The 48243-nt window shown below is 40.7% G+C and carries 44 protein-coding genes, 1 pseudogene and 1 other annotated feature; of the genes and pseudogenes, 13 read left to right on the forward strand and 32 right to left on the reverse strand.

Going from position 1 to position 48243, the window contains the following annotated elements:
• The 4 genes and pseudogenes from KO534_RS23855 to KO534_RS07460 all read right to left on the reverse strand — a co-directional run.
• Window positions 1-142 (reverse strand): annotated as a pseudogene (locus KO534_RS23855) (DUF3718 domain-containing protein); the annotation flags it as partial.
• 280 nt (window positions 143-422) lie between these two features.
• A complete protein-coding gene (gene acuI / locus KO534_RS07450; protein WP_215928996.1) occupies window positions 423-1409 on the reverse strand; it encodes an acrylyl-CoA reductase (NADPH) in 987 nt (328 codons plus the stop codon).
• Between the two features lie 46 nt (window positions 1410-1455).
• Complete coding sequence (acuR, locus tag KO534_RS07455) at window positions 1456-2088, reverse strand: acrylate utilization transcriptional regulator AcuR (protein ID WP_215928997.1); 633 nt, start codon at window positions 2086-2088, stop codon at window positions 1456-1458.
• A gap of 103 nt (window positions 2089-2191) precedes the next feature.
• The gene (locus tag KO534_RS07460) at window positions 2192-2734 is read right to left on the reverse strand and encodes a Crp/Fnr family transcriptional regulator (RefSeq protein ID WP_215928998.1); all 543 of its coding nucleotides are present in this window, start codon (window positions 2732-2734) and stop codon (window positions 2192-2194) included.
• A gap of 92 nt (window positions 2735-2826) precedes the next feature.
• On the opposite strand from KO534_RS07460, the gene KO534_RS07465 reads away from it, so the two are divergent.
• Genes KO534_RS07465 through KO534_RS07475 form a run of 3 tightly spaced genes read left to right on the forward strand, consistent with a single transcriptional unit; the run spans window position 2827 to window position 4676 of the window.
• A complete protein-coding gene (locus KO534_RS07465) occupies window positions 2827-3558 on the forward strand; it encodes an SDR family oxidoreductase (protein WP_215928999.1) in 732 nt (243 codons plus the stop codon).
• 59 nt (window positions 3559-3617) lie between these two features.
• Window positions 3618-3995 (forward strand): DUF2141 domain-containing protein, encoded by a 378-nt coding sequence (locus tag KO534_RS07470; RefSeq protein ID WP_252732015.1) that lies wholly within the window; start codon window positions 3618-3620, stop codon window positions 3993-3995.
• Window positions 3996-3998: 3 nt separating this feature from the next.
• Entirely contained in the window at window positions 3999-4676 is a 678-nt protein-coding gene (locus KO534_RS07475) for a TVP38/TMEM64 family protein (RefSeq protein WP_215929002.1), read from the forward strand.
• Between the two features lie 91 nt (window positions 4677-4767).
• Here KO534_RS07475 and KO534_RS07480 read toward each other — a convergent pair whose 3' ends face one another.
• Genes KO534_RS07480 through KO534_RS07490 form a run of 3 tightly spaced genes read right to left on the reverse strand, consistent with a single transcriptional unit; the run spans window position 4768 to window position 9144 of the window.
• A complete protein-coding gene (locus KO534_RS07480) occupies window positions 4768-7800 on the reverse strand; it encodes an efflux RND transporter permease subunit (protein WP_215929004.1) in 3033 nt (1010 codons plus the stop codon).
• 4 nt (window positions 7801-7804) lie between these two features.
• The gene (locus KO534_RS07485; RefSeq protein WP_215929006.1) at window positions 7805-8551 is read right to left on the reverse strand and encodes an efflux RND transporter periplasmic adaptor subunit; all 747 of its coding nucleotides are present in this window, start codon (window positions 8549-8551) and stop codon (window positions 7805-7807) included.
• The gene (locus tag KO534_RS07490) at window positions 8548-9144 is read right to left on the reverse strand and encodes a TetR/AcrR family transcriptional regulator (RefSeq protein WP_215929007.1); all 597 of its coding nucleotides are present in this window, start codon (window positions 9142-9144) and stop codon (window positions 8548-8550) included. Before KO534_RS07490 ends, KO534_RS07485 begins: the two co-directional genes overlap by 4 nt.
• Window positions 9145-9524: 380 nt before the next feature.
• On the opposite strand from KO534_RS07490, the gene KO534_RS07495 reads away from it, so the two are divergent.
• Entirely contained in the window at window positions 9525-10469 is a 945-nt protein-coding gene (locus KO534_RS07495; RefSeq protein WP_215929008.1) for an alpha/beta fold hydrolase, read from the forward strand.
• A gap of 99 nt (window positions 10470-10568) precedes the next feature.
• Entirely contained in the window at window positions 10569-12173 is a 1605-nt protein-coding gene (locus KO534_RS07500; RefSeq protein WP_354667914.1) for an alpha/beta fold hydrolase, read from the forward strand.
• Between the two features lie 271 nt (window positions 12174-12444).
• Here the strand turns inward: KO534_RS07500 and KO534_RS07505 are convergent, their stop codons facing one another.
• The gene (locus KO534_RS07505) at window positions 12445-13179 is read right to left on the reverse strand and encodes a helix-turn-helix transcriptional regulator (RefSeq protein WP_215929009.1); all 735 of its coding nucleotides are present in this window, start codon (window positions 13177-13179) and stop codon (window positions 12445-12447) included.
• A gap of 91 nt (window positions 13180-13270) precedes the next feature.
• On the opposite strand from KO534_RS07505, the gene KO534_RS07510 reads away from it, so the two are divergent.
• Window positions 13271-13879, forward strand: a complete 609-nt coding sequence (locus KO534_RS07510) for a glutathione S-transferase family protein (protein WP_215929011.1) — start codon at window positions 13271-13273, stop codon at window positions 13877-13879.
• A 127-nt stretch (window positions 13880-14006) separates the two neighbouring features.
• Here KO534_RS07510 and KO534_RS07515 read toward each other — a convergent pair whose 3' ends face one another.
• The 10 genes from KO534_RS07515 to hisG form a co-directional block, all read right to left on the reverse strand.
• On the reverse strand, window positions 14007-14750 hold the full coding sequence (locus KO534_RS07515; protein WP_215929013.1) for a hypothetical protein: 744 nt from the start codon (window positions 14748-14750) through the stop codon (window positions 14007-14009).
• Window positions 14751-14849: 99 nt separating this feature from the next.
• Window positions 14850-15470, reverse strand: coding sequence for a bifunctional phosphoribosyl-AMP cyclohydrolase/phosphoribosyl-ATP diphosphatase HisIE (gene hisIE / locus KO534_RS07520; RefSeq protein WP_215929015.1), 621 nt, complete (start codon window positions 15468-15470; stop codon window positions 14850-14852).
• A gap of 56 nt (window positions 15471-15526) precedes the next feature.
• Window positions 15527-16300: an imidazole glycerol phosphate synthase subunit HisF gene (hisF, locus tag KO534_RS07525; protein ID WP_215929018.1), complete on the reverse strand. Its 774-nt coding sequence runs from the start codon at window positions 16298-16300 to the stop codon at window positions 15527-15529.
• A 7-nt stretch (window positions 16301-16307) separates the two neighbouring features.
• Window positions 16308-17306: a branched-chain amino acid aminotransferase gene (locus tag KO534_RS07530; RefSeq protein WP_215929020.1), complete on the reverse strand. Its 999-nt coding sequence runs from the start codon at window positions 17304-17306 to the stop codon at window positions 16308-16310.
• Between the two features lie 56 nt (window positions 17307-17362).
• On the reverse strand, window positions 17363-18103 hold the full coding sequence (gene hisA / locus KO534_RS07535) for a 1-(5-phosphoribosyl)-5-[(5-phosphoribosylamino)methylideneamino]imidazole-4-carboxamide isomerase (protein ID WP_215929022.1): 741 nt from the start codon (window positions 18101-18103) through the stop codon (window positions 17363-17365).
• A 47-nt stretch (window positions 18104-18150) separates the two neighbouring features.
• Window positions 18151-18756, reverse strand: coding sequence for an imidazole glycerol phosphate synthase subunit HisH (gene hisH, locus KO534_RS07540; RefSeq protein WP_215929024.1), 606 nt, complete (start codon window positions 18754-18756; stop codon window positions 18151-18153).
• Window positions 18757-18758: 2 nt separating this feature from the next.
• Window positions 18759-19829 (reverse strand): bifunctional histidinol-phosphatase/imidazoleglycerol-phosphate dehydratase HisB, encoded by a 1071-nt coding sequence (gene hisB / locus KO534_RS07545; protein WP_215929026.1) that lies wholly within the window; start codon window positions 19827-19829, stop codon window positions 18759-18761.
• The gene (gene hisC, locus KO534_RS07550) at window positions 19826-20923 is read right to left on the reverse strand and encodes a histidinol-phosphate transaminase (protein WP_215929029.1); all 1098 of its coding nucleotides are present in this window, start codon (window positions 20921-20923) and stop codon (window positions 19826-19828) included. Before hisC ends, hisB begins: the two co-directional genes overlap by 4 nt.
• Window positions 20920-22242 (reverse strand): histidinol dehydrogenase, encoded by a 1323-nt coding sequence (hisD, locus tag KO534_RS07555; protein ID WP_215929031.1) that lies wholly within the window; start codon window positions 22240-22242, stop codon window positions 20920-20922. Before hisD ends, hisC begins: the two co-directional genes overlap by 4 nt.
• Before the next feature lie 37 nt (window positions 22243-22279).
• Window positions 22280-23179 carry an ATP phosphoribosyltransferase gene (gene hisG, locus KO534_RS07560; RefSeq protein WP_215929033.1) on the reverse strand — a complete coding sequence of 300 codons (900 nt, stop codon included), beginning with the start codon at window positions 23177-23179 and terminating at the stop codon, window positions 22280-22282.
• A gap of 80 nt (window positions 23180-23259) precedes the next feature.
• Window positions 23260-23372 (reverse strand) — a sequence feature (His leader region).
• 228 nt (window positions 23373-23600) lie between these two features.
• Between hisG and KO534_RS07565 the strand changes: the two genes are divergently transcribed.
• On the forward strand, window positions 23601-23918 hold the full coding sequence (locus KO534_RS07565) for a hypothetical protein (protein WP_215929035.1): 318 nt from the start codon (window positions 23601-23603) through the stop codon (window positions 23916-23918).
• A 127-nt stretch (window positions 23919-24045) separates the two neighbouring features.
• Window positions 24046-24963, forward strand: a complete 918-nt coding sequence (locus KO534_RS07570; RefSeq protein ID WP_215929037.1) for a hypothetical protein — start codon at window positions 24046-24048, stop codon at window positions 24961-24963.
• 46 nt (window positions 24964-25009) lie between these two features.
• On the opposite strand, the gene KO534_RS07575 is transcribed toward KO534_RS07570, so the two are convergent.
• Window positions 25010-25540 (reverse strand): cupin domain-containing protein, encoded by a 531-nt coding sequence (locus KO534_RS07575; RefSeq protein ID WP_215929039.1) that lies wholly within the window; start codon window positions 25538-25540, stop codon window positions 25010-25012.
• The gene (locus KO534_RS07580) at window positions 25533-26582 is read right to left on the reverse strand and encodes a serine hydrolase domain-containing protein (protein ID WP_215929041.1); all 1050 of its coding nucleotides are present in this window, start codon (window positions 26580-26582) and stop codon (window positions 25533-25535) included. Before KO534_RS07580 ends, KO534_RS07575 begins: the two co-directional genes overlap by 8 nt.
• Window positions 26583-26893: 311 nt before the next feature.
• Between KO534_RS07580 and KO534_RS07585 the strand changes: the two genes are divergently transcribed.
• A complete protein-coding gene (locus tag KO534_RS07585) occupies window positions 26894-28282 on the forward strand; it encodes a diguanylate cyclase (RefSeq protein ID WP_215929043.1) in 1389 nt (462 codons plus the stop codon).
• Between the two features lie 119 nt (window positions 28283-28401).
• Here the strand turns inward: KO534_RS07585 and KO534_RS07590 are convergent, their stop codons facing one another.
• The 6 genes from KO534_RS07590 to tsaA form a co-directional block, all read right to left on the reverse strand.
• Window positions 28402-28689: a hypothetical protein gene (locus tag KO534_RS07590; RefSeq protein WP_215929045.1), complete on the reverse strand. Its 288-nt coding sequence runs from the start codon at window positions 28687-28689 to the stop codon at window positions 28402-28404.
• A 5-nt stretch (window positions 28690-28694) separates the two neighbouring features.
• On the reverse strand, window positions 28695-29048 hold the full coding sequence (locus KO534_RS07595) for a DUF1428 domain-containing protein (protein ID WP_215929047.1): 354 nt from the start codon (window positions 29046-29048) through the stop codon (window positions 28695-28697).
• 217 nt (window positions 29049-29265) lie between these two features.
• A complete protein-coding gene (locus KO534_RS07600) occupies window positions 29266-30396 on the reverse strand; it encodes a patatin-like phospholipase family protein (protein WP_215929049.1) in 1131 nt (376 codons plus the stop codon).
• An 11-nt stretch (window positions 30397-30407) separates the two neighbouring features.
• Complete coding sequence (locus KO534_RS07605) at window positions 30408-31247, reverse strand: MBL fold metallo-hydrolase (protein ID WP_215929050.1); 840 nt, start codon at window positions 31245-31247, stop codon at window positions 30408-30410.
• A gap of 172 nt (window positions 31248-31419) precedes the next feature.
• Entirely contained in the window at window positions 31420-33135 is a 1716-nt protein-coding gene (locus KO534_RS07610) for a proline--tRNA ligase (protein ID WP_215929051.1), read from the reverse strand.
• An 89-nt stretch (window positions 33136-33224) separates the two neighbouring features.
• Complete coding sequence (gene tsaA, locus KO534_RS07615; protein ID WP_215929052.1) at window positions 33225-33926, reverse strand: tRNA (N6-threonylcarbamoyladenosine(37)-N6)-methyltransferase TrmO; 702 nt, start codon at window positions 33924-33926, stop codon at window positions 33225-33227.
• A 170-nt stretch (window positions 33927-34096) separates the two neighbouring features.
• On the opposite strand from tsaA, the gene serB reads away from it, so the two are divergent.
• The gene (serB, locus tag KO534_RS07620; protein WP_354667915.1) at window positions 34097-35155 is read left to right on the forward strand and encodes a phosphoserine phosphatase SerB; all 1059 of its coding nucleotides are present in this window, start codon (window positions 34097-34099) and stop codon (window positions 35153-35155) included.
• A 14-nt stretch (window positions 35156-35169) separates the two neighbouring features.
• Here serB and KO534_RS07625 read toward each other — a convergent pair whose 3' ends face one another.
• The gene (locus KO534_RS07625) at window positions 35170-36030 is read right to left on the reverse strand and encodes a hypothetical protein (protein ID WP_215929053.1); all 861 of its coding nucleotides are present in this window, start codon (window positions 36028-36030) and stop codon (window positions 35170-35172) included.
• 11 nt (window positions 36031-36041) lie between these two features.
• A complete protein-coding gene (locus KO534_RS07630; protein WP_215929054.1) occupies window positions 36042-38561 on the reverse strand; it encodes a PilZ domain-containing protein in 2520 nt (839 codons plus the stop codon).
• A gap of 171 nt (window positions 38562-38732) precedes the next feature.
• On the opposite strand from KO534_RS07630, the gene radA reads away from it, so the two are divergent.
• A complete protein-coding gene (gene radA / locus KO534_RS07635) occupies window positions 38733-40097 on the forward strand; it encodes a DNA repair protein RadA (RefSeq protein ID WP_215929055.1) in 1365 nt (454 codons plus the stop codon).
• A 44-nt stretch (window positions 40098-40141) separates the two neighbouring features.
• Here radA and KO534_RS07640 read toward each other — a convergent pair whose 3' ends face one another.
• The 3 genes from KO534_RS07640 to KO534_RS07650 form a co-directional block, all read right to left on the reverse strand.
• Entirely contained in the window at window positions 40142-43522 is a 3381-nt protein-coding gene (locus tag KO534_RS07640; RefSeq protein WP_215929056.1) for a beta strand repeat-containing protein, read from the reverse strand.
• 329 nt (window positions 43523-43851) lie between these two features.
• Window positions 43852-44613, reverse strand: coding sequence for a potassium channel family protein (locus KO534_RS07645; protein ID WP_215929057.1), 762 nt, complete (start codon window positions 44611-44613; stop codon window positions 43852-43854).
• A gap of 183 nt (window positions 44614-44796) precedes the next feature.
• A complete protein-coding gene (locus KO534_RS07650) occupies window positions 44797-46032 on the reverse strand; it encodes an acyltransferase family protein (RefSeq protein WP_215929058.1) in 1236 nt (411 codons plus the stop codon).
• 146 nt (window positions 46033-46178) lie between these two features.
• Between KO534_RS07650 and KO534_RS07655 the strand changes: the two genes are divergently transcribed.
• Window positions 46179-47075 (forward strand): LytTR family DNA-binding domain-containing protein, encoded by an 897-nt coding sequence (locus KO534_RS07655; protein ID WP_215929059.1) that lies wholly within the window; start codon window positions 46179-46181, stop codon window positions 47073-47075.
• A 50-nt stretch (window positions 47076-47125) separates the two neighbouring features.
• Window positions 47126-47917 (forward strand): transporter substrate-binding domain-containing protein, encoded by a 792-nt coding sequence (locus KO534_RS07660; protein WP_215929060.1) that lies wholly within the window; start codon window positions 47126-47128, stop codon window positions 47915-47917.
• A 30-nt stretch (window positions 47918-47947) separates the two neighbouring features.
• On the opposite strand, the gene KO534_RS07665 is transcribed toward KO534_RS07660, so the two are convergent.
• A partial coding sequence (locus KO534_RS07665) for a hypothetical protein (RefSeq protein WP_215929061.1) occupies window positions 47948-48243 on the reverse strand: 296 nt, incomplete at its 5' end.

A 48243-nucleotide genomic window follows, 5' to 3' on the forward strand; every position in this document is an offset into this window, starting at 1 on the left:
TTTTACGTAGTTCACCTTTGTCATCGGCTTTAACGATAGTACAGATATTTTGTAAAGCTTCGCCAACATCAGCTTGTGCGTTACCCGCAGTGAATAAAGAGATAGTAGCGATAGCGATAGAAGTTTTAACTATTTTCAACATGGTTAAGTTCCTCGAGTTTAGTTTATTGTTATTTCGCAGGTATTGCTGCGTGTCGATGGAGTCATTAAAAACCATTTGAATTGATTAAAAAATCTAAGAGGTGATACTTAGGTATGAGAAGTTATAAGCTTGATTGGTGAGCAAGTAGCATAGCCTCATTGTCTGAGGCTATGCTTTGAAAGCATAAACAGGCAAGTTGTTACTTTTTGAAAACCTAGTAGTTCGCAGCCAATTGTAAGGCTAGTGAGTCATTTTCGTGCCAATACTGACCGCTGCGTGATTACTCTGTTTGTACATCAACGACAATGCGGCCACGTACTTCCCCTGCTAATAGCTGGCTAGCGGTAGCCACTACTGTATCGAGTTTGATTTCTTCAGCGATGCTGTCAAACACACTAGGCTTTAAGATTTCACCTAAACGTTTCCATGCTTCTTTTCTGTCAGTGATTGGGCGCATAACGCTATCAATACCTGCTAGGGTGATACCCCGTAAAATAAAGGGGGCGACCGAACCGGGTAAATCCATGCCTTGCGCTAAACCGCAGGCGGCTACTGTTCCACCATATTGGGTACTGGCGCATGCGTTGACTAGAGTATGGCTACCTACAGAATCGACAACTCCAGCCCAGCGTTCTTTAGCCATGGGCTTGCCAGGGTTAGATAAGGTATCCCTGTGAATGACTTCAGTCGCGCCAAGTGATTGCAGATAGTTAACTTCTTCCATGCGACCTGTTGAGGCCACTACTGTGTAACCTAACTTAGCTAGAATCGAAATTGCAAAGCTGCCTACGCCACCATTGGCACCGGTAACTAATATTTCACCTTTGTCGGGTGTGACGCCGTTTTTTTCAAGAGCAATGACGCATAACATGGCAGTGTATCCAGCAGTGCCAATGATCATGGACTGTTTGGGCGTGAAAGCCGTGGGCAAGGGAATGAGCCATTCGCTTTTTAGGCGAGCTTTTTGTGCTAACCCGCCGCAGTGGTTTTCACCCGCGCCAAACCCATTTTGGATCACCCTATCGCCAACCTTAAATTGACTACTCTCACTTTGTTCAACCACTCCCACTAAGTCAATCCCAGGTATCATAGGAAATGAACGAACAACTGGCGCTTTGCCTGTGATAGCAAGCCCATCTTTGTAATTCAAGGTGCTGTATAAAACCTTTACTGTGACATCACCTTGGGGCAGAACATTATCGTCAATGTTTTGCAGTGCAGCGTGGTAACCTTGCTCGTCTTTGTTAATTAATATGCCTTTAAACATATGCTCTCCAATTTAGACCGATCGTCTATTAATAGTTAAAAAATTTTTACTTAGGTAACGCGTGTAAAAAATATTGAATAAAAAGCCGTAATGGCTCAGCGTTTTGAACTAGTTTAGCGCGACTGACAGCGCCTTCCCATCCAATCCAAAAAAACTCGGCGGCTTGGGTACAATCTGCATTCTGGGCTACTTCTTTAGATGCTTGGGCTTCTATTAAGCAGGTTTCGATTCGTTGTTGCCAGCCCATAAAAATTGTCGTTAATTGGCTGCGAAATCCTGAAGGTAACGCATCCACTTCCTGACCTAAATTACCCACTAAACAGCCACGTTTAAAATCATGACGAGTCATGCCTTGCACCGCATCATCCACAAAGTTCTGAAGTCGCTTAAGAGGGGAATATTCTGTGTTTAAAAGGTGCATGTCTAACTTGTCAGAAAAATATCTGTCGTAGTGAGCAATAACACTTTCGCCGAATGCTTCTTTACTGGCAAAGTAATGATAAAAGGAACCTTTAGGTACACCGACTTTCTTTAAAATAGGCTCTATTCCCGAAGAAGCAAAACCACACTCCGTTAGCTGCTCTAAGCCACTGCGGATAAGTTCTGCTTTAGTATCGTGGTTTTCCCTAGTCACTTTGGGCGGGCGTCCACGTCTTGGCTTATTTGCGGAAGTAGTCATATACTTATATTAGACCGATCGTCTAGTTAATTGCAATTAATATTTTTAGATGACCAATTCGCTAGAATTGCCACCATTACCATTAAGTACGTAAATTCAACCCTCACAGAGCTGAGCTATTTGAGCTCAGTCTCTTCTTAATGCGGCTCAACGCGACATGAGTAATACCTAAGTAATGGGCGATATCGTTTTGGGTTGCTTTTGTAAACAACTCTGGGGTGTCATTTTGTAATTGCAAATAACGTTGTTCAGCAGGCAAGCACAAAAACTCATACTCACGTTTTTCTTTTTTCATAGCGAGATCTAGCAACAAACTTTGCAATTGATTGGCTAGCAACAAATTTTCTTGGCTGTGTTTTAGCAAATAACTAAATGGGAGCTTGATTAAGGTCGCGGCCTCTATACTCGCGAGACTAAACGAACACTTACCTTTTGCATAACAAGATACCAAACTACCCATAACCGAGTTGGGGGTGATAAAGGATTTTACTTGTTCCTTGCCATCGTTAGATAAGTAATAAGCTTTTAAGAATCCGGATTGAACAAAGTACAAATTCACATTTTCATCACCCTGCCTAAAAATGTGTTGGCCTTTTTTGTAGTGCTCTTGCACACCTTTTTCTCGGAATAATTCAGAAAGTTTCATCACTTTGTTAACCCAGGTTAATGAAGGAGCATTGATTGTTATTGAATAATTGTGCGGCTTAAAGAGCACAAACTCAATAAAAGGATAACTCAATGATATTGACCAATAAACGTATAGTAATTACTGGAGGAACCTCAGGGATTGGTTTAGAAATTGTGCATCAATTGGCAATTGATAATAAATTGATCGTTGTGGGCCGCAATACAAAGGTGCTGCAAAGCCTCAATGTGCAATATCCCATGTTAGAAACCCATTGCTGTGATTTGTCTTGTCCCAGTGATGTAAGTGCTTTGGTGCAGTGTTTATTACAAAAGCATAGGTCTTTAGACGTGTTAATTAACAACGCGGCTATGCAATATTCGAAAAAAATGACTGACCAAGACTATGATCCAGCCGCAATTTCAACGGAAATCAATACCAACTTAACAGCGGTTTGTTTGTTGTCCCATGGCTTACTACCACTATTACAGCGAGTTGAAAAAGCCGTAGTGTTGAATGTTAATTCAGGGTTGGCCTTGGCTCCGAAAGCTTCATCGGCCGTTTACTGCGCGACTAAAGCTGCCATAAATAGTTTCTCGCAATCATTAAATCACCAACTTAAAGATAGTCATGTCGCCGTACTGCAGGCGTTTATGCCGGTTGTAGATACACCTATGACAGAGGGGAGAGGAAGTAACAAAATTAGCTCTCATTTCGCCGCACAATCCCTATTAACAGGAATCCGTGAAAGTGTCATTGAACACGATATTGGCAAAGTAAAACTACTGCGATGGTTACTACGAATAGTGCCTAGTGTTGCAAAAAGAATCATGGTGAACGCATGACTCACTTTAGCATTATAGGTGCGATTGTTTTTTTGATGATAGCGACGACGGAGTCAACAATGGCAAATGAAATAAAGGTAAAAGTGCAAGGAGTCGATGTAAAACGTGGTGGCACTTTAATCGTGATGTTGTTTTCACACACTGGCTTCCCTAAAAAACATCAGGATGCGATCCATTCAACAACTGTCAAAGCCAACCAAACCGAAATACTGTTTTCCTTTAATACTCAATTACAAGAGATGGCAATTAAAGTACTACATGATGAAAATGGCGACGGCAAGGTCACCAAAAATTGGACTGGTTTTCTGCCTGTAGAAGGACTGGGATTTTCTAATGAGCAAAAAATTGGGTTAACTGGACCTCCCAACTATCAAAAATCCAAAGTGACTATCAAAGATCCCATATCTCAATTCTCGATTACCTTAAGGTATCCATAAACCATGAAGTCACTTATTAAAGTTACTCTTGTTATTGCCGTCATTTTTGCATCTACATTCATATTTGCCAAAGTATTTGGAGTGTTGAGCCTAGAACAAATCCAATCTTGGTTAGAACAGGCACATCAAGCTTCGGATAGTGTGCTTGTGGTGGTGGTGATTATTCTATTGTTTGCTGATTTATTTGTGGCAATTCCGACACTTTCGATTTGTATACTGGCAGGGTATTTTTTGGGTTTTGGACTCGGCGCGTTTGCTGCATTGATAGGTGTCATGTTAGCGGGTACAAGCGGTTATTGGATTAGTCGTTTATATGGCGAACGTTTTTTAAATAGGTTGTTAAAGCAGCAACAACAACGCGAGCAATTAAAAGTGAGTTTCACAAAACATGGTTTTGTAATGATACTACTGTCTCGGGCAACGCCGATTTTGCCAGAAGTTTCAGCGTGTTTAGCAGGTATGACTTGTATGCCATTTTTACGCTTCAAATTAGCGTGGTGCCTAGTGAGTTTACCCTATGTACTCATTGCCGCTTATTCTGGCTCTATTAGTAGTGTGAATGATCCTAAACCGGCAATTATAGCCGCCCTTGGATTAAGTGCTGTGTTCGCGATTTGCTGGACAATTTTTAAACGTAAAGTGAGAAGAGATAAAATGCAAAAGGTTAGGCGTGTGACTTAAAAATTTTGTAGAAAATAGACACGCTGATATCAGTAGCCATTGCCTCTGATTTCAGCGTGTCTAGTTCACTTGTGTTAAGTCAATGTAAGGCTTAAATTTTGCCCACTTCGTACCATTTTCTGATCCAGCTATCCACTGGGTACAATATTTTATAAAAGGCCGGCACGACCAATAAAGCTAAAATAGTTGAGCTAATTAAACCGCCTATTACAGATAGCGCCATAGGTGAGTTCATTTCGTGGCCTGCACCACTACCAAAGGCTAAAGGCATCATGGCGCCGACCATAGCAAAGGTAGTCATCAAAATTGGACGTAAACGTTTTTCGCCTGCTTGAATGAGTGCATCGTCAACGGATGCACCGTCTTTTATCGCTCGGTTGGCAAAGTCCACCACCAGAATGGCATTTTTCCCCACCATTCCTAACAACAAAATTATGCCAATCATCACAAAGAGTGAGAAGTTATTATCACTAAGTCCTAGTGCGGTTATTACCCCCGTAAAAGCCAGAGGCATAGTGACCATGATAATAATAGGTTGAATTAACGACTCGTAAAGAGCTGCTAATATCAAGTAGATTAGCACCACTGCTAAGCCAACTGCGGTGCTGAATGACACTGCGGTTTCTTGCATTTTTTCAACATCACCTGAAAATGTGTAGTTGTAACCTTCAGGCAATATATCGGTGATGTTAGCGTCAACTTGGGTGACAATTGCATTAAGCGGTACGTTGGAAATGTTACTGCTGACCATTACTTTACGTTCGCGATCATATCTGTTTATCGTGGCTATTGAACTATTTTGCTCAAAGCGAATTAAACCATCCAAAAACACATATTCGCCATTGGCGGCGCGGATCTGTAATTTTTTAATGTTATCCATATTGGCGCGACTTTCGTCATCAAATCTTAAAGTGATATCGTATTCTCGACCTTTTTGCTCAAAATCACTGATTTTACTGTCACTGGAATAATTAGAGTTGAGCAAAGCGGCTATTTGCGTTGCCGTAATGCCTAACCTTGAGGTGTTATGCCTGATCATAGAAATAGTAATTTCTGGTTTGCCATCTTGGTAGTCACTGTCGACGTCTACGGCTCCTTCGAAGGTGCTCAACATGTCGGATACTTGCTGTGATATTTGGCTGAGTTTTTCTAAACTATCACCGGTGATCACAATTTGTACCGGCGCATTACTTCCTCCAGTGTTGATTGGTGGTATTTTTTCAACTGCTAACGCCATAGATTGGATGGACGCAAACTCTTGTCGGTAATTATCGATAATGTCAGCCTGTCCTAATCCGCGTTGCTCGATAGGTTTTAACTTTACATACACTAAACCTTTGTGGGATTCGTTGGCGGTTGTATAACCAATACTTAAAGCATAATAGTCAACCATGTCATCGTCCTTGATGGCGTCTATGATCGGTTGCATTCTATTTTTCATTTCTTCAATTGAGGTACCTACTTCAGCTTTAGCGGTAATTTGGAATTCGCTATTATCTTCTGAAGGAACAAAATCCATACCTACGTTGGTGAATATTTTGCTAGATAAAACAAGGACCCCAAAAGTCACTAACACCGTAATGTATTTGAAACGGATCAGTGGTTTTAAAATACTCACATAAGCGTTATCTAAAGACTGGAAAAAGGGTTCAGTTTTTGCGTGAAATTTGGTTTCTTTGTGTTTCAACACGCGGGCACCTACTGTGGGTATAAACATGATCGCCACAAAATAAGACAAGGCAATGCCCGAAGCCACAGTCATGGCAAAGGCGTTGAAGAATTTACCGACTAATCCCCCCATAAAGGCGACAGGTATAAAAACTGCTAACAGCATCGCTGATATAGCTAATAATGAAAATGCTATTTCATGCACACCTTCATAGGTAGCTTGAAATGCCTCCATGCCAGATTCCATTTTTTTGCTGATGTTTTCGATGACAACTATGGCATCGTCGATGAAAATCCCAATTGCCAAAGTCAATCCAATCAAGGTTAACTTATTAAGGTCATAACCCATATAATCGATGATCGCGAAGGTGCCAATAATAGAAGTAGGGATAGCCAGCGCCGAAACTATGGTTGCCGTTAGGTTTCGCAAGAACATGAATACAATCACTATCGCCAGTACCGCACCAAACACCAAATCGAATTTCACTTGATCAACACTGTGCATTATTTTGTCAGACTGATCCTTAATCAAATTAATTTGATAATCATCTCCTGCTAACGCTTGCAATTCAGGCAGTAATTTTTTGGCTTCATCAATGATGCCAATGACATTGGTACCTGAAATTTTCATGATGTTCAGCATTACACCCACTTGACCATTAAAAGACGAATAACTTTCCACGTCGCTTAATCCATCAAATACTTTGGCGACGTCTTTTAAACGCACACCAGGTTTTATTTCAATATTCGATAAGGATTGAATATCTTTAGAATCACCCTGAAATTTGATAATCAGCTCTTGTTTGTCGTTGATACTTTTACCCGAACTGGATTTGAAGTTTTCATTGCTAATCACATTTTGTAATTCAATCGCTGAAATGTTGTATTTGTTGAGTAAATAGGGGTCTACCAAAATACGAATTTCTCGGTCTTGGTAACCGTCAATGTCAACATCACCCACATTGGGAATACGCTGCAATTTAGGTTTGATTTTTTCATCGACGAGTTGCATTAGTGCCGACATGTCACCGGTCTTACTTACTACAAATAAACTGATTGCCTCGCCAGCTGTACTGATCTTTTGTACTAAAGGCGCAAGGGCATTATCCGGTAAGATTACTCCGCCAATTTTATCGCGAACATCATTGGCTGCCTCGTTTATATCCATTTTTAAATCAAATCTAACGATGACATAACTCAACCCTTCGTAACTGGTTGAGTCCAATTTATCGATTCCATTGATACCCGAAACCGCTTCTTCGATTTTATCGGTAATCTTTGATTCAACGGTTCTAGCATCTGCACCTGGATAGGTAGTCTGGATAGTGATTATCGGAAAATCCACATTCGGAAAAAGTGCCAAGGGCATTGAGGTATAGGATTTAAGGCCAAATATTAACAAAGCCATTACGGCCATCAGAATAGTGATAGGGCGATTGATTGCAAATTTATACATTAGACTATTCTTTGCTTGCTGTAGTGGAATGATTGCTAGGATCAGAAGTGATTATTTTGCCTTCTCCAAACAAACCCACTTTCAAATCTGTAGCAATTACCTGTACGGCAATTTTTCGATTGTCTGAATTGGCTTCAGGATAAATTCTGTAAATTTTTCCCTCGTATTGAGTTGCATCACCGTCGACTTTATACAAAAAAGTATCGCCAATTTTGACATCAGAATTGTACTTTTGATCAAATTCCACCACTAAAATTCGAGCATGTTCACTTTGTAAGTTAAAGGCGGTTTTTATCATTTGCCCACTGACAACGTCACCTAACTCAATCATTCTTTTACTGATTACACCGTCAAATGGGGCTCTCAAAATAGTTTTTTCATAGATAGCGTTTTCTAAAGCAATTTGAGCTTCTATGGCCTCGTGCGCCATGGCGTACTTGTCAAGCATGGCCTTATCAACCAAGTTTTGTTTGAATAAATCCTTATACCTTTCATGATCTAATTTGGCATATTTTAAGGTCACTTTAGAGGCATTGGTGGTCGCCACTAAATCGTCATTGGCTAAAGTTGCGAGAATTTGCCCTTTTTTCACTACACTCATAATGTCGACATGCAGTTCACTGACAATTCCGCTGTAATTAAATGCTAAGCTGGCTCCTTGTTTTGCGTGTACCGTAAATGTTGCATAAATTTCTTTCGCTTGTACTTTGCTTAAACAAAGTAGTAGCGCTAACGTTATGACTTTTTTCATTTTTTGATCTCTATTAATTCGAATAGGGTGTCTATATAGTCTTTAAATTCTACTTTTAAATTTTGCCCTTGTGCCCAAGCAAGTATCATATAACCCCTTTCTGTCTTAATCAGTCCATCAACTAGACGTTTGCCAATAGGTTTAATTTCACCTTTTTGGATCCCTTCATCTATGATGTTTTCGAGAATAGATTTGATAAAAACTGAACATTCACTGTTGAACTCCAGCATAGCTTTTGATTTGGTCGATAGGGAGACACTCACATATTCTCTGTAAACGTCTTGGTGTTTTTCATAAGACTTGTATTCTGATAAGAAAAAATCGAACAGATATAAGACTTTTTGTTTAGTGGAAGTCTCTTGGTCAGTGTGACTTAACAGATAATTGTGATGTTCTTCGATAAACGTTCGAATGATTTCAAACACAATTTCTTCTTTATTACTGAAATAATCATAAACCGTACCTTTACCTATACCAGCGTTCTTAGCTATCTCGGTAACGGTCAGATTTTTAAAGCCTTTTTCTAGCAATAGCGCAGTGCTAGCAGCCGCTATATCTCGTCGCTTTTTATCTTTATCTACTATAATCGCCATTTTTATTACGCAGTTCCAGCGGGAATATTTTAAATGACCGACAGTCGGTCATTTAAATCGATGTTAATTTATACAAGGTAAAAAAGACAGATTTATTTACAGGGGATTTGTCACTTTAGGTGTGTCAAAAAGGCAGCTCTTATTGTGTTTGCGTAGCCGTCGGGGGACTATTAATGGGTCAGCCCAAAGCTGTTAAAGGTTAGGTGCAAAGTGGCAGCCGTTGCTAAGTCATTCGAAATAAGTTCGTTGGTGGCATATTAACGGTGGAGAGCATTGAAACTAACAAAGCCTGTATGACAGTATGCTTATTTTAAGTTGCACCGCCTTGGTAGTGGACTATTTACAGGGTTGTGTATTGGGCTAAGTATTAAGGATGTAGAGTGAAATATGTAATTCGTTGTTGTTTATTGTTGGTCGCCATAGTGTTGAGTATGTATATTTACTTTACGATTGCTTACAGCGAGCCAGACCTTAAAGTTGAACAACTCACCCAACGCTGGGCAAAACCACCATCACAATTCATAACACTCTCTGGTATGCAAGTTCACTATCGCGATGAAGGTCCAAAGGATGATCCGCTGCCGATTATTTTGGTACATGGCACCAGCGCATCGCTGCATACATGGGACGGATGGACACAAGTGTTAGCGGATCACCATAGGGTTATTCGTTTTGACATGCAGGGTTTTGGTTTAACTGGGCCTCATCCTCAGGGAAAATACCGAATTGAAGATTATGCGCAAACCTTAGTGTTATTAATGGATAAGTTGGGTATTGAAAAAGCGATAGTGGCAGGAAATTCTCTTGGTGGGTATGTAGCATGGAGTAGTGCGGTGCTTTATCCTGACCGTGTCGATAAACTGGTTTTGGTAGATTCCAGTGGTATTCCATTTCAGTCGAAATCGGTACCTATTGCGTTTCGAATTTCTAGCTCGCCGTTACTTAAATATTTGTTAGGCGATATTATGCCAAGATCTATAGTTAAAAGCAGTGTAGAAAATGTCTATGCTGACCCAGCTAAAGTCACTGAAGCGTTAGTAGACAGATACTTTGAGCTGAATATCAGAGAAGGCAATAGAGAGGCATTGGCGAAACGTTTTGTTGAAACCAAAGCTGGTCCACTTGCTAACAGGCTAGGTGAGTTATCTCAGGCCACGCTGATCATCTGGGGAGAACAAGACAATTTAATCCCGATAAGTGTTGGACAGCAATTCCATAGTGAAATAACCAATAGCCAATTGGTGACATTTGCTGATTTAGGACATGTACCCCACGAAGAAGGCCCACAGCAAACGGTTGAAGTGTTGGAGAGATTTTTACATTAGAACAATCAATAAATTTATATCTTTGGATGGGTTTTACCTTTGCTAACTGTCAATAGTATGATTGCATTCACTTTAAGGTATAGTTGAGCATCATTCATTGTGAATCAAACTAATATTCAACGCTTTGGCTACTTAGTAATTTGTGTGCTGTTGACTTCATGTACCTACCTTAAATACAGTTCAGTTCAAGCAAATTACACTAAGATTCAAAATGCAGATCCAAGTCAGACTAACCTGAAACATCTGCTGGATCGTGAAACTTTTTTTGTGATAGGTAAAACGCCCAGTGAATTGGGTGTATACACTGATAAACCACTAGCAATTGCAGCTTATTCCGACAAATTCAAACTAAACGAACGTGTCGACATTATGTTTGCTGGTGGTGCTTCGGGCACCCATTTCGGACTAAACCTACCTGAAGGGAAATATGACTTATTGGTTTATGCTGATATTGACGGCAATCATATTTTCGATCAAACCGAAGTCGTAGGGGAAAGAAAACTCACCCTCAATCGTAGCCTTTATCCAGAATTAATCGTTAGCCAACTTGAAATTTTGTTAACTGAGCCAAAAACCTCAAACCGAGAGGAGAATATTATACTGCCTACTGAAGGCGTAGCTGAATCATCGCTATTCTATCCGTCAGGAACCATACGCACCCTTAGTGACCCTCTGTTTGATAAAAATATGTCAACCTTAGGTATGTACGATCCTGCGTCTTTTCTAGAGCATGCTCCTACTATGTTTTACGCCCTTGAAGAAGATGAAGTGCACAAAATCCCGGTAATATTTGTACATGGCATAGGAGATAGTCCAAGGGCGTTTGAACCCATATTAAATCAACTGGATAGGGACAAATATCGGCCATGGTTTTTTTATTATCCATCGGGCGGGGATTTGGACCAGCTTGCGGACTTTTTTTATAACCTGTTTCTTGCAGGCCAAGTGATTTCTCTGGGGGAAATGCCAGTCATAGTCGTCGCACACAGCATGGGAGGGATTGTTGTAAGAGAGGCCCTAAATAAAATCAAAGGGCAACAAGAGGAAAACAAAGTAGAGCTCTTCGTTTCAATCGCCAGTCCATTTGGGGGGCATCCAAGCGCAGCAAAGGGAGAAGATAAAGGCTTGATTGTATTACCTGCATGGCGAGACCTAAATCCTCATAACAGTTTTATTCAACGCTTATACAGAAAGCCGTTGCCAGAGTGGGTGGAGCACCATTTATTTTATGCCTTCAAAAACTCAAGCACATTAAAGTTAGGTGAAAATAATGATGGTGTGGTGCCACTTTCCAGTCAGTTGCATTCCCAAGCACAAACCCAAGCCAAACAAACATTTGGATTTGATAGTGGCCACGTAGATATTTTGGCAAATAAACAAATGATTGAACGTCTTTTTAATGTGATGTCTGGTGTTAAAAGTACCTTTTCTGACAAGAGTATGGCTGCATTAGCAAAGGGAGGATTTGACTTAGAGTTAAGTGATGAATATAGGCCTACCACTAAACACTTATTCAAGTATGCGGCCAAGTATTTAGTGTTGTTGGCTCATGACCGTATTAAACCGGTTCAGAAACAGCAACACAAACATTTTATCTTGGCAGCACAAGGCAAAGTGCCCGCAGAGACAGAATTGGAACGAGAATTCATTTTGTTTATGCAAGAATATCCCGATTGGGTTCAGGGCGTTTTAGACAGTGATTAACTGTAAACTGGGTTCATAAACTGCGACTAAGCATTTCTAAATAAACTGAACTCGGGATAAGCCATACCGTCCAGCACCGCTATTATTGCTCCTATCTTCGTTGAACTTGCTCGCAATAGCTGGCTATTGCTTCACAATCTCGCCTTGATAAACACAATAATATCAGCACTGGTTGCATTAAATTGGCGGCTAAATAAGTAATAAGATTATAACCCGTTGTTTTTATTATATTTACTTTAGAGGAAGCGGCACGTCTTAATCCGAGCTCAGGTTAAATAGAGGTGTAATACGGAGCGTAACTGTCGTTTTGGATCAGTTCTGGTCGAAGTTTGAAACTTGAATTGGTGAGGTTGGCACTTTCGATTCTATCTATACGAAATATTCGAGATGATTCTCGAAGATGATCCCACGCTATTAAATACCAGGTAGGCCAACTTAGCATTATATAGTGAGCTTCTATTTTTCGTGAAGTGCGCACTCCCGCTTCAGAGCGGTAATTGATTTCTACACACTGTTGCCTAAAAAAAGCCTCAGATATGTTTTCCGAAATCTCCAGAATAGGCTCGGTTAACTCGGGAACTTTAGAGGCGTTGGTGTGTTTACTTATCAAGATGCGTTTACGAATTCCACTGACTATAGCGCGTTGATTTTCTGGGAATGTTTGAAATAGTTTCTGCCTGATGATGTTAAGGTTGCCAGTCAGCAGAGGCAAATGTAGCGATTCCATAATAGCCAACGAAAGTATCAGTTCTACTACCTCTTTGTGACTTAGCACTAAACGTTCAATACCCCAGCGACCATTTAAACGGATACCCCCACCTCGGCCTCTATCGGATTCAATTGGGTACCCTGCATCTTTAAGCTCTGCAAGTTCACGCATTAAGGTGCGCTGGCTAATGTTCAAATGCTCTCGTAAATCTGAGGTTTTCCAATATTCCTCAGAACGTAACAAACCGATAAGGCGGTTACGTCTTTCTGAGCGATTTTTAAAGTTTGTTTTCAACATGATTTTAATATGCCATTACATGGCATATTTATCCATATAATTTGCAGCGTCAACACTATTCGCTGCAGCTATTTACAAGGAACAACAAACCATGAAGCACTATTACAATCCAATGAGCAGGGCAGTCACTACAGATTGGATGCTTAAGGAGCTTGGTATTGAACACCAACAAATTACTATCGACTTGACATCCAATACTGCGGAATTACAACAATTGCGAGATATCAATCCGATGGGGAAATTGCCAACCTTAGTGGATGGTGAAACCGTTGTTACAGAAGTGGCGGCAATTTGTGCGTATCTCGCGGATAAGTACCCAGAGAAACACCTTGCGCCAGCAATAAACTCTGCTCATCGAGCAAGCTATTATAGGTATTTGTTTATTGCAGGAAATACGATTGAACCTGCACTAACTCTTGCAGCGTCAGACATGAACCACCCAAACCCAACAACGGCAGGGTGGGGCGATCTGACTCGCGTCATTGCCACCATTGAAACAATGACCCCTATAACCGGCTGGGCACTTGGGGAACAATTTACTGCCGCCGATATTGTATTTGGTGGATTACTAGACTCGTCAGTCATGTTTGGAATACTTGAAGCGTCACCCAAAGTCGCAGCCTATGTGGGCCGGCTACGCCAAAGACCCGCCTATTTAGAAACTCACCAAACCTTCATCGATATTGTGGGACAAAACTAGTCTACTTCTAGCACCGCGCATTGAAAAGGGAAACTTGTGTGGTTAGGGCGTAATTTGAATGAGAAACGGGAGGCTTAGTTTTTTATTTGTGCCACAATATTGTTAGCTTTTTCGGTGCGCTAAAAGTTTAATTACGCGCTTTTAACAAGGTTTGGGTTGCATGGAGTTCACTGCGGATTTGCGCCATCATAGGTAGTAAGTTGCCTTGCCAACGTTCCCAAGTGACAAAGGCTTTTATTAGTGAATTATCTTTACAAGCCACATCAATAGGAGCGTTAAGTTTAATATTTCTTATATGTGGAGTATCCTCGCCGCGGTCTTGAGTAGAGAGCGATAGACGTGGGCCAACACTGAGCAGTGGATTGTCTTCGAAGCGTTTATTCAGGGGATGATCTTCTGCTAAGTCGCTGTTCACTTTAGTTAAATCAAATCGAATCAACATGTCGGTGAAACGTTGACGTTGTTGTTCGGTTTGATGAGTAATCAATTGCGGATTGGATGTGAGTTGTTGTAGTGCGTGGCGACGTAAATAAATACCGTAGGTGTTTCTTAGTGCATTGATGCCTTGATTGACCAACACACGATTCGCATCGCTGTCTGAACATGACAGTAGTATATCTAAAGCATCACCTACAATTTGCAAAGATTGCGCAGCTTGTTTATCTACTTTGGCAACGGCAAGGTGGTTAATTTCTATTTCTTTCTCGAGTAACTCAAGCGCCTGAGAAAAATCAGCTCGACTGTTTTGGGTTGTACTCCAATTGGATAGCTGCATACCCACAAATACCGCAACAACAACTATCAAAAAATCAATCAATACTGCTAACCAGTTTTCTTTTTGGATGTGATTTTTGACACGGCGAAATAACATTGCAGGGATTTCCTTTTTCTATCTCAGGCGCTGAGTGCGGCAACAAACACAGCCGCACTCAACTGGCAATCTTTAGTAAGGGGTCGGCTTATCAAACAATTATTTGCTATGGCGCTGCTTCAATACTTCGATCACATCGGACAAATTTAAATCACTGGCTTGTAGCAAAACCAGTAGGTGGTATAACAAATCTGCGGATTCATTTTTTAACTCTTCTAAATCTTTTACAGTCGCAGCCAGAGCAGTTTCAACTCCTTCTTCACCCACTTTTTGGGCAATACGTTTAATGCCTTTGCTATATAGATGAGCGGTGTAACTAGAATCGGGATCGGCACCTTTACGTGAGGCAATCACACTTTCTAATTCAGCGATAAAACTAACGTCCGCAGCTTGACTGTCTGCCCAACAGGTTTCTGTACCTTTGTGACAAGTGGGACCAACTGGGTTAACTAGTGCTAAAAGTGAGTCATTGTCACAATCACTAGTAATGTCTACTAAATTAAGACTATTGCCAGACACTTCACCTTTAGTCCATAGGCGCTGTTTTGAGCGACTAAAAAACGTGACTAAGCCGGTTTCTAAGGTTTTGTCTAAAGCCGCTTGGTCCATAAAGCCCTGCATCAATACTTTACCATTGACTGCGTTTTGCACTACGCATGGCATAAGGTTATCCATTTTTTCCCATGCCAGCTTTGTTACATTTTCTTTAGTAATAATCATTTTAATCTCTAATATGTTTTAGCTACGAGCTCCAAGCTCGCCACTCGCAGCTGCACTTAATCTCTAATTGCTATATTCTGCTGGCGTAAATACGCCTTTAATTCTGGTATCGGAATAATGCCTTTATGAAAGACCGACGCTGCTAACGCGCCATCTACATCGGCTTGTTCGAATACGTTTTTAAAGTGTACACTTTCACCGGCACCACCTGAGGCAATTAAAGGCACAGCGCAGCTTTGGCGGATGGCAAACAATTGTTCGATGTCGTAACCCTTGCGCACCCCGTCTTGGTTCATACAATTAAGTACAATTTCACCGGCCCCTCGTTGTTGCACTTCCTTCACCCAATCAGCGGTTTGCCAAGCGGTGACTTGGGTACGGGTTTCGTCACCCGTGTATTGATGTACCTGATATTGACCGGTTTCTTCATTGTAGAAACTGTCTATACCTACAACAACACATTGCTGTCCGAAGGTATCGTGCAATCGCGTGATTAACTCTGGGTCTGCCAAAGCAGGCGAATTAACCGATATTTTATCAGCGCCCATTTCTAATATTTTGCCCGCGTCTGCAACGGTTTTAATGCCACCTGCCACGCAAAATGGAATATCAATAACCTGTGCAATACGGGTTACCCAACTTTTATCAACGACTCGTTGGTCGCTTGACGCAGTGATATCGTAGAATACCAATTCGTCAGCGCCTTGCTCAGCATATTGTTGTGCCAAGGGTACTATGTCGCCTATGATTTCGTGATTACGAAACTTTACACCCTTGACTACTTTTCCGTCTTTTACGTCTAGGCAGGGAATTATACGTCTTGCTAACATAACAACCTTATTTAACTTCTGTTAACCAATTGTGGGTGTCGGGTGCTTTGCCCCATTGAATATCATTCAATGCTTGGCGTAACTTTTGAGTTGTGGGGCCATGTTCGCCACTCCCAACTGAATGCTCGGTTCCGTTGTGAATAAGCGTACCTACTGAGGTGAGGACTGCTGCAGTTCCCGAAAGAGCAGCTTCAACATTAGGTTTAGCGGATCTTTTTAATAATTCCTCAACCGACAATTGGGTTTCAGTCACTTTCATACCCATATCTGCCGCTAGGGTCAAAATGGAGCTGCGTGTTACACCGTGTAAAAAGCTAGAATCTAGTGCTTTAGTGATGATTTCGTTTCCGTCTATCAACAAGAAATTTGCCGCACCCGTTTCTTGTACGTCGCCATTAGGGCAAAACAATATTTGGTCGGCTTGTACGTCGCGTTTCGCGGCTAATATTGGACCGAGTGCACTGGCATAGTTACCACCACTTTTGATCATGCCCATATGTGGGGCGCAGCGCATACCTGTTTCGTCGAGTAATACCCTAAGAGGTTTCGAACCGCCAGCAAAGTAGTCACCTACTGGAGATATTAAAACATATAACATCGAACTTTCACTAGGTGCAGCCGCTTTACCAATGGCCGCTTCAGTGCCTATATGAGTAGGGCGAATGTACATAGAGCCTGGAGGTTCAGGGATATCGGCGCTGTATTGAGCCACTATATCAAGAATCATTTTCGAGACTTGGGCTTGATCGATATCAGGTAAAGATAACAAACGACTACTTTGATCAAAACGTTTCAGGTTTTGATCCATTCGGAAAACATGGATGCTGCCGTCAGCATGTTTAAAGGCTTTTAATCCTTCAAAGCAGGTACTGGAATAATGTAAGACATGGGCACCAGGGTGCAATTGAATGCTATCGGATGCAACTATTGCTGCCTCGTTCCACTGATTATTTTCAAAGCTAGTGAATGCCATATGAGGCATAAACACTGTACCAAAAGCCGCCATTATAATTTCCTAATCTGTTATGTTTTAAATATGTTGATTGCGCTTTGCCGGTGTTACTAATTATCTGAATTCCAGCATTCAATCGCTTGTTTAACCGTGAACTTACCTTCTAACAAGGCGCGGCCTAAAATGACGCCACTGACCTTAGTAGGTTTGAGCACTGCAATATCGTCAAGATTACCAATGCCTCCAGAGGCTTGCCAACCCACAGTAGGAAATTGCTGAGTCATCTCGGTGTAAAGTTGATGATTCGCCCCTTGCAAAGTCCCGTCACGGCTGATGTCGGTGCAAAGCACATGTTTTGCGCCTACGGATAAAAAGTCTTTAAGCAAAGCTTCAATCGACACGCCAGAGTTTTCCTGCCAGCCGTGGGTGGCAATAAATTTGTTGCCTGATTCATCGATGTTGATGTCCAGCGCTAACACTATGGCGTCTGCACCGTATTTTATGATCCAGCTTTTTACTAACTCGGGCTCTTTAACCGCTAATGAACCTATCACCACTCGTTTGACGCCAATTTCTAAGAGCTGCGCAACGTCTTTTTCACTGCGGATCCCGCCCCCGGCTTGGAATTGCATACGGCCGGTGGCTACCATCTTACTTATGAGTTCAAGCTGACGCTTGTTGGTATCTTTAGCACCCGTTAAATCGACTATATGCAACCACTGAGCGCCTTGGTCTGCATAACTGTGCACTACATCGATAGGATCGAGTTTGTATTCAGTTTTTTGTTGGTAGTCGCCTTGGTATAAACGAACAACTGAACCTTCTATTAAATCTATGGCTGGGATGATCATATGTTGTCTTGTAACCTTCTTAATATCACTTTTTATAACGATGACTTTTACAAATCGATAAAGTTTTTCAATAGTTGTGAACCAGCATCACTTGAACGCTCGGGGTGAAATTGCACACCAAAAAAATTGTCTTTGTGGATACCAGCAGAAAAGTCCATAGCGTATTGACAACTGGCCATAGTAAATTCTGAAAGTGCCACAGCAAAACTGTGTACAAAATAGAAGTAACTACCAGAATCAATACCTTTGAACAAAGGGGCATCACCAATAGGGGTGACCGTATTCCATCCCATATGAGGTAGACGTAATTCGTCCACTTGCATACGTTTCACTTGCCCGGGGATCAGTCCTAAACAAGGCGTGCTGTCATTTAAACTTTCAGCGGATTTTTCAACCATCAACTGCATACCTAAACAAATGCCTAGTACAGGTTGAGTCAGCTCCTGAATGCAACTCACTAGTTGTTTTTTGTGAATACTATCCATGGCTGCATTAGCACTGCCTACACCGGGTAAAAATACCTTGTCGGCTTTTTTGATGGTGTTTAAGTCATCACTGACTGCCACTGGTATTCCTAAACGTTCAACAGCAAATTTAACCGAAGAAATATTTGCACAGCCAGTATTCACTATCACAATTTGTTGAGCAGCCATGTTTACAAGGCTCCTTTACTGCTTGGCATTGCTTCGCCTTGTTTATGAATAGCTTGACGCAGCGCGCGACCAAATACTTTAAACAAACTTTCTACCTGGTGGTGGGCGTTACCCTCAGTGGTGGAAAGGTGCAATGACAATCCCATGGATTGGGCGATCGAATAGAAAAAATGTGGCACCATTTCAGTTGCCATTTCGCCCACTTGATCGCGACTAAATTCAGCTTCAAACTTCAAATGAGGGCGGTTAGAAATATCCATAATACATTCCGCACGGCATTCATCCATGGGTAAGGCAAAACCAAAGCGGCCAATTCCACGTTTGTCGCCTAAGGCTTTCTTGATCGCTTCACCTAATGCTAATGCGGTATCTTCAACACTGTGATGATCATCTATGTGTAAATCACCATCTACGCTTAGGTTGAGTTCAAATCCTCCGTGTGTCGCTATTTGATCTAGCATGTGATCAAAGAAACCAAGGCCCGTTTCTATAGTCGACTTAGCACTTGAATCTAAATCAACAGTTACATTGATATTGGTTTCTGAGGTTTTACGTACCACAGTCGCAATGCGTGAAGAGGCTAACAATTGTTTTTCAATGGCTTGCCAGTTATTGCTGTCGCGGTTGTATTTAATACCTACTATGCCCATGTTTTCAGCAAGCTGCATATCGGTGTCTCGATCACCGATCACAAAAGAGCGCGTAAAATCGACTTTGCCTTGTTGTAAATACTCTTTAACTAAACCGAGTTTAGGTTTACGGCAGCTACAGTTGTCGCTTTCAAAATGTGGGCAAATTAACACTTCTTCAAAGACAACTCCTTGGCTTGAAAAAATATCCATCATTTTATTATGGGGTAAGTCAAAATCTGCTTTGGGGAAACTGTCGGTACCTAACCCATCTTGGTTAGACACCATGACTAAACGAAAGCCATTTTGTTGCAGTTTAAGCAACACAGGCACAACTTGTGGTTCAAAGACCAGTTTTTCGAGGGTATCGAGTTGTTTGTCGATGGCTGGCTCTTCTACTAAAGTACCGTCACGATCAATAAAAAGAATAGCTTGCTGGCTCATGCTGATTTTTCCTGCTGTGTAAAAAAGCTGGCCATTAACGCTAGCAATTTTTCATTTTGTTGTTGAGTGCCAAGAGTAATACGTAGGCAATTATCTAAATTTATTTGTTTAGACTGGTCACGAATAAGTACCGCGTTTGCTACTAGGTAATCCATTAAAGGTTGTTTTTGTGGATGCCGGAACAATATGAAGTTGGCTTTATCGTCACCTACTAGTTGCAACTCGGGAAATTGACTTAACTGCTGTTTCACCCATTGTTTTTGTTGTTGCAAATATTCGACTTGTTCGGTCATTTGTTTGCGTCCGTTTGGACTCAAGGCCTGAGCTGCTATTTGCGCTACCGGCTCTGGCACAGGGTAGGGCGCAATTACTTTCATGATGCTTTGAATCACTTCGCTGTTGGCTAAGGTAAAACCGCAGCGCAATCCTGCTAAGGCAAAGGCTTTAGATAAAGTACGTAAAATGACCAAGTTAGGGTAGGCAGTGAGTTCAGTTGCCCAAGTATTGTTCGCATCGAATTCAATATAAGCTTCGTCAACTACTACTAAGGCAGAGTCTGCAAAGTGTTCTAGCACTTGTTTTAACTGGGCTTTGCCTATGGACGTACCTGTAGGGTTATTGGGTGAACAAATAAACACTAAGTTCACCTTCCCTTGGTAGGCACAAATTGCAGGTATATCTAAAGAAAAGTCGGCATTTAAAGGCGCTTTTTCGATTCCCACATTGCAGGTTTCAGCACTGATGGCATACATGCCATACGTAGGTGGGCAGATTAATATGCTGTCTTTACCTGGCGTGCAAAATGTACGAATAAGTAACTCAATGCCTTCGTCGGCACCGCGGCTAATCAATAACTCATCAACTTGCACGCCAGCATATTCTGCGTAGGGCAATAATACACTTGGAGGTTGGCAATCAGGGTATCGATTGAAATGGGCATTGTTGACTGTAAAGTCATTGGCAAAAGGCGACTCATTGGCGTTTAACCAAGTTTCACTGTCGCTGTCACCACCCGCAAAAATACGTCTTGCCGATTCGTAAGGTTTTAAAGCCTTTAAATTTTCACAAACTAATTTTTCGATTAAATTGCTCATAGGTTTTTACTTAGCCCATCATTCTCTAACTGTTCGGTTTCCAATCGCAATTTCACAGCTTGCCTATGGGCATCTAGCCCCTCAGCATCCGCTAAATCCATAATGGCATTGCCGATATTCTGTAAGCCTTGATAACTCAGTTCTTGTACTGTGTAACGTCGCATAAAATCGGCTAACCCTAAGCTAGAATAATTCCGAGCGTAGCCATAAGTAGGCAATACGTGATTAGTGCCACTGGCATAGTCGCCAGCGGACTCTGGTGACCATTGACCCACAAATATCGAACCGGCATTGGTTAATTTATCTAAGCTGTCACGGGCATTTTCAATTTGTACAATAAGGTGTTCTGGTGCATAGGCATTACTGACTTCAAAGGCTTGTTCTAGGTTTTCTGTCAAAATATAACGACTGTGCTTAACCGCCTGTTCAGCAATGGCTTTGCGACTTAATGTATTTAACTGCAAAGCCACTTGCTGTTGAACGGCTTGGATCAAATCGGAACTGTTTGATACCAACACTGCTTGCGAGTCTGTACCATGCTCCGCTTGTGATAATAAATCAGCGGCTACAAAAACAGGATTAGCCCGTGCGTCAGCAATTACTAATACTTCTGATGGGCCAGCTGGCATATCAATCGCCGGACCTGCCGGAATACGACTGACCTGCTGTTTGGCTTCAGTGACATAACTATTACCAGGGCCAAAAATCTTATCAACTTTAGCAATACTCTCGGTGCCTAATGCAAGAGCTGCAATGGCTTGGGCGCCGCCTACTAAGTAAATTTCGTCAATCCCACACAAACTAGCGGCATAACGAATTTCAACCGCTATTTGCCCATCTTTATTAGGCGGAGTGCAAAGTACTTTTCGAGCACAACCCGCAACTTGAGCCGTTGCTCCCAACATCAATACAGTTGAAGGTAAGGGGGCTGTTCCACCGGGTATATATAACCCAACTGAAGCCAAAGGAGCATGTTTAAGCTCACAAACCACGCCAGGAGTGGTTTCAACTGCCACATCCTCGGGGTATTGAGCCTGATGGAAATCCTTGATATTGGCGTAGGCTTGATCAATAGCCCATTTTACTTCAGATTTTAGTTCGCTGGCGAAACTGTTAAGTGATGCATCACTAAATCGCAAACACTCTAATTTAGCACCATCAAAACGTTCAGTAAGTGCCAACAATGCTTTATCGCCTTGCTGGCCAACTTGCCGAATGATGTCTGCAACCGTATCACTTAGGACTTGGCTATCAGAAAGCGCTGGTCTGCTTAGCAGTTCAACTTGTTCATTTGGGTTAAGTTTTGCCCATACTTGCATGACTATTTAGCCTCTTACCTAATTTGTTACGTTTGCCTTAAGACATCATCTTTTCAATTGGCATCACCAAAATTGAACTACAACCCAAGGCTTTGAGTTTTTCCATGGTTTCCCAAAATAGGGTTTCAGGACTAACTACGTGGATAGCGACAGTATCGTCATTTCCAGCAAGAGGCAGAACTGTGGGGTTTTCCGAGCCTGGAAGTAAACTCTTAACTTGTTCTAAGTAGGCCTTTGGCGCATGTAACATGATGTATTTACTTTCTTTCGCCTGAGTCACACCATCCATGCGCGGTAACATTTTGCTAATAAGCGCTTGTTTCGCCTCTGGCATGTCGCCGCCACGTTGGATAAATACCGCTTTAGAAACAAATATTTCGTCGGCTTCTTGCAGACCATTCGCTTCTAGCGTGGCGCCAGTAGATACCAAATCACAAATTGCATCAGCAACACCTGCTCTAGGGGCGACTTCAACAGAGCCCGTTAACATCACGGTACTGGCTTCGATATTTTTTTCTTTGAAAAAGCGTTCCAATAAATAGGGGTAAGTTGTGGCTACTTTTTTACCTTGTAACGACTCTAATCCTCGGTAATTCATTTCGTTAGGAACGGCAATAGATAACCGGCATCCGCCGTAATCTAAACGTCTTAGCTCAACATATTCGGCTTTTTTACCAGCTGCTTGGCGTTCAAGCATTTTTTCTTCCAGCTCATTTTGGCCGATAAAACCTAAATCAACCACACCGTCCATGACTAATCCTGGGATGTCATCATCGCGTACCAATAATAAATCTATGGGTTGGTTGGTTGAATGAGCGATTAATAACCGATCGCGGATCTGCAATTTTATGCCAATGGCTTTTAATAAAGATATGCTGTCGTCACTTAATCGTCCCGATTTTTGTACGGCAATTCGTAATCTATTGTTATCACTCATGTTTATTTCCAATCCTATTTAAAATTTATCACTTAATTTGCAATTGTTCAGTGGCGCATTTAACCAAAAAGGGCGACCCAAAAGAAAAACCCCCGAAAGATGCCTTCCGAGGGTTTAGAGTGAGTCTGCGCCGCTAGAAGGAATCAATAGACCTTCCAGCAAATACCTGAAAGGTTAAGCTATATGATGATGGACGACTGCTTTCAAGGTAATGTTCATAATTTACGGTTCTTCTAAGTCACTGCGCTTCGATGGCGCATACATTATGCAATCGGTCTGATTAATGCAAGAATATTTCCTACGAAAGTGATGGCTTTCTTACAATTAAATCAACTATGTTAGTTTACAAGTAGTAGATTGAATGTTTTGTGAACAATACTGTCTAAATATTGCTAACTTTTTTGACTTTTGAGGAGACGTTATGACGAGTGACCTTTTATTTTCAATTTTGCCCCGAGAAGGCAAAGTACCTATTGCCCACGATAGCCAAAAAGTAGCGCAAATTGATAAGCAAGAAAAATTGCGTGCTTTGAGCGATGAAGAAAAGGAGCTAAAAAACGAAGAAAAAGAGGCGCGAAAAAAACAACAGCAGCAAAGCAATAACCAAAAAAATCAAGAGCAAGTGCCTAATTCAGAGACGTCAGGTAAACCTGAAGAAGAAAGTGTCGACAACGAATTGAAAAAAGACAACGAAAAGAAAAAACCTAAAGGGCCCAAACATTTAGATATTTACGTTTAGGTTGAAATGTTCATGTTGTGTTACGAATATAATGTACCTTAGGATAAGGTCCACAATTAGCGCTTCCAGAGCAACTTAACCTCAGGATGAATGCAGACACCATGATTAACGAATAAGGAGGGGCGATATGTCGGAGTTTATTGTTAGTCAGATGCATATCGAAGCGGCTAGAAATTCGACTGATGACTTTAATCTTTTTCATGATAAAAATCGCTGGCATCATATTCAATCAAATCCTTTTGAAGGGCCAATAGCCCTCGGTTTTCAGCTCGGTTGTTTTGTTGAAGATCAGGTTAATCGTTCCTCTAAAAATTACCGTCATTACCTTGAATCCGCAGGCTCATTACAGGGGCATTTGGAACCTTTTAATTTTAGCCAATATGAACTGAGTTTTGCGGGTTCGGTTGGACCCGGTGACAATATTGAATTGGTTGTGCGTGATGGTCGGTATTCGGAAGTATCAGGCATTCAGTGTTTTACCAATAGAATTGCTCTTAAAGCCAACCAAAAGACGGTTTTGCTCGGTTACAAACGTTATTCAAGTGAACACTTAATAACAGGTGTAGAACCCTTACCTAAACTTAGTGAGGTGATAAATGGCAAAGATAGAAGTTTTATTGGCGCACAGCGATATTTCTTAAAACGTAAATATATGATTGTTGGCAACGCCAAAAATTTTCTGGCGAGTGCCTTTGCTGAACAATCAGAGTATATAGACGAATTTGTCGATAAAGTTAGTTTTCCAGAAATGTACCCCTTAAGTTTAGTGTCGTCGGCGTTACTTGAAAGAGCCAAAGCCGAGGGCCATAATCTAGTCGAAAAACCAATGATCTATGTGTCCCATAAATTATCAATTGATAGAGGGTTGTTAACTAAGCTAAAAAGCAATGATGTGTTAAATATTTTGGTTAGCCCGCGACATTCCCTAGACAAACAAAACTCTGACAATGTGACGCAATTTTGTTCTTGTGTGTTATCAAATCAACAAGTGTTATTTCATGCTGAAATACAATTAGCGCCACTGTCAGCATTAATAAGCCGCTAGTTTGTATTCGACGGACCGGTAAACTCATGGATTTGCTGAACCGAGGCTACTGATTTTTATTGGCCAAACGTTCAATGATTGTTTTGTGTTGCGGAAACTGACTAAGTAATTCGTCTTGACTTACTTCTATCATGTCTTCCATTTCCCACCCAGGAGCGACTGCTTCACTCACCAAACCAAAGGATCCTGATGTGAGTTCGGCAGCTTTATAGGTGCCGCCAGGAACAGCGAGCTGCAACTGCTGACCATTTAAAATATCGGGCCCAACCACCACCTTTTTATATTCACCATTTGGATAAATCATATGGTAAGTAATGGGGGCTCCCAAATGGTAAAATTCGATACCGTCAGAATACTTAGTGTGAAAATGATCGATATTGTTGTCTGCAGTCAACATGTAGTAGATAGCTGTCATGGTTGTGCGGTTGCCTCGATTAGTGGCAACGGTATCTCGGTGTTCGGCTTTAAAGGTTTGACGAAAATAGCCACCTTCGAAGTGATGTTCTAAATTTAGTTTTGCTATCACTTGTTCTTTGGTCAGTGATTCAGCGTTGCTTGCAAAATTTTGATTACTCATTGCTATTATTTCTCAATATTTTAAGGATACGTGCATAGATGATTTCGGCCAAATTCCACTCATATCCATTGAAGTCGGTTGTATTATTAAATTGCACAACCACAGTGTCGATGTCTTTATGGTACTCAGCAAAACTTTGGTAGCCAACTAATAGACCGGTGTGTTTGTAGACATATACTGAGGAATAAATCTCTTGTTCTCCTTCATTAAAGACTGAGCCGTCGTTTAATGCCCGTAAAAATATCCCCACATCTTCGGCTGTGGCAAGCATTAGACCGGTATTTTCAGTCTTAAAATCTTTATCAACTCCAACATAATAGCCACTCATTAATTGTTCTATTTGTTGTTCACTTAATTCATCAAGTGAGCCAAAGGTGTTTTTTAGGCCTAGAGGCTGCAAGATTTCCTGTCTGATATATTGCTGATGTGGGTATCCTACTACCTTATCAATGAGGTCAGAAATCAACATATAATTAGTATTGGAATAGCCATAACCTTTATCAGGCTCAAAGTCTGCAGGTAAGTCTAATGCGTAATCTAAGGTTTCTTGTTTGTTTTTCGGCGGTTTTATCCAGAAATCGGGGTGATCTACGAAATTTGGAATACCACTTCGATGTTGCAACATCATTTTTAAGGTGATTTTGTCAGCGTTTTCAATTCTGTCTTTAAGTTCTGGAAAGTATTCTGCCAGGGTTTTATCTAAAGACAAACGTTCGGCTTTGACTAATTTTGCTGTTGCCACTGCAACGTATAACTTAGTGATACTTGCAATTTTAAAAATCGCTTGGGGGTAGGCCGGTATCTCCTTTTTTCGATCATGCCAGCCAGCCGCATAAAATTCTGCTGGTTTTCCTGCTTGGTCCACATAAACAATAATGCCGTCGAGGTCGTGATCTAGAGCTTCAACTAGTTGTTCTTGAACTGTATTGGGCAATGGCAGTATCCAAGCCCATACCAAAATCCAAGGAACGAAAAACATAGAGATAAAGGTACTAGACAACAATATGACTCTAAAGATTAGTTTGGTCCGGTTTTTCTGCATACAGTCTTATTCCTTGCTGAAGAATATCCCAAATAGTCATCCAAAATTTTTTGATAGGTTACCAGATGCGAGATTTAAAATAATTAAAGATGTAAAAATTCCGTTTTTTGAACTTCAGGTAAGCTGCGAGATATTTGCAATTTGAGGTTAATTAGCACTTTGGCATGGTTAATCTATGCTAAAACAATGACAAAAGTTTTTTCTGAAATTTATTCAACCGTGAGAACGAGTTACCCAATATGTTTTTCTAATCAATTACTGATTTGGCCATGCACGTACGTTCAAGTGCATCAGGTCAAGTAGGAGGGGAAATGCAAAAAATTAGTAACCTAAACACACTAAAACTTTTTGAAAGTGCACATATAGGTGTGGTGATCCATACATGGGACACATCTATTGTATATGCGAATCCACAAGCTTTAAATTTACTCAGGTTGAGCTACGAACAAATCATTGGAAAGGATTCTTATGACAGTCAGTGGCACTTTATTGATGACCAATATCAAAGACTCAATATAAAGGATTATCCAGTTAACCGAGTGGTAGCCGGCGACCGGATACAGAATAAAGTGCTAGGCGTTATAGATGGTTCTAAAGAACGAATTTCTTGGTTAATGGCCAATGCTTATGCCGAACACGGTTTGAATGAATCTGGTTTTGTTATTGTCACCTTTATTGATGTAACTGACAGTCATCAGGGTTTTTCATTTGAGCAAATCGTAGAAAATGCCCAAGACATAGTTGTGGTGACCAAATCCGATAAGTTGAAAGCACCTTTAGGTCCTAAGATTGTTTATGTCAATAAGGCATTTGAAAAACTGACCGGCTATAGCAAAGAAGAAATAAAAGGTGAGACACCACGAATATTACAAGGCTCCTTAACGGATAAAGTTGCCTGTAAGAAAATTCACGATGCTTTGGAAGAACAAAAACCGGTTACCGAAATCTTGTTAAATTATTCAAAAACTGGACAACCCTATTGGTTGGATATCAACATCATTCCCCTTTTTGATAGAAATGGTGAGGTTACGCATTTCGCCGCTATTGAACGAGATGTTACTGAAAACCGGTTTCATCTTGAACAACTCACAAAACGTAACGAAGATTTAAAACTCTTAAAAGATGAATTAAAAAATCTAGTTGCTGAAAGAACTCGGGAGTTGCAGCAAGCTAACGAAAAGTTAGCTTTATTGGCCTATTTTGACCCATTAACGCAAATACCCAATAGGCGTTATTTTGTTGATCAATCCACTCGGTTAATCCATTTTTGCCAACGTCATGAACATATATTGGCGGTCGGTCTATTAGATATTGACGACTTTAAGTTGGTCAATGATAAGTATGGCCATGATTTGGGTGACGAAGTACTGAGTGCTTTGGGGGCATGTCTCAAAGATTTTTTCCGTCAAGACGATGCTTACTGTAGGTGGGGGGGAGAGGAGTTTGCGTTTGCAGTGGTATCAACGGAGCTGCAAAGTACTGAAAAACTATGCCTACGCTTACTCAGTGCGATTAATGCGATGACAATTTCCAGCGATACTGGTGTCAAGTTGAGTATTAACGTTAGTATTGGTGTTTGTGTGCGTCAGGCGAATCCAAATGAGCCTCTGGATAGCTATATGAAAATTGCTGACGGGGCACTGTATAGCTCAAAATCGAAAGGCAAAAACAGGGTGACATTTGCATCTGATGTTAAGTAAAACGTTACAAGCAGGTACATCTCACTCAGATGTGACTTTACAAAGCTTTGTTGTTTGTCGAGGAAATTTAACTAGTACTCAGAGCACTCTGGATGTGAGTTAATTGAAAAAGAAAAGGCTTATTGAGGTACCGCAAAGTGTTTTCTAACCCACTCAGAATTTCCATCAATGAATCCAATAAATTCTCTTTGTAACATTAGTTCATAGGTGTTATCTGCTACTTTTTGAAGTAGCCGAGTTTGATTGTTCTTGGGAAACAGTTTTGTCTTTGCTTTTTCATACTCATCGATTGATTTGCGTAACTTTTTCCCTGCAATCCCTAGAGAAGTCGACTGCATGTCTACAATTTCAAGCTCGAGTTCACTGAGTTTTTGGGATTGTAAATTGTCTATACCCAATTTTTGCAAAACGACTAACTTTCAAGAATAGTATTGAAACCACCATAGATTAACCGTTTACCATCAAAAGGCATGGGGTTGTTTTCTTCAGACATTCTAGGATCTTCCATCATTGCCCCCCAGCCAGCATCACGCACCTCTTTTGAAGGCCACACTACCCACGAGAATACCACAGTCTCGTTTTCTTTCGCCTGTACAGCTAAAGGCAAAGACGTGACCTCACCGTCAGGCACATCGTCGCCCCAGTTTTCTACTATTTGCAGTGCGCCATATTCTTTAAATACCACGGCCGATATTTTGGCATGTTCCCTATACTTATCCTTGTTTTCAGAAGGTACTGCTGCTACAAAACAATCTACATATGACATGTTTGTTCCTTTTTCGTTGAGTTGAAAAACTGACTATTTTTAGCTGATATAAAAAATATAACTGTATACCCTAGTTAATTTATTTGCATATTTTATTGTGGGTATTTTTGGGATTCTCAAATCGCTGCAATATTATGATTTTGTTATTTTAATCAGAACAGCCAAACCTGACAGGCTCGATTGTTTTGTTGTCGACATTTCTTATCCCGAGCTCAGGTTATATAGACAAAAACCCCCTTAACTCATCCTGTCTAGCCAATCCATCCTGCACCCCTAAATCAATTAATTCACGACAAAATTCTTTTTCAAATAATAGGTAACTTAACAAACTAGAATCAGCTTTATCGTGTAACCCCATCATTCTGAGTAGCATTTTTATCCCTGAAGGCATGCGATGAAAATGTTTGGCAGCCATTTCGTTAAAGTTAACCGTAGGGTTGATAGCTAAGGTGTCTATGGTTTTTAACTGGGTTTGCTGCTGTTGTTTGTAGGTCATATGCGCGATGGTTTCATTAATACGCGTTAGGCGTTCGAGATCAGATTTTAATGTGTCAGCAAATATTGTATCGAGAAGATGACCCGCTATGGCAATACTACTAGGAAAGCGGTTCATATCTACAAATCGAGAGGTTTTTTCTGGTTGTTCTACACCTATGATAAGTATTTTTTTGGCCCCGAGATGAATCGGAGGACTAAGTGGAGAGAGTTGGTGTACCGAGCCATCCCCCAGAAACTCTCCTGACATTTTTACCGGTGGAAACAGCATAGGAATAGCGGAAGATGCAATCAAGTGTTCTGAATTTAAAGTGCAAGGTATACCGCGTCGTTGCTCTCGTTGCCAAGGTTCGATATCACTTTGCCCTTGGTAAAAACTAATCGAATCATGACTAGTGTAGCTAGACGCATTTACGGTGATTGCACGCAAATGACCACTTGCAATATTGGTATCAATTCTCTGAAAATCTAAGCGACTTCTAATTAACCGTCTCAATGGTTGATTATTTAACAAACTAGATGGATTTTTTTGATGTTGTTCGGATTGAAAACTACTTAAAAAATTCCCAGCTAAGTGTTTAAAGACGTCACGAATGCCGCTGTCGTATACTTGACGAGTATTAAAATTTTTCCATACCCATTCTAATTTTCTAAGTCCCAAATGGTAGCATGAAGCATAGCAGGCTAGACCTGTTGCATTGATGGCTCCGGCTGAATTACCGCACACTATAGGGAAAGGTATACCTTGGTTACGGGGCAAAAAAGTGGCGATGGCTTTAAGTACGCCTAACTGGTATGCGGCCCGAGCCCCACCCCCTGATAATAATAACGCGTATTGGTTACGTTCTGACAAAAAATGGCTTCCTATAATTTAAAGCTTAACCCTTCGGCGGCAGCAAATAGTTCCAAATCTGCTCCGCCAATCTCAATGATTTCTTGGCAGTGTTTCTCTATTTCGGCAATTTGATCATCAGTACGAATGTGGTCGTGGCTATACAATGCCATACGTTTGGCACGACTGCCCATAGCTAATTTTACCGCTTCTTCGGCTACAGAATGTCCCCAACCTGATTTAGCGGGCATATCTGAAATTAAATATTGAGAATCATGGATGATAAGATCTGCGTCACGGCTAAATTCTACCCAGTCTAAAAAGTCGGTATTCTTTTTGTACGGAGGGTATAACTCATTGTCAGTAATATAGGCTACTTTTTTATCATCGGCTTCTATGCAAAATGAACTACCACTTCCAGGATGATTCATGGCCAAACGACTAATTTTAGCGTTGCCAATTTTCCAGCTATTGACATTCTTGGGTTGCGGAACTATCTGTATATTTGAGGGTAATGTTTTGTAATCTACAGGGAAATAGCTGCCACTCATTTGCTCCAAAATGGCATCATTTGCGTCAAAGGTAATTTGCCCTGGGGTAATGAAAATATTGCGGTTTGCTTGATAGATAGGGGCAAAAAATGGAAAGCCCTGAATATGATCCCAGTGGTTATGCGTCAATAAGAGATGAATGTCGTTGTTTTGTTTGACTAGCTTTTGGCCAAGGTTTTTTATGCCAGTACCAGCATCCAATATAAAATCAGTGCCGTCATCTAAACAAACATGCACACATGCAGTATTTCCACCATATTTTACAAATTCTGGGCCAGGAGCAGGGCAGGAGCCACGTACTCCAAAGAAGGTCACTTGCATTTATGTACTCATTTCTAAACTAATTACGTCCATGAGTTGAAAGATTACCACTAAAGCTATTTTGGATTAAGTATAAACTTATTAGCAATGGTATGTATGTAAGTTTCTAAGAGTCTGTTTTATATAATGAAAAAGCGCCATAAAGGCGCTTTCTTAAAAAACAATCAGGCTGTTAAATGTTAGCAGCAAACTCCGCACACTGTGCAATTTCAATTAATTGCTTTTCACCACTGCGACGATTTTTGTACTCTACTTTTGACTCATCTAGGTTACGCTCACCTATTACAATGGTGTGTGGTATACCTACTAATTCCATATCGTTAAACATCACACCAGGACGTTCTTTTCTGTCATCGAATAAGACTTCGACACCAGCGTCTAGCAATTGTGTATACAAAGCTTCGGCCACTTCTTTAACACGATGCGATTTGTGCATGTTCATTGGAATAAGTGCAACTTTAAAAGGAGCGATTGCTTCTGGCCAAATAATTCCGTATTTATCATGATTTTGTTCAATCGCTGCTGCGACAATTCGCGAAACACCTATGCCATAACAACCCATACTAAGTATTTTGTTTTTGCCGTTTTCGTCTAACACGCCACAGTTCATTGCTTGTGAGTATTTATCTCCAAGTTGGAAAATATGGCCTACTTCAATGCCGCGTTTTATTTCTAAGGTGCCTTTACCATCTGGCGAGAGATCACCTGCTATAGCGTCACGAATATCCGCTATTTGATACTCACCAGCATCTCTTGCCCAATTCACACCAGTAAAGTGAACACCTTCTATGTTGGCGCCACAAACAAAGTCGGCTAACTGCGCAGCATCTCTATCCGCAATAACTGGAATAGTAATACCTACCGGCCCAAGAGAGCCAATTGTACAATTTAAGGTATCTTGAATTTGTTGCTCGCTAGCCATAGTCAATGGAGCATAAACGCCGTCAAGTTTTTCTGCTTTAACTTCGTTTAATTGGTGATCACCACGCAATACTAAAGCAACTAAACCTTGATGGCCTTTTTCATCTGGCTCGGCCAAAACAATCAGTGTTTTAACTGATTGTTCTGCAGGTATATTTAAGAAAGCCGATACCTCTTCAATAGTCTTTTGCTCTGGAGTAGCGACTTTTTCTAGATTTTGCTTACCTTCAGGGCGCTCTCCTGTCGGAGCCAAAGCACTTGCCATTTCAATATTTGCGGCGTAATCAGAGTCGTTACTAAAAGCAATATCATCTTCGCCTGATTCGGCAAGCACATGAAACTCATGGGATGCACTGCCACCAATCGAACCGTTATCGGCTATCACCGCTCGGTAATCTAAACCAATACGTTCAAAAATATTGCAGTAGGCTTGATACATATTTTGATAGGTTGATTCCAAACAGCTTTGGTCAATATGAAATGAATACGCGTCTTTCATAGTGAATTCACGACTTCGCATAATGCCAAATCTAGGGCGTATTTCGTCCCTGAATTTAGTTTGCACCTGATACAAGTTAAGCGGCAGCTGTTTATAACTAGTCACTTCGTTTTTGACAAGCGAGGTGATTACTTCCTCATGGGTCGGGCCTAAAACAAAATCTCGAGATTGACGGTCTTTTATGCGCAGTAATTCGGGACCATATTCTTCCCATCGCCCTGATTCTTGCCACAAATCGGCAGGTTGAACTACAGGCATTAATATTTCAATTGAGCCCGCTTTATTCATTTCGTCACGCACTATCTCGGCTACTTTATTTAAAACACGCAAACCAGTAGGTAGCCAAGTATATAAACCGGCCGCTAACTTTCTGACCATACCTGCACGTAACATTAACTGGTGGCTAATGACTTCTGCGTCGGCAGGGGTTTCTTTTTGTGTGGACAATAAATATTGGCTAGTACGCATGAACGATAAAATCTCTGGGTTTGAAGTAAAAAACGGCGCTTATTCTAACAGCAATTATGACTAAAGCCATGATTGTAATGGGCTTGAAATTAAATTTTTTGAATCGTATCTACAACATTTTGTTGATTAATAACACGCCATTGAATGTTGAGGTCGTATAAAGTCATACCGTAAGATTTATCGGAATGAGAATTTTGATGATACGCAGGGCGAGGATCTTGGCTGAGCACCTCCGAAATAAGTGACTTTAATCTAGGGTAGCGGGAAGTCAGTTGGTCGAGTTGTTCTCTAGCTTGTTTACTAAAAATGACAGTCATCAATTCCGGTTCATGTTGCGCGATACCGCCTAATGCTTGTGGTTGGCTATCGGCGTAGGGCACATAGGGTTTTATGTCCAAAATAGGCGTGCCATCTAATAAATCAACACCTTGGACAGCGAGTACAAGTTGTTTGTTTTTATAACTTACCTCTGCAAATTCAACCACAGACATGCCAATACTATTAGGTCTAAAGGTACTACGTGTGGCAAATACACCTTGTTTTTGGTTGCCACCTAAACGGGGAGGACGAACTAAGGGGGAGTGACCTTTTTCAGCGGTTTGGTGAAAATGAAATAATAACCAAACATGGCTGAATTGTTCTATGCCCCGAAGGTAATTAGGATCATTAAATTCTTTAGAAAAGGTTATCTCGCCAATTGCACTTTTTGCCAGACCAGGTTGCCTGGGTATCGCAAATTTCTCTTTATAGGGAGTTTGAATGTTACCAATAGGGTGAATGTTGATGCTCATAAAGGACGGGTACTGCGCAGAAAAGTGGAGTTGAGTATGTTGTATGGTTGCCGAAACTTAGTGTTTATTCAATAAATATATCCTAACTTAAACAAGCATAAGTGCCTAATAGCATTCTTCTATCTCATTGGATACCATGCAGGTATTCTGATTAAAAGGGTTATCCAATAGTGTTTGAAATAAAGGTTACTGAACAAGATTTGTTATCACATTTATATTTAACAGGTTTGATTTGCCAAAAAGGTATGACAAATTTTACCTTGTTTGGCGATACTTTATGTAGCGAACACCCATTGGAAAGCGAGCAACTTTCCACCTCTGACTCTACTTCGTTCAGTGCTCAAGCAGACCAACATAAATTGGTTATTTTTACCGAAGGTTTACATCTACAGCAATTATCTATAATCGCACAGACGTTATCCGGCTTTCTCGATATTGCCTTTTTTCGAGTTATTCAAGTAGAAGGGTTAAATGGTTTTGCTATTTGTGCTTTTGTTACATTAAAAACTCAAGATAGTTTAAACGACCAATTAGAAATGGTAGCGAATCGTTTTTGCGTTGAATTATGTTTAGTCAACAAGACACCTCAGTTATCTGAACCTGGTCTATTGTTGATGGACATGGATAGCACAGTCATAGCGGTTGAATGTATTGACGAAATTGCCGAGTTGGCGGGGGTGGGTGAACAAGTATCGGCTGTGACGTTGCAGGCAATGCAAGGTAAATTGGATTTTGCGCAAAGTTTACGAACTCGAGTTGCTTGTTTAGAGGGGGCTGATGAAGCCATTTTACAACAAGTACGTGATGCTCTACCTCTTATGCCAGGCGTCGCAAATTTGGTTGAAATTTTACAATCTTATAATTGGAAAGTAGCAATAGCGTCTGGTGGATTCAGTTACTTTGCAGATTATTTACAAGATAGGCTAAACCTTGATGCTGCGGTAGCCAATGACTTAGATATACAGGATTCGAGACTTACAGGTAAGGTGCGAGGGAGCATAGTCGATGCTAACGTAAAAGCACAGACACTGAAAACACTCGCTGATAAATGGACTATTTTACCTAGTCAGACTATTGCCATGGGTGACGGAGCGAATGACTTAGTTATGATGAATGCTGCAGCTCTTGGTGTTGCGCTGCATGCAAAACCAATAGTGCGTCAGAAAGCAGATATGGCGATCCGTCGCGGTGGTTTAGATTCATTGTTGTGGGTTTTAGCTGCCCGATAAATTCCAATCGCTGTTTAGCGAGCTGATAACAAAGGTTCGCTTAGATTTACGCCTTGAGACATATAAATATCGTCGTACATTAGGCCGCCATTGCCGTAAGGCTTTTTGGCGGGTCCTGTATTACTGATGGTCATAAAGAAAGCTAAAGGTTGCTCACGTTTCATTCTGAATTGAGCGGCTTCAAATACTTTTTGTTGCTGCTTAAATTCCCCTCCACGTATATAAAGATCATAACTTTGACCTAGTTCTTTTAGTGTGGCGTTGTTGATGACATACCAAAGCTCATACCAACTGTTTTCAACAAGAGGACGTGCAGCTTGTCCGGTTTTTAGATGCTGGATTTTGTGATAACTCTTGTTGTCGCCCATCACCATTAAAGTGCCATCATTTTTGTAGCCATTGGATTCAAGTTTATCTGTGACTCGAAGCATTGGTTCAAACGCATTGTAGTTTTGTTGTTCAATTTCTTTGGCTGATAAATTACTTAGACCAAATGAATGGTTGTTTGGGAAATATTCGACCTTAATTCGAGTGTAAAAAGTGAAGGTTTCGCCCACTTCCACCTCTATGGGAAGTTTAATAATGCTCATTGCCTTTCTGTTACCTACTACGCCCTCTGCTGCAGGCTTTTTGATTAAATAATGATTATTGATGCGGGGCTCTAATCGCACTTCTGTCACTTGAGGATTGTTGACATAAGGCTGAGTATTGTTGTCAGTATCCATCATTAACCAATTAGTGAGAGGATTGGCTTGTTCAAAATTGTCTACTAATAACCAATGAGTTTGTTTAGGTAATGACTTTGGATCGTGGCTATAGGTATCAAAAACTACAAGGGATAAACATAACGCCAATATCGATAGCAAATAAGACATCTGTTTTTACCTTAGGTTTTCAGCAATTGTTCTATTCCCACTTGTTTTACTTTGTGAGTAGCGGGAGGTTTATGGTTGAGCAAAATAGCATTTTCAGAAAACTCGTAACGCCTTAACACTTCGTCAGTTACATCAATAATATCGCCCATGGCTGATATATTCCAAAGCTGTTCTTCTAGTAATTTCGCTTTATGTACCGCATAAACACCCACGTAATTGAGTTCTGACTGCATGGTTTCAAAATCAGGTCTACCAGTTCGAGCCAAGAATACTTTCACCGCAATAAATTGACCATGTTGTAGCGCTTGAGCGACAAACTGCCTGCGCTGTTCCGGTTTAGTAAACTGGTCTACAAAATAACTGTTGATAGCGTCGCCAATTACTTCTTTACTCGGGTCGAAAGCAATAAACAATTCGCGCATTTCAGGGCGATCATTAGGTTTAATTTTTGCCAACGTGTGGTTAATAAAGTCGTGGCGCTTTTGTGCGTTGCGAAAAAGTGGGTATAAATTGAAGTGCTTAGGTTTAGCCTGAAAGTTGAGTAGTTGAGTTAACCTATTGCTTTCGGTCGAGGTTGCGACCGCATCGGGTACAAAATCGACACCGTCTTTACGTAAAAAGTAGGCAACATTAATCACATTCTTAGCATATATATTACGCAACGCTTCCCCAATACCTGGTACTTCTTCTTCGTCACGATATGCTTTGAGTTTTGAGCGGTTAGACTTGATTAGGGCCTCAAAAAATCGTCTCGCAGTATTGCTTTCTTCAGTGACAAAATTTTGCAAGTGCACTACATGTTTGTCTTTAGACAGGTTTCTAACGATGTAGGGTAAATCCGTCAATTCATATTTTGAAGTGACCGACTGTAACTGTGGAAAACTAAGATTGACCTTCACCTTATCGCTTTGGTGGAAAAATTTCTCTAACTCAATTCGCAACCCTTGGGTTGATATATCTTCGGTGTGCCCCTCAATAACCACTCCATCAACGTTGACTTGTACAGCGGTCCTCAATAGAAATCGTGTTTCCCGGCGCTGGTTAAAATACTTGAATCGATAAACTGTTACTAAAGGGGGCGGACGATTTCGAGGATGACCAAACACTTTAAGCTGTGCCAATTGTTCTCGTTTTATTTTGAATTTTTGATAATGCTCGGTACTAATGTCGTCGGTGACATTGGTTAGCAAGGCAACGTGATGGATGTTTTTTAACCGCGACATCAGGCGTGGAGAAGGCTTTTGGTTTTGTCTTTTTACCTTATCGTTAATCGAATTGCCTATAGAGAGTGGGCGATAACTCTGCTGAGGATCAACTTCGGTAAACTCTAACTTATAGATCCTCCAGCTGATTTTGCGAGAGCCATACCCTAAAAATAAGTTCTTTAAGTCTGGTTTAGCATCGAGCTCAGCATGGGTGGCGGAGTAAAAATAGACTTTTTCATTTTTAATATGGTTAAACACAAAAATGAACATTTCTTGGCGATTTTTATTAAGAGAAAGGCCGTGTTTGATACGTTCGTCACTCAATAAATAGCCGATTTTTAAATCTTGTAGTTCATTTGCCCAATACTGAATTTCTTCTCTGTTGCAATCATTGGCTAAGGCATACTTTGGACTGTATTGCTCGTTCACTTTTTCGATAAAAACCGGGATAGATACAAAGCTGGGAATGTAATACTGTTCATAGGTTTTGTTTTGGATTGCAGTGATTGTATTGTCTAAGTTAACTTTATAGCGACGTTTGTTGCCGTGAATAAAACGCTCAAAAAATTTATCAAAAGAAGGAAATGGGGTGTCAAACTGACGTTTCAGGTTTAATCTTTGATCGTCTTTAGTTCGCTCAACACTACTAATTATATAGGCTACCCCTTGGCGCTTATCTAGCAAATATTCTTTCTCTAAGCCACGAAATTGAACGGTCAAACGTTCTTCGGGTTTTAATAGGTGTTCTTTGCTGGCCTTAACTTTTAAGCCATTGACTGATACATCGATAGTTGTAGCTTGAATGCTTTTATTTAAGTCGGTGAACATTTCGATATTAACCGAAAAATTCATGCGCTCTTCGCCTCTTTGGGCAAATCCACCAAACTTAATTATGGGAGCTTGAAACTCTTCAACTTTGGGTTTAACTACAACTGGCTTATTGCGCTGTGCTTTTGCTTCTTCTTGTTCTTTTTTATATCTAACCCTAAAGTTATTTTCGGTATTGGTGACGGCTTCATAAACGCCTATGGTGTATTCACCAAAGATGCGTACTTGGCGTTCAAAGGTTTCAATGGCAATATCGTCTAGAGAATGTTCTTTGCCTTGATGCTCATATATTCTGCATTTTCCGTCAACTAAACCACGTAAATCAATTAAGCGGATACAAGGTCGAGCTAGGCGCATCAATTCCATTTTTAATAAAAATCGTTTTTGCTTTGATATTCCCGAAGCAACCTGATTCAATACTTGGTTAAACTCAGGCTCATTAATCATAGGCTTAAGTTCTTCGATGATGTCGTGGTATTCTTCTAGATCTTGGCTCATGAATTCAAAGTAAACACATTAATATTGTTATGGGGTTAACGCTTATTTTATTGTTATCGGCAATATTGCTAAAACTATGATTTATAGACGATATTATCCGTACATAAAATACGACAATCACCTAGTGAATATCAATTTAAAATTCAAATCAATGAAAGATAACGATTAAAAATGGCTAAACGTAAAACTGCTTATGTATGCTCTGATTGTGGAGCTGAATACCCTCGTTGGCAAGGACAATGTAACGATTGCAATGCTTGGAACACTATTACTGAGTTCGTGGTGTCTTCATCAAAGGGCTCAAGTGGCCGAAGTACTGGCGGATATTCAGGTCAAACTCAAGCCAAAGTTGAACCATTGGCCAATATTAATTTACAGGCGTTACCTAGGTTTGCATCTGGCTATAAAGAGCTAGACCGTGTATTGGGTGGAGGTATAGTGCCAGGTTCGGCCATTTTAATTGGTGGTTCTCCTGGAGCAGGTAAAAGCACGATGTTGTTACAGGTCATGTGTAAAATGGCCGAGACTAAAAACGCCCTTTATGTCACCGGAGAAGAGTCTTTACAACAAGTGGCTATGCGGGCACAGCGCCTTAGTTTAGCCAATGATAAGCTCAATTTGTTAGCCGAAACAAATATTGAAGTCATTTGCGATTTGGCCTTAAAACACAAGCCTGAACTCATGGTAATAGACTCGATACAAGTTATGCAGGTAGCCGATGTGCAATCTGCCCCAGGCAGTGTGTCGCAAGTGCGCGAAAGTGCCGCTTATTTAACTCGATTCGCCAAACAAAATCACATCGCGATGTTTTTAGTTGGTCATGTAACCAAAGACGGTAGTTTAGCTGGACCCAAGGTATTAGAACATTGTATTGATTGTTCGATGATGCTCGAAGGTGAAAGTGATAGCCGTTACCGGACGTTAAGAAGTCAAAAAAATCGTTTTGGCGCTGTGAATGAACTGGGTGTTTTTGCCATGACCGAAAAAGGCCTGAAAGAAGTGAATAACCCCTCTGCTATTTTTCTCAGTCGCGATGAATTGCAATCACCTGGCAGTATAGTCATGGTTGTGTGGGAAGGGACTCGGCCACTGTTGGTAGAGATTCAGGCATTAGTGGATTATTCACAAATGGCTAATCCACGGCGAGTGTCAGTTGGGCTTGATCAAAACCGCTTAGCAATGTTATTGGCGGTGTTACATAGACACGGCAATGTGCAAATGAACGATCAAGATGTGTTTGCAAATGTTGTTGGTGGGGTCAAAGTGAATGAAACCAGCGCTGATTTAGCCTTGTTATTAGCGATAGTGTCAAGCTTTCAAAATAAAGTATTGGATCGCGAATTAATCGCTTTTGGTGAAGTCGGTTTGTCAGGTGAAATAAGGCCCGTTCCAAATGGTTCAGAAAGAATAAGTGAAGCTGCTAAACACGGTTTTAAACGCGCCATCGTTCCCAAGGCAAACGTTCCTAAAAACCGTGTCGCGGGTATTGAAATTATTGGCGTATCACGCTTATCGGAGGCGTTGGAAGCGTTTTAACCAATTAACCGTAATAAAAACTTGATTTGTGAGCGTATCTTTCGTTATTGAGCAAAGTTAAACGTAATATCAAACCTAAATGAACTATTACTTTGCGTATCCGAAAATAGGTATGAAATGACATATAGGCTCGCTTCCACATCGGCTTCTAATTCATAGCCAATATAATTAAACTCGCCAGCGGTTAAATCTCCATTACTTGCAAAGGGACCTGAGGAAACAGGGGATTCGGGAAAGTGAACGAAAACATTACTATTATTAGGATCTAAATATCCAAAATCGATTTGGTCAATTACAAACTCTCTATTGGTTAGATTACGAAGGTATAAATAGAAAATACTTCCTGATTTGAGAGTATTGTTCTCGAAATCTATCGTTCCCTGACCAATCACTGAGAATGCATCAGTTAAACTATCGGTACTTGACAAGCCAGACCCTACTGAAAATTCGCTAGAAGAGGCCGCTAGTGAAATAAAACCATCATAAGAAGACGTCAACGAATAGCTCGCGGCACCATTTGTAATCGCCAGCATTACTTCTCGGGTTGCGGTACCTTCTGTGATAGTCAAGTTGATGGGAGTGCCATCGGCTATGATGCCAGACTCTGCATTTGGGACTAAAACCAGGTCAATCTGAGCCGAATCATTATTATCATTCAATATTATGTTGGGTTGCACACCTAGATTTAGCGCTTTAGGTAGATTGGGATCGAGAATGACTTCAAGGGGAACAAGTGGTGAATCAATGCCCAGTAAACTAGCAGAGATTTGTACCGTTCCTGCAGTCAAAGCATTAACTGTGCCTTTGTCTGTTGTAGTGTTCCCTATTGAAGCAATATTTGTGGCACTACTGCTCCAATTTACTTGAGTAGATACCTCTAAAGTGGATGTATCGGAAAACGTCGCTGTAGCCATTGCTAAGAGGGAAGATTCGACTATTAGCTGAGATGCAGGGATATTGACTTGTATACTTGTCAATACTGCATCCGTGACATCGATGTTTATAAGGTCTGTAAACTCACCTATGCTTGCTGATATAACGACTTGCCCTGGGTTAATTGCCCTGAGCAAGCCAAATTCTGCACTATTATTTGAAACCGTCGCTTTTAGTACATCATCGCTAATCCAACTCACTTGTTGACTTAAGTCTTTCGTAGACAAATCTGAGTATGTCCCCACTGCGGTTAAACGTTGAGTGATTCCGCTAGGCACCATAGTCTGCGCTGCCTCAATTGCAATACTCGTTAGAGTAGCGGATGAAACCACAATATTCGCTAATCCAATCACATCCTCTAATTCAGCGCTAACTAGAGCGGTGCCTATATCTTGCGTTATCACAGTCCCACTATTTGCTGATTGCAGACTGACAAGGTTTGGGTGAGATGAATTCCACGAAACGCTCGAAGTTAAATCGATAAGCGAGCCATCAGTATAATGACCAATTGCTTTTATTTGAGACTGTGTGCCTTTCGCTATTTCTTGATTGGAAGGTTGAATCTCAATACTACTTAATACTGCGTCGCTAATAGTTAGAGTGCTAACTTGTTGAACGTCGCCTAAAATAGCGGTGATTGTGGTGCCTCCTAAGCTTATGGAGTCAGCGATACCAGGTGAAAACTCGGAGTTACTTATTTGTGCTATGCCGTCGTTACTAGACAACCAAGTAACCTCCGAAGTTAAGTCCTGAATCGTGCCATCGGCAAAGGTTCCTTGGGCATTGAACTGACGAGATTGGCCAAGTGGAAGGGAGGAATTAACCGGAGACAGTACTATTGAAATGAGTTTCGCGCTAGATACAACAACAGATAAGTCTGCTTGTTTATCTGCAATTCGAGCCGTGAGCGTTGCTGTACCTGCCATTAAAGCTGAAACGGTCGATGAGGTTTGGGCAATATTTGCTATTTTGGTATTTGAAATGCTCCAATTAACTTGGTCACCCACTTCCAGTTTAGATTTATCTGAAAACGTTGCAGTGACACTTACCGTTTTGCTTGTCCCCTTAACTAAAGAAATTATAGAAGGTGTAATTGCTAAGCCAGTCAAGGTAGCCGCACTTACATTAAAAGACAAAGAACTTGTAATGCCTTGTTTGCCTGCAATGACAGATACAGAACCTGTTTGCAGCGCTGTTAGTAAACCTGTTTCTGAGTTAATAGAAGCTATTGACGTGTCTGAAACACTCCAAACCACTTGGTTGCTTAAATCTTGCTCAGAACCGTCAGAATAAATACCTATTGCAGAAAGGCTTGAAGTCAAGCCCGCCGCAACCTGGTTAACTGCGGAGCTGATGTCTATTGACTGAAGAGTGGCTGAAGATATGCTGACATTTAAACTTGTGCTTATCCCTTCGACAGATGCAGAAATTGCTACCGAACCTGGGTTTTTTGCTAATACTTGGCCTGAGCTTGACACACTCGCTATATCAGAATTCGAAGATTTCCAGGTCACTGAATCAGTCAATGTTTCGTGTGTACTGTCAGTATATATGGCAGATAAACTTAATTGTTGTGAAGAAGCAATTGGTAAAGTTAAAGACGTAGGGGATATATCCAATGCTGTTACGGCTTTTACTGAAACATTCTGTTGAGTTGTCATTTCTTCGAATGTTGCAGTAACAGTGGTAGTACCAGCCGACAATCCAGTTATCAAGCCAGTATCCGAAATGTTAAGTATTTCTGAGTTAGCTACCGACCAGGTAACTAACGTTGTAATGTCTTGCTCAGTACCATTTGCGAGAGTACTTATCGCAGTCAATTGGATTGAATCCGAAATCTTTAGGGGAGAGGTAATTGAGGTTATTGACAAGGAGCCTAACTGTTTTTGAATAGAGATTTGAACGCTAGTACTTATCCCTTGAAAACTCGCTGTTATTGAAACGATGCCTTCTGAAACAGCAACAAGCGCACCAGTGCTCGATATGTCTGCGATACTTGGAGCGGAAGACTCCCAATCTACTGACGTATTTAATTCTTCGCTACTACTATCCGTAAATTGGCCTGTTACATTGAGTTGTTGAGACTCTGAAACTTCCATATCGTCAATGGGCACGGAAACAACCAATTCACTCAAGGCTTTAACTGTAACATTAATCTCGTTTGTTTGATCTTCGTAAGTTGCCGTTATTGAAGTGGCACCTGCAGACAAACCCGTTATCAAACCGGAGTTTGAAACTTCAAGTATGCTGGAATCGGCAACCGTCCAAGTGACCATGGAAGTTAGATCCCGGCTAGTACCATTTGAATATTCACCAGTCGTGATTAGTTGAAATGTTTCAGATACTTTTAAACTCGACTCCACCTCAGTGGTATTCATAGAGTTTAAAGAAGTGGAGGGAGTGACCGTATTAGAACTACTATCTCCGCCACCACCCCCGCAAGATGAAAGCAAGAGTAACGCGCAAAAGTAGGTTAAAAATGAATAAGACACCTTCGTTCTTCGAAATACTAGCATTTTGTAGAGATCCTAAATTCAACATTTTTCGTTGTGTTGATACTATTTACAACGATGGCATTACCTATCGTCCGATTGCACACAATTTTCACCACGTCATTAGATACACAACGATTACACTGGAATCTAAGTAGTATACGCAGAGTTTTATTGGTTGTGGTATATCATTAATCATTCCTCTAATTCACTTAAAATGCTAAAGAATGAGGAGCCTCTGCCACTCACTTTTTCGCCATTCTCACTAAAATATACAAATTAGTTTAGAATGAAAAAGAGCCTAAGTCTGCGATAGGTTTCTTGAACCATCAAATCAGCCCTTCGGTTTTTATACGCACTGTTTCTCCACAATGCTTACAGTGCACAGCATCACTATCGTGGCGATTGAGTCCGCATGAGGGACAGGCATATTTGACCTTTGCGGGGCGGAAAATAGTTTGGATCAATCGTAAAAACAACGAAATACCAAAAATCATAATCAAAACAGCCAAAATCCGACCATCGGTACCTAAAAGTGTTATATCGCCAAAACCTGTGGTCGTCAGTGTCGCAATGGTAAAATATAAGGCGTCAATGTAATTGCCTATCCCAGCGTTTTTACCTTCTTGGCTTACTAACACTACGGCCGTTATAACAAAGATAAAAACCAGTAGATTGACAATACTAAAAATTATCTCTTCGTTAGTCCGTACTAAGATGGATTGGCGACGCAGTAATCTAATGACATGATAAGATCGCAATAAACGTAAAGCACGGATAATCCGAAGAAAACTAAAGTTCGCAGCCAATGTTGGTGCCAATAATGACACAATAACAATTAAATCTGCTAAACCGACTGGATGTAAGATATCGCGAAAACGCCTCTTACTTATGAACAAGCGAACACAAAATTCAATTAAATAGGCAATACCAATGCTAACCTCAAGCCAGCGCAATTCGTGCATATAGTGGAAAAAAGAGGAGATAATGAAATACGCAATGGTTAAAACGTCAAAACCTAACAAACCCCAGCGAAATCTATTCGACGCAGTACTATTACCATTGTATAAATTGTTGATTTTTTGCTTCATTTTTTGTGCTTAATATTGAGGGGGATGTTTGTGCAGAGAGTGCAACTACCATAAACATTATCGTTGTGCTAATCAATGATTGATAGACACCTAAGAGGGAGAGGAGCTCAGAAACCATTGTGAAAATTTCAAGATTAGTGGATCTCTGAACTAATCAATACTCTCTAAGCGCTGCGGTTTACATTATACGAGTTTATAAATCATGGGAGCACAAATCATCAATACCAATAAGCTGAGTTGCCAACTTCGATAGGGGTCAACATTGTCCTTGAAGCGCATTCCAAAACACATTCGCAAACTGTTAAATTTCGAGATTAATAGAAGTAAAATCACACACAGCAATGGTGTTAAAACTAAATTTATCCAAAGTTGATATTCGGGTGCTTTTAGTAAAACCACATGGCCATTTGAAGCCATATAAGCAACTATTATGATGATACTTTGGTGCAGTATATAAAGTGGAAAGACAAAGGGATTGAGTTGGGTAATGGTTTTATTTGGCTTGTTCAAAAATTGATAAGACAGTGCCAGTATGGCGAATAAGGGCAGAATCTTATTTAAAATGTAAATACAATTAATCACTAGAGCCAAGCGTTTATTGGTTTGATGTAAGCCAGTTTGCCAGATTTCTATGAACCCTATTTGCAGCGCGACCATGGCAAGTATGCAAAGAATACATAGTAAACGGCTGTGTTGTATTAAGGTTTGCCAAAAAGCACTTCGAGCACCTAGAGTAAAACCCAAAAATAATAATACAAATCCATAATATTCACGCACTAGTTCTCCCTCTAGTTGCCATTCAATAATAAAAATCGGTATCAAAAATAGCGGTAGTAGATAGGTTATTCGTGAGGATAGCCAATCAGTTACCTTGATTGCGTTATCTATTTTGATAATAGGGGAGATTAAGATAAGTACCATACTAAAGCGCCACAGAGAGCGCAAAAACCACAGGTGGTTAACATCAAATCGAGGCCATATTCCGGACGAGTAGTTAACAAAATATTGCTGTGGTTGAATAAAAAAAGCATATACAAAACCGACAAAGTTTAACGGCATTTCACCGGCTTGTTTCATTTGCGCGAATAATTGCAGCGGTACAATAAAAAGCACACCAATCAAAAGCGGAAGTAAAATTTGATTGGTACGTTTTACCACTAGCTTTAGAACATTATGACTGTTACACATATAGGCCAAGGCAATGCCCGAAACTAACCATAAAAGACCCATTCGCCAAGGAGAGGTTAATAGCATGAGAGATTTTATATGGTCACTATCGAGAGGATTTTTATAGTGGAAGCCCCAATCAGGTACATAAACCATTGCTGTGTGATACAACATTAGTACGCCAATAGCGATTACCCTCAACCAATCTAAACAATGTAATCGGTGAGTATTCAAAGCAGCAGTTTTATTCATAGTTTTATTCGGTTCGTATGTTTAGAATGTCTCTTATGTAAATGACAGACTGTCACAAACGCCAAACTTTCAAATGGCTAACTTATTGAATTGAAAACAATAAGTGATGAGTGGTGGAAATGCGGGACCAAAGGTTTTAGATTAGAATGCAGCTTTCGAAAGAATACTTTCAAAAACACAAAGTCGCCTTTGAAATATTGGTGTTGCTTTGTTATTTCAGCATAAATGCAACGATTAACGCCACAACTGAGTTGATGGAAGAGGCAAGGGAAGCGAGTATATCATTTCAAGTATGGGAGCCCTTTGTTTGGGAATTTTCCAGTGCGTTTGCAAGCCTGTTGCTTTTTCCGGTAATTGCATGGTTTATGCGCAGAAACCCTTGGAATTGGCTAAGAATGAAAACCAGCGTTGCTTGTTATCTAATTGCCGCTTTGGTTTATGGGGTTTTACATATTACGCTAATGGTCGCAATGCGAGAGAGTGTGTATTTATTTACCGAAAGTGATTATCAGTTTTCAAATGGAATACAACAGTTACTTTTCGAATTTTTATACGAGTTACGAAAGGACGTATGGAGTTTTTGTTTTTTAGTGGCAATAATCGCCATGTATCGATATTTGATTGCACAATGGCTTGGTGATGCACAACCTATTTCTAGTGATTCAAAGGTTGAGGACAAAGTTACGATAACAGAGTCCCTACCGAACATTTTGTTAGTCAAAAAGCTGGGAAAAGAATTTTTAATTAAAACAAACAACATCGAATGGGTAGAGGCATGCGGTAACTATGTTAATTTACACATTGACAAGCAAATATACCCTATGCGCATTACCATGGCTGAGTTTATGCTTAAAAGCCGCAGTTACGGATTGGTCCGAGTACACAAATCATCTGCGGTTAATCTTAACTGGGTACATTTTATTGAACCTTTGTCGAGTGGCGATGGGGAAATCGTGATGCAATCGGGCACGAAAGTTCGTCTTTCGAGACGTTATAAAATCGATTTTGAAACATTAATTGCAGCTCAGGTGCAATTAAGTTAGTTCAAATTAAAATAAGGGTTAATTGGTAAAGTTTCTGGGAATTCTTTATCATGCCTACAAATAAAAAATCACACATTTCATCATCGATGTTTCTCAAACTACATTTATGCTTTACCCGAACATTGTTTCTAGTTGCCATAGTGTTCGGTGGAAATTGCGTAGCAAGCACTAGTAAATTGCAAGTCGTGACTGAATTGTCGCCACCATACCAAACCCTTTTAAATAATGAAGTATCAGGTTCTGCGACTAAGTTAGTCAGAACTCTATTGTCTAAATCTGGGCTTTCCGCAACAATCAGTATGTATCCGTGGGCAAGGGCGTATCAGAAAGCCATTTCTGAACCCAATACGCTCATTTACTCCATCGCGAAATCAGATAAGCGTGAAGCATTGTTTCATTGGTTATTACCGGTTGCTCGCTATAAGTTTGGCTTAGTGGCATTAAATGATAGGCAAGATCTACTGAATATAACTCTCAGTGAGGTGCAAAATTTTACGTTGGCTGTGCAGCGTAACGATATTGCTCATGAGTGGGCACTGGATAGAGGGTTGGAAGAAGGTAAACAACTCATCATTTGTTCTGATATAGGTTGTTCTTGGAAGCTTTTATTAAATAAAAAAGTGGATTTTATTGTAGAATCCCCAGAATTAATAGAAGGGATGCTAATCCAGTATAAATTGGACACTGCTACAGCCAAACATGTGGTTGCAATTCCTGAATTAGAGGTTACTGGGTACTTGGCAGCGAACGTCGATATTGAACCTGAAATTCTCAAAGAATTGCAATTGACTATTAAGAAATATTCTTCACAACTTGTGGCTGGCAATATAAAAGGGCGCTAAACGCGTAATGCCGAACAGTTACGAAAACTTTTAATACTCGATTGATAAGTCATTGGTATAAAACAATAAAATTGGATTCCGGCCAAAAGACTGCCGGAAAGACGAAGGTGAGGGATGGCAGTAAAGACTGCCGGAAAGACGAGGATGAGGAATGGCAGTAAAGACTGTCGGAAAGACGAGGAAGAGGGATGGCAGTAAAGACTGCCGGAAAGACGAAGATGAGGGATGGCAGTAAAGGCCGCCGGAATAATGGTATGGACCCACCCGCTTTCTAACAGCTTGGTAATGACCGCTTTCTAACGGCTTGGTAATGAGCCATGACGGTA

Source organism: Paraglaciecola arctica, assembly GCF_018861065.1.
GTDB classification, from domain to species: Bacteria; Pseudomonadota; Gammaproteobacteria; order Enterobacterales; family Alteromonadaceae; genus Paraglaciecola; species Paraglaciecola arctica_B.

Bases quoted from the DNA above. Each gene is read 5' to 3' on its own strand.
- acuI (WP_215928996.1), bottom strand. From the start codon at position 1,409: ATGTTTAAAGGCATATTAATTAACAAAGACGAGCAAGGTTACCACGCT.
- acuR (WP_215928997.1), bottom strand. From the start codon at position 2,088: ATGACTACTTCCGCAAATAAGCCAAGACGTGGACGCCCGCCCAAAGTG.
- KO534_RS07460 (WP_215928998.1), bottom strand. From the start codon at position 2,734: ATGAAACTTTCTGAATTATTCCGAGAAAAAGGTGTGCAAGAGCACTAC.
- KO534_RS07465 (WP_215928999.1), top strand. From the start codon at position 2,827: ATGATATTGACCAATAAACGTATAGTAATTACTGGAGGAACCTCAGGG.
- KO534_RS07470 (WP_252732015.1), top strand. From the start codon at position 3,618: ATGGCAAATGAAATAAAGGTAAAAGTGCAAGGAGTCGATGTAAAACGT.
- KO534_RS07475 (WP_215929002.1), top strand. From the start codon at position 3,999: ATGAAGTCACTTATTAAAGTTACTCTTGTTATTGCCGTCATTTTTGCA.
- KO534_RS07480 (WP_215929004.1), bottom strand. From the start codon at position 7,800: ATGTATAAATTTGCAATCAATCGCCCTATCACTATTCTGATGGCCGTA.
- KO534_RS07485 (WP_215929006.1), bottom strand. From the start codon at position 8,551: ATGAAAAAAGTCATAACGTTAGCGCTACTACTTTGTTTAAGCAAAGTA.
- KO534_RS07490 (WP_215929007.1), bottom strand. From the start codon at position 9,144: ATGGCGATTATAGTAGATAAAGATAAAAAGCGACGAGATATAGCGGCT.
- KO534_RS07505 (WP_215929009.1), bottom strand. From the start codon at position 13,179: ATGTTGAAAACAAACTTTAAAAATCGCTCAGAAAGACGTAACCGCCTT.
- KO534_RS07510 (WP_215929011.1), top strand. From the start codon at position 13,271: ATGAAGCACTATTACAATCCAATGAGCAGGGCAGTCACTACAGATTGG.
- KO534_RS07515 (WP_215929013.1), bottom strand. From the start codon at position 14,750: ATGTTATTTCGCCGTGTCAAAAATCACATCCAAAAAGAAAACTGGTTA.
- hisIE (WP_215929015.1), bottom strand. From the start codon at position 15,470: ATGATTATTACTAAAGAAAATGTAACAAAGCTGGCATGGGAAAAAATG.
- hisF (WP_215929018.1), bottom strand. From the start codon at position 16,300: ATGTTAGCAAGACGTATAATTCCCTGCCTAGACGTAAAAGACGGAAAA.
- KO534_RS07530 (WP_215929020.1), bottom strand. From the start codon at position 17,306: ATGGCGGCTTTTGGTACAGTGTTTATGCCTCATATGGCATTCACTAGC.
- hisA (WP_215929022.1), bottom strand. From the start codon at position 18,103: ATGATCATCCCAGCCATAGATTTAATAGAAGGTTCAGTTGTTCGTTTA.
- hisH (WP_215929024.1), bottom strand. From the start codon at position 18,756: ATGGCTGCTCAACAAATTGTGATAGTGAATACTGGCTGTGCAAATATT.
- hisB (WP_215929026.1), bottom strand. From the start codon at position 19,829: ATGAGCCAGCAAGCTATTCTTTTTATTGATCGTGACGGTACTTTAGTA.
- hisC (WP_215929029.1), bottom strand. From the start codon at position 20,923: ATGAGCAATTTAATCGAAAAATTAGTTTGTGAAAATTTAAAGGCTTTA.
- hisD (WP_215929031.1), bottom strand. From the start codon at position 22,242: ATGCAAGTATGGGCAAAACTTAACCCAAATGAACAAGTTGAACTGCTA.
- hisG (WP_215929033.1), bottom strand. From the start codon at position 23,179: ATGAGTGATAACAATAGATTACGAATTGCCGTACAAAAATCGGGACGA.
- KO534_RS07565 (WP_215929035.1), top strand. From the start codon at position 23,601: ATGACGAGTGACCTTTTATTTTCAATTTTGCCCCGAGAAGGCAAAGTA.
- KO534_RS07570 (WP_215929037.1), top strand. From the start codon at position 24,046: ATGTCGGAGTTTATTGTTAGTCAGATGCATATCGAAGCGGCTAGAAAT.
- KO534_RS07575 (WP_215929039.1), bottom strand. From the start codon at position 25,540: ATGAGTAATCAAAATTTTGCAAGCAACGCTGAATCACTGACCAAAGAA.
- KO534_RS07580 (WP_215929041.1), bottom strand. From the start codon at position 26,582: ATGCAGAAAAACCGGACCAAACTAATCTTTAGAGTCATATTGTTGTCT.
- KO534_RS07585 (WP_215929043.1), top strand. From the start codon at position 26,894: ATGCAAAAAATTAGTAACCTAAACACACTAAAACTTTTTGAAAGTGCA.
- KO534_RS07595 (WP_215929047.1), bottom strand. From the start codon at position 29,048: ATGTCATATGTAGATTGTTTTGTAGCAGCAGTACCTTCTGAAAACAAG.
- KO534_RS07605 (WP_215929050.1), bottom strand. From the start codon at position 31,247: ATGCAAGTGACCTTCTTTGGAGTACGTGGCTCCTGCCCTGCTCCTGGC.
- KO534_RS07610 (WP_215929051.1), bottom strand. From the start codon at position 33,135: ATGCGTACTAGCCAATATTTATTGTCCACACAAAAAGAAACCCCTGCC.
- tsaA (WP_215929052.1), bottom strand. From the start codon at position 33,926: ATGAGCATCAACATTCACCCTATTGGTAACATTCAAACTCCCTATAAA.
- KO534_RS07625 (WP_215929053.1), bottom strand. From the start codon at position 36,030: ATGTCTTATTTGCTATCGATATTGGCGTTATGTTTATCCCTTGTAGTT.
- KO534_RS07630 (WP_215929054.1), bottom strand. From the start codon at position 38,561: ATGAGCCAAGATCTAGAAGAATACCACGACATCATCGAAGAACTTAAG.
- radA (WP_215929055.1), top strand. From the start codon at position 38,733: ATGGCTAAACGTAAAACTGCTTATGTATGCTCTGATTGTGGAGCTGAA.
- KO534_RS07645 (WP_215929057.1), bottom strand. From the start codon at position 44,613: ATGAAGCAAAAAATCAACAATTTATACAATGGTAATAGTACTGCGTCG.
- KO534_RS07650 (WP_215929058.1), bottom strand. From the start codon at position 46,032: ATGAATAAAACTGCTGCTTTGAATACTCACCGATTACATTGTTTAGAT.
- KO534_RS07655 (WP_215929059.1), top strand. From the start codon at position 46,179: ATGCAGCTTTCGAAAGAATACTTTCAAAAACACAAAGTCGCCTTTGAA.
- KO534_RS07660 (WP_215929060.1), top strand. From the start codon at position 47,126: ATGCCTACAAATAAAAAATCACACATTTCATCATCGATGTTTCTCAAA.